Consider the following 42077-nt stretch of genomic DNA (forward strand, 5'->3'; position numbering starts at 1 on the left):
TTGGTTACCTTTCTTTTGTTGCTTTAGACAAAAGAAAGTAACCCGCCGCTTTAGTGGCGGAAGCTTTTGGCGTTTGATCTTGTTTCTGAAAACCTCACGCAAGTGCAGAGCTGTCACCCCTGTAGGAGCGACGTAAGTCGCGACCGATCTCGCAGGGTGTCGATCAAGCAAGTGCAGAGCTTCCGCCCGCTAACGCGGCCGGGTTACTTTCTTTTGCTAAGCCCAAAAGAAAGGTAACCAAAGAAAAGGGCTCTCCTTGCAAGGGCACAGGCCACGAGTGCGATGCTGTCGCCGGGATTTTTCGATAGGACATCCTTGTCCTATCGAAAAACGCCGCACGTCCTGTGCGGCGCCCTCCGGGTCTCCAGGCGTTCTCGCAAGTTCGATACTGCGCCAAGCTCATGTGGCAACGGCAACGGCAACGGCAACGGCAACGGCAACGGCAACCTGCTTCCGGGTAGGAGCGGCGCGAGCCGCGACCGTGATGATTCCGTTCGCACCGTCACCGGCCGCAGACTACGTAGAAACGCTACAGGCCGCGATCGGGTCGGGTGCTTCGGTTACCCGCGCTCGCCGTCGGCGCCGACCGGCGCTTCCACTACCAGGCGCAATTGTCCGTCGCTGACCCGCGCGTTGAGGCGGTCGCCGGGGGCGGCGTCGAGCACGCTGCGCACGACGCGGCCGTCTTCGTGTTGGACGATGGCATAGCCGCGGGCTACGGTGGCCAAGGGGCTGCAGGCTTCGAGCGAGCGCGCCAGGCCGCGCAGGCGCAGGGCGTCGCTGCGCAGGCGCCGGGCGATCGCCGCCTGCGGGCGGTGGGCGAGGGCGCTGAGGCGTTCGCGCAAGCGCGCGATGCGCCGCTGCGGTTGGTGCGCACGCAGCACGGCGTCGGCGTGGCGCAGGCGCGCGCGTTCGCGTTCGAGCTGGCGGCGCCAGGCCTGTTCGAGGCGGCGCAGCGCGTCCTGTTGACGGACGCGCAGGGCCGCCAGTCGCGCCTGCGGGCGCAAGGCGTTGAGGCGCAGGCCGGCGCGGTCGGCGCGTTGCATGGCCTGACGCAGGCGCTGCAATTGCAGATTGCGCAGCCGCGCCTCCAGCACGCGCACGCGGTGCAGCAGGTCTTCGCGCTGCGGCACCAGCAGCTCGGCCGCCACCGAAGGCGTCGGTGCGCGCACGTCGGCGGCGAAATCGGCGAGGGTGAAATCGGTCTCGTGGCCGATCGCCGAGACCACCGGCACTTCGGACGCGGCGATCGCGCGTGCCAGGCGTTCGTCGTTGAACGCCCACAGGTCCTCCAGCGAGCCGCCGCCGCGGGCCAGCACGATGACGTCGTAGCGTTGCGAGGCCTGGGCGCGTTGCAGCATGGCGACGATCTGCGCCGCCGCGGCATCGCCCTGCACCGGCACCGGCAATACCTCGGCTTCGACCAATGGAAAGCGCCGGGCCAATACGCTCAGTACGTCGCGCACCGCCGCGCCGCTCGGCGAAGTGATCACCGCGATGCGCGAGGGGAAGCGGGGCAGCTCGCGCTTGCGCTCGGTATCGAACAGGCCTTCGGCGCTGAGCCGCGCCTTGAGTTCCTCGAACGCGCGCCGCAAGGCGCCTTCGCCGGCCTCTTCCATATGGTCGAGCACGAGCTGGTAGTCGCCGCGCGCTTCGTACAGGGTCAGCCGGCCGCGCGCCAGTACCCGCAGGCCTTCGCGCGGGACGAACTTCAGCCAACTGCTCTTGGGCTTGAACATCGCGCAGCGGACCTGGGCGCGCGCGTCCTTCAGGGTCATGTAGAGGTGCCCGGAGGACGGCCGCGACAGGTTGCCGAGTTCGCCTTCGACCCAGATCAGCGGGAAGGTGTCCTCGAGCAGGTTGCGCGCCAGCGTATTGAGCTGGCTCGGCGTCAGGACGTGATCGGGGTCGCTGGGGGGCATGGAAGAGACTGGAGAGACGGCGGGCTGGCGGGAGCGACGGCATGGCGCCGCAAGGGGCGCCGACGGGCGCAGGCGCCGATAGTATCGCGATGGGCCGGCCCGGTCTCAGCGCCGGTCCGCGGCTTCGGCCCTTGCGCGGGGCCGTTCATCGAACCGCGCTTCACCTGCGCGACACGTAAGCCCGGCCCTCGGCGCTACAATGGCGGGCATGAATTCAGACCTCGTCCTGCCCTGCGCTCATTCCGGTTTTGGCCCCCTCCCGCGCCGTCTGACCCGTACGGTCAAGGTCGGCGGCGTCGAAGTCGGCGGCGGCGCTCCGGTGGTGGTGCAGTCGATGACCAACACCGATACCGCCGACGTGGCCTCGACCACCAAGCAGGTCGCCGAACTGTGGCGCGCGGGCTCGGAGATGGTGCGGGTGACCGTCAACACCGCTGAAGCGGCCGCGGCGGTGCCGCGCATCGTCGACAAGCTGGCGATGATGGGGATCGAGGTGCCGATCATCGGCGACTTCCACTACAACGGCCATCAGTTGATGACCGCCGAGCCGGCCTGCGCCGAGGCCCTGGCCAAGTACCGCATCAACCCAGGCAACGTCGGTTTCGGCAAGAAGAAGGACAGCCAGTTCGCCACTCTGATCGAGCTGGCGATCAAACACGGCAAGCCGGTGCGTATCGGCGCCAACTGGGGCTCGCTCGACCAGGCCCTGGCGGCGAAGCTGATGGACGAAAACCATGAGCGCGCCGAGCCCTGGGACGCCGGCCGCGTGTTGCGCGAGGCGCTGATCCGTTCGGCGCTGGACTCGGCCGCGCGTGCGGTCGAGCTCGGCCTGGCGGCCGAACGCATCGTCCTCAGCGCCAAGGTCAGCGGCGTGCAGGAACTGATCGCGGTGTATCGCGAACTCGCCAACCGCAGCAACCACGCCCTGCACCTGGGCCTGACCGAGGCCGGTATCGGCAGCAAGGGCATCGTCGCGTCCAGCGCCGCGCTCGGCGTGCTGCTGCAGGAAGGCATCGGCGACACCATCCGCATTTCGCTGACGCCCGAACCGGGCCAGGCCCGCAGCAACGAAGTCATCGTCGCCCAGGAACTGCTGCAGACCATGGGCCTGCGCGCGTTCACGCCGATGGTCACCGCCTGCCCGGGTTGCGGCCGCACCACCAGCACTTTCTTCCAGGAACTCGCGCAGAAGGTGCAGGAACACGTGCGCGCCAAAATGCCGGAGTGGAAGATCACCCATCCGGGCGCGGAAAACCTCACCCTGGCGGTGATGGGCTGCATCGTCAACGGCCCGGGCGAATCGCGTCACGCCAATATCGGCATTTCGCTGCCGGGCACGGGCGAAGCGCCGTCGGCGCCGGTGTTCGAAGACGGCCAGAAGACCGTGACCCTGCGCGGCGAGAACATCGCCACCGAATTCGTCGCCCTGATCGACACCTACGTCGAGCGCAATTATGGCGCCCGCGCCGCAGGCGTCTGAGTCCAGCGTCGCCGCCCGAGAGGGCGGCGACACCCTCCAGCAGGAAGCGCGCTTCGGCGCCGCGCTGCTGCGTCGACACGGCTGGCTGTTGCTGCTGGTCTTCATCGGTCTGCTGATGCCGCTGTGGGGCTTCGCCGAACTCGCCGACGAGATCCACGAGCAGGAAGCGATCGTCTTCGACGTACCCATCCTCGAATACGCCCACGGCCTGGCGCGCGAGGGCTACGACAAGTTCTTCGTGCTGATCTCCCGGATCGGCTACCTTCACGGCGTGGTGCCGTTCGACATCGCCCTGGTGGCCGCGCTCATCGCGCGCCGCCGTTTCCGCGAAGGCAGTTTCGCCGCGCTCGCCCTCGGTGGCTCGGCCCTGCTCAACATCGCCGCCAAGCAGTTCTTCGCCCGCGAGCGGCCGTCGCTGTGGGAGTCGATCGCGCCCGAGCACAACTACAGTTTCCCCAGCGGCCACGCGATGGGCTCGATGACGCTCGCGGCGACCTTGATCCTGTTGAGCTGGAACACGCGCTGGCGCTGGCCGGTGCTGGCGATCATGGCGGCCTTCGTGCCCCTGGTCGGTTTCTCGCGCCTCTACCTCGGCGTGCATTTCCCCTCCGACATCCTCGCCGGCTGGGCGGTCGCCACCGCCTGGGTGGTGGCGGTGTATCTGATCGTCTACCGCGGCGGGCAGTTGCGGCCGTGGCGCGCGTCTACCTGATTCCAAGCCCGCGGGCAAGGGTTTCGGCGGCCATCGTTCGGCCGGTTTCGCCAAGACTGGCAAGGTTATTCCACAAATAAAGTGTGACGCGGGTGGGGGGATCCCGTTCCGCCTGCGTTGTGACTTCAGGGGGAAGGAACAACGCAGCACCTGGGCCGTGTCCACGCCGGCGCCGCGACGGATCCACCTTCCCCTACACGAGTGCGCAATGCCGGTCGCGTTGGCCAGGCGTTGCGCTTAGCGCATGCGTCAGCAAAGAGGGGCTAGGGGAATGCGGAAAGTGATGAAGAGGACTTCCATTGCGGCGGCGATCGCCGCGGTTGCCGCCGTCGCGGGGGCGAGCGCGCTGATGTCGGGCCGCGATGCCGGCCCGAGCGGGCCGATCGGCGGCGCACCGCCGCCGTCGCTGCCGAGCGAGGCAGCGCTGGACGGTTATCAGCGCTATATCGTGGTTTACCGCGAGGCGCCGTTGGGCAGCTACAAGGGCGAAGTGCGCGGTTTGCCGGCGCCCAAGCGCCTGCCGAGCACGGTCGCCGGCAATGGACGCATCGACGTCCAAAGCGCGGCGGCGCGCGGCTACGTGCAGCATCTGGGCGATGTCCAGGCCCAGCACGAGCAGCGCATCCGCGGCCTGCTCGGACGCAGCCCGCGCATCGACTTCCGCATGCGCCACGCCCTCAACGGCATGGTCACCCAGCTCACCCCGCGCGAGGCCGATCGCCTCGCCCAACTCGACGAAGTGCGCTTCGTCGAGCCGTACAAGGAATACGAGCAGGCCACCGACGTCGGCCCTGCGCTGATCGGTGCGCCGGCGCTGTGGAACGCCGCTCCGACCGGGTTCCGTGGCGAGGGCATGGTGGTCGGCATCATCGACTCGGGCATCAACTTCGGCAGCCCGGCCTTCGCCGCGATCGACGACAGCGGCTATCGGCACGTCAACCCGCTCGGCGCCGGCACCTACCTGGGCAGTTGCGCCCCCGGCGGCGTCGACGAAGGCCGTTGCAACGACAAGTTGATCGGCGGTTACGATTTCGTCTGCAACGCGCCGGGCAACCAGTGCGGCGTGGCCGACATCCGCGAAGAGCCCGGCTTCGGCGACACCAACAGCCACGGCAGCCACGTCGCCTCGACCGCGGCCGGCAACGCCTGGACCGCGAGCTACCGCGGCCACAACATCCGCATTTCCGGCGTCGCGCCGCGCGCGAACATCATCGCCTACGACGCCTGCTACACCCAGATTTCCACCGGCCGCGGCCTGTGCCCGAACACCGCCACGGTGCGTTCGATCGACCAGGCCATCGCCGACGGCGTGGTCGACGTCATCAACTACTCCATCGGCGGCGGTTCCAATCCGTGGAGCGAAGCGACCTCGTTGTCGTTCCTCAACGCCACCGATGCCGGTATCTACGTTGCCGCCGCTGCGGGCAACGACGGCCCGGGGTCTTACAGTTCCGGCCATCTGGAACCATGGGTCGCCACCACCGCCGCTTCGCAGCACGGCCGCGGCACCTTCGCATGGGTGCTGTCGCTGTCCGGCCCGGGCAGCGTGCCCGACGACCTGCAGGCGATCGAACTGACCGAAGGCAGCGGCGGCACGCCGTTCACCGTCGCCATTCCGGCCAACACGCCGGTGCGCGTGAGCGCCGGCATCGATACCGCCAACGACGGTTGCGCCGCATTCCCGGCCAATACCTTCCAGAACTCGGTCGCGGTAGTCCGCCGCGGCACCTGCAACTTCAGCGACAAGGTCGCCAACGCCGCGGCCGCGGGTGCGGTGGCGGTGGTCATCGCCAACAACCAAGTTACGGGGCTGACCCCGACGGTGACCGGCGCGACCGTTCCGGCCTTCGTCGCCAGCCAGGCCGACAGCAACCTGCTGCGCGACTTCGCCAATGCCAACGCCAACACCAGCGTCGGCGCCATTCCGTTCCCGTCGGTGATCGTCAACAACACGCCCGACCAGCTCGCCGGTTTCAGCTCGCGCGGCCCGGCCGGCACCCTGGATGTGATCAAGCCCGAAATCACCGCGCCGGGTGTGGATATCCTGGCCGTCACCGCGGGCACGGCGATCAGCGGCAGCGAGAACCTGGTCGGCCTGATCAGCGGTACTTCGATGGCCTCGCCGCACCATGCCGGCGCCGCCGCGCTGGTGCGCCAGGCACGTCCGAACTGGACCGTGGCCGAGGTCAAGTCGGCGCTGATGATGACTGCCAAACAGGAAGTGCTGAAGGAGGACGGCGTCACTCAGGCCGATGCGCACGCGATGGGCGCCGGCCGCCTGCAACTGGAGCAAGCGATCCGCGCCGGTCTGGTGCTCAACGAGACCACCGCTAACTACCGTGCGGCCAATCCGGCCGGCGGCGGCGAGGTCTCGGCGCTGAACCTGGCCAGCATGGCCAAGTTCAGCTGCGCCGGTTCGTGCTCGTTCACCCGCACCTTCCGTAACGTGCTGTCGACCCGGCAGACCTGGACCGGCAAGGTGCAGGGCTTGAGCGCACTGGTCTCGCCCTCGCTGTTCACGCTCAATCCGGGCGAGAGCAAGACGGTCAAGATCACGGTCAGCACCAGCTCCTTGCCCTCGAACGGCAACTTCAACTTCGGCAAGTTGGTGCTGACGCCGTCCGGCGGCGACACCAGCCAACCGCTGTTGCGCCTGCCGATCGCGGTCGCGGTGCAACCGCCGCGTCTGGATGCCACCCCGGCCACCGCGCTGACCCTCACCCAAGGCAGCAGCGGCAACGTGACCTTCCGCCTCGGCAACATCGGCGGTTCCAACCTGGATTGGCAGATCGACAATACCGGCAGCGGTGGACGCACGCTGGTCGCGCAGTTGCCGAACAACGCCAATGGCCGCCGTTCCACTCGCTTTACCGACGCGGCCACGGTCGGCGCGCGCGCGCAGCTGTCGGCGGATGACTTCACCCTCAGCGATGCGACCGGTATCACCCGGATCGTCGCCGATGGTTTCGTCAACGGCGGTTCTCTGGCGACTTCGACCAACATCAACTGGTCGATCTTCCGCGACGTCGACGGCAACCCCGAAGGCAATCCGGAATCGACGCCGCAGTTGGCAGTGTGGAGCCACACCTCCACGGTGAACGGCGCCGGCGTGTCGACCTCGGGCTTCGCCACCATCAACCTCAACCTCAACCTCGCCACCGCCGGTCAGAACGTCAATCTGCCGGCCGGTCGCTACTGGCTGGTGGTATCGGTGCGCGCGCCTTTGGCGACCGGTTGGTTCTGGTTCAACGCCACCAGCGGCGACAACATCTACCGCGGCGCGATCATTGTCCCCGACGGCAGCGGTGCCTGGACGGCGACGGCCGGTGCGCCCGGCATGGCCTATCAGCTGCAGGGCGCCAACGCCTGCGGCGCCACCTGGATCGGCGCGCCGTCGCGCGCGTTCGGCCGCCTCGCGGTCGGCGCCAACGTCGACACGCAGGTGCAGATCAGCGCCGCCGGCCTCGCGCCGGGCAGCTACTCCGGCTATGTCTGCGTGGCCAGCAACGATCCGTTGCGTCCCAAGGCGGCGCTGCGGGTGGCCCTGACGGTCACGCCCTCGCCGTGACGCTCCGGGTGCCGGACCCGCATTCGGGTCCGGCACCTCAAAACCCGGCGCGGCCGCTTGTGCGGTCCGCGTCGATGCCTCTTTCCACCGCCGCGCCGATGCACGGATCCGCGGCGGCGCACGACATCCTACTGGGGGACAGTTTGAACATTTCGCACAAGACTCTTCTCGCCGCCGCTCTTTCGTTGGCTTGCACAACCGTCTGGGCCGGCGAGCCCTGCGTGCTCGACGACGGCTTCGGCGGCACCACCACCGGCGGCGCCACCGCCGCCGGCGGCAGCGCCATCGCTTGCGGTCAGGGCGCCAGCGCCGACGGCGACTTCGCCGTGGCCACCGGCGCCGGCGCGACCGCCAGCGCGGTCGGCGCGGTTGCGGTCGGCGCGGGCACTACCGCTGCGGGCGACCAGAGCACCGCAGTCGGCACCGGCGCGACCGCTTCGGCCGCCAACAGCAGCGCGATCGGCGACAGCGCCACCGCGGCCGGCGAGTTCTCCACCGCGAGCGGCTCGGCCAGCACGGCCGGCGGACGCTTCTCCACCGCCAGCGGTGCCGGCAGTTCGGCCAGCGTCGACAACGCCACCGCGTTGGGCGCCAACAGCTCGGCGTCGGCCGTCGGCTCGGTCGCGCTCGGCAGCGATTCCATCGCCGACCGCGCCAACAGCGTGTCCTTCGGCGCCGCCGGCAGCGAGCGGCAATTGGTCAACGTCGCCGCCGCGACCCAGGACACCGATGCGGTGAACCTTTCGCAGCTCAACACCCTGAGCGGCGCCTTCGGTGGCGGCGCGAGCTTCGCCGGCGGCGTGTTCACGCCGCCGACCTATGTGATCCAGGGCGGCAATTACAACGACGTTGGCGCGGCCTTCTCCGCGGTCGACGGCCGTTTGACCGATCTCTATACGCGGGTCGGCGCCGGCGTGGCTTCGTCGGTGACCTATGACGACGCTTCGAAGGCACAGGTCACTCTGCAGGGCGGTGGCGGCACGCGCGTGTCCAACGTCGCCACCGGCACCGCGCCGACCGATGCGGCCAACGTCGCCCAGGTGCAGGCCGGCGATGCGCAAACGCTGGCGAGTGCGAATTCGCGTGCCGATGCCGGCGATGCGCAGACGCTGCGCAGCGCCAACACCTACACCGATGCGCGCATGAACCAGATGCTGGCGGCGCCGACCGCGGCGATCAACGAACTGCGCGAGGACATGAACTGGCGTTTCAACAAGCAGGACGAACGCATCGACAAGCTCGGCGCGATGACTTCGGCGATGGTGCAGATGTCGGCCAGCGCGGCCGGCCTGCGCACCCAGAACCGCATCGCGGTCGGCGCCGGTTTCCAGGGCGGCGAGCAGGCCTTGTCGATCGGCTATCAGCGCGCGATCAGCGACCGCGCCACGGTCACCGTCGGCGGTGCGTTCAGCGATTCGGAAAGCTCGGCGGGCGTGGGCGTCGGCTTCGGCTGGTAAGGCGGTTCGCATCGTTATCGCGTAACCCAGGGCAGTCCATGTCCGATCGTTGAAGCGCGATTTCAAAAAGCGGCAAGTTCTAGGCGGCGCTCGTAAGGGCGCCGCTTTTTTTAGGCGCGCAGGCTGCCGGGCGGGTCCCGGCATCGCAGCCTCGGCGGCCGGTCGGGCGCAGCTTGGTTGTGCCTTTGCAAGCCACCGCAATGCGCGCGGCCGCAGCGGACATCCGCATGGCGCAATGCGAACATCGCGGCCGGGCGGTGCGCTCGTACCGTCCCATCACCCGGGGAGACAACAGGATGTCGAAGCAGATTTCGATCGCCGTGGCGCTAGCCGCGGCGGCGGTGACAGCGCTCGCTTTCGCGGCCATGAAGGTGTCGCGCGAGGAGGCAGGAAATTCGGGACCGGTTGGCGGCGCTCCGCCACCGGGCTTGAGTACGGGCAGCGGCGGCGACGCCGTGCGTTACGTCGTGGTCTATCGCGAGGCGCCGCTGAGCGCCTATCGCGGTCAGTCGGGTTATCTGCCGGCACCGGCGCGACAGCAGGCCGGCCCTGCCGGCCGCGGACGGTTGGACGTGCATGGCAATGGCGCACGTGCCTATCTGGATCACCTCGAGCGCCTGCAGGCGCAGCACGAGGCCGAGATCGGCCGTGCGCTCGGACGCCGCCTGCACGTCGAGCGGCGCCTGCGTCACGCGCTCAATGGCGCGGTAGTGCGCTTGAGCGCGGCCGAGGCTTCGCGTGTCGCGCAGCGCCCCGAGGTCTTGCTGGTCGAGCCGTATCGCGAATATGCCCAGGCCGGCGACACCGGGCCGGCGTTGCTCGGCGCACCGGCGCTGTGGAATGCCGTCCCGACCTCGTTCCAGGGCGATGGCGTGGTGATCGGTGTGATCGACTCGGGCATCAATTTCGGCAGCCCGTCGTTCGCTGGCGTGGACGCGGCGAATCATCAACACGTCAATCCGCTCGGCAGCGGCAATTATCTCGGTACCTGCGCTCCCGGCGGCGTCGACGAAGGGCGCTGCAACGACAAGCTGATCGGCGGGTACGATTTCGTCTGTGGCGCGCCGGGCAATTTTTGCGGCATCTCGACGGTGCGCGAAGAGCCCGGTTTCGGCGATAGCCAAGGCCACGGCACGCAGGTGGCATCGGTGGCCGCGGGCAATGCGCGCACAGTCCAGTACAAGGGCCGCGACGTCGCCATCTCCGGTGTCGCTGCGCACGCCAATCTGATCGCTTACGACGCCTGTTACAGCGTGGTCTCGACCGGGCAGGGCTATTGCCCGGGCGTGTCGGTGGTCGCGGCGGTCGACCAGGCCGTGGCCGACGGCGTCGTCGACGTGCTCAATTTGTCGATCACCGGCGGTCTCGAACCTTGGGGCGAAGCGGTGTCCTTGGCGTTGCTCAACGCCACCGAAGCCGGCATCTATGTGGCGGTGCCGGCAGGCAACCTGGGCTCGGAGGCGGGCAAGGTCGAGCATCTCGAACCCTGGGTCGCGACGACCGCGGCCGCGCAGCATGGGCGCGGCGAGTTCGCTTCCTTGCTGCAGGTCACCGGTCCCGCACCGGTGCCGGCGGCGGTGCAGACGATCGTCCTGGGCGAAAGCAGTACCGGTGTAGCGCTGACTGCGGCGATAGGCGCGAGCACGCCGTTGCGCGCGAGTCCGGGCATCAACACCGGGTCCGATGGTTGCAGTGCATTCCCAAGCGGGACGTTCCAGGGCGCGATTGCGGTCATGCGCCGTGGCACCTGCACCTTCTCGATCAAGGTCAACAATGCCGCTGCCGCCGGTGCGGTCGCGGTGGTGATGGCCAACAACGCGCCGGGCACGTTCGCCCCGACCTATCCGGGCACGACCATCCCGGCCTTCCACGTTTCCGCCGCCGATGGCACGCAGTTGCGCGATTTCGCCATGGCCCAGGCCTCGGCGACCGCCGGCATCGGCTATCCGGCGGCGCCGATCCCGAACACGCCCGACGCGTTGGCCGGCAGCAGCGGCCGCGGGCCGGCCGGCCGTTTCTCCGTGCTCAAGCCCGACCTGACCGCACCCGGCGTGCTGGTGCTGGCGGCGACGTCGGGCACGGCGATCAGCGGCAGCGAGTCCGCGGTCGCGTTGGCGAACGGCACGTCGATCGCGGCCGCGCACAATGCCGGCGCGGCGGCGTTGCTGCGTCAGGCATGGCCGCAATGGAGCGCGGCCGAGCTCAAGTCGGCCTTGATGATGACCGCCAAGCCCGAGGTGTTCCTACCCGACGAGTACACGCCCGGCAATGCGCATGCGATCGGTGCCGGCCGCATTCGCGTCGATCGGGCCTGGAGCGCCGGCTTGGTGCTCGACGAAACCGCGGCGAACTTCCGCGCGGCCAATCCGGCCAACGGCGGCGACCCGGCGAACTTGAACCTGGCGAGCCTGGCGCAGGCGAAGTGTCCCGACAGTTGCAGCTTCACCCGGGTTTTCCGCAATACCTCGGCGAACGCGCAGACCTGGAACTTGGTTCTGCATGGCTTTCCCGGGTCGGTCGCGCCGACCCAGTTCACGCTGACGCCGGGCGCAAGCCAGGCGGTGCTCGTCACCATCGACAGCAGCGGCGTGCCGAAAGACAACTCGTGGCGCCACGGCCGTTTGGAGCTCAGATCCGGCAGCGGCAGTACCCAGGCCGTTCTGCGTTTGCCGATCGCGATCGCGGTGCCGCCGCCGGCGATCGCGTTCAATCCGGCGCAGGTATCGTTGACCGTGGCCGCGGGCAGCAACGCGACCGTGCCGTTCCGTGTCGAAAATCGTGGCGGCTCGTCCTTGCTGTATCAGTTCCAGCTCGGTGGCACCGCACTGCGCACGCTGGTGGACACCAGCGCCTCGTCTATCGCGTATGGAGACGTGAGCACGATCTTCACCGATCCCAACCTCAATCCGCCGGCGGCCTTCGCCGCCGAGGATTTCACCCTCACCGAAACCACGCGCATCGGCAAAATGCTCGTGCGAGGCGCGAATAGCGGCGGCTCGCCGTTGGCGAACGTGGCCATGATGTTGGGGTGGAGCGTGTATCCGGATTTCAACGGCAACCCATCCGGACACCCGATGACGGTCGGCAATCCACCGGCGGTCTGGAATTTCTCCACCGCTTCGATGACCGCGCCCGGTCTGCGTCTCAAGGGGGGCGATATCGGCTTGGATCTCGCTGCGGCCAATCAAACGCTCGACTTGGCGCCTGGACGGTATTGGTTGGTGCCTTACGTGCGCACGGCGCAAGCCACGCAGTGGATCTGGCTGCAATCGAACTCGGCCGGCAGCAACGGCTATCGCGCCATGCGTCTGGGTTTCTACAACTGGAGAAATGGCTTGCCCGGGCCCGGCGGGACCGGACTGGCCTGGCGCGTCGAGACGCGGCATACCTGCGGAGCGAGCTGGATACTCACCAACTTGGGCAGCGGCCAAGTCGGAATCGGCAATGGCGACGACCACGACATCACCATCGTCAGCAACGGTCTCGCCCCTGGGCACTACGTCGGTTATGTCTGCGTCTCCAGCGACGATCCCGAGCGCCCCAACTCGGCCTTGCGCGTGGAGTTGACCGTGACGCCCTGAGGCCGCACCGCAGCGCGCCTCACTCGCGGCTCGTGCTGCGATGCAAGGTGAATACCGCGACTCTGCCGCGGCGCAACAAAACGACGGCGCCCCACCGGGCGCCGTCGTCGTTAGCGGCAACCTCGCCGAGGGCTCGCAGGTTCGCTCGGCCTCGCTGCCATCGCTGGCCGGCATCGGCCGCACGTCCGCGCCTGCCCCGGAACTGAGGTTTCAGCACTGCAACATGCCGAAAAAGCATCTGTGGGCGCATCGAAAATGTGTTACTCATCACGCCGCAACGTTCGAGCCTCCAGCAGGCTGCTGGCTTGGGAGGGGAGGCAACGCCTCGTTGCGTTTGCGGTAGTTCCGGCGCTTGGAAGGGCGCTGGGGGGCTGCGGGCACGGAGCAGGGCCGCCGTTCGTCGCCGACGATCTTTACCTTCCTGAATTCGAACCGCGACATGCCTGAGGGGGCAGGCGTGGGGCGGTTTCTTCGCGAACGGACGAGGAGATCTCTCATGCCAACTGCACTGAACCGATTGACGATCGCCATCAGCCTGGTCGGGCTGGCGGCGCTCGCGGGGGCCGCGATCCGCGGTCTCTCGAACGACAGCCCGGCCGATGCCGGCGCGATCGGCGGCGCACCATCGCCGAATCGTGTCCATAACGGCCTGGAAACCCAGACCAGCCGTTACATCGTGTTGTACAAGGAAGCACCGCTCAGCACCTACCACGGCGAAGTCGCGGGCCTGCCCGCGCCGCAACGCCTGGCCGGCGCGCAGAACGCGAACAGCGCTGCCGCCAACAGCGCGGACGGCAATCGCATCGACGTACAGAGCGCGCAAGCGCGCAGCTACGTACGCCATCTCGACACCGTGCAGCGCGATCACGAGCGCGGCATCAGTTCGTTGATCGGTCGTCCGCTGGCGATCGAGCGCCGCATGCATCACGCCGTCAACGGCGTGGTCACCCGCATGACCCAGAACGAAGCCGCGCGTATCGCCAAGTTGCCCGGCGTCGAACTGGTCGAGGAATACCGCGAGTATCCGCTGGCGACCGACGTCGGCCCGCAGCTGATCGGCGCGCCGGCGTTGTGGAACGCCAGCCCGACTCAGTTCCGCGGCGAAGGCGTGGTGGTCGGCGTGCTCGATACCGGCATTAACTTCGGCAGCCCGGCGTTCGCCGCGGTCGACGATACCGGCTATCAGCACATCAATCCCAACGGCAGCGGCAACTACCTCGGCACCTGTGCCCCCGGCGGCGTCGACGAAGGCCGTTGCAACGACAAGCTGATTGGCGGTTACGACTTCGTCTGCGGGCCGCCCGGCAACACCTGCGGCGTTGCGGGCCTGCGCGAAGAGCCCGGTTTCGGCGACACCAACAGCCACGGCAGCCACACCGCGTCGACCGCGGCCGGCAACGCCTGGACCGCGAATTACAAGGGCCGCAACATCCGCATTTCCGGCGTCGCGCCGCACGCCAACATCATCGCCTACGACATCTGCTACACGATCATCGCGACCAACCAAGGCCAATGCCCCAACACCTCGGCGGTGGCCGCGGTCGACCAGGCGATCGCCGACGGCGTCGACGTGATCAATTACTCGATCGGCGGCGGCGCCTCGCCGTGGGGCGAAGCGGTGTCGCTGGCCTTCCTCAACGCGGCCGATGCCGGCATCTACATCGCCACCTCGGCCGGCAACAGCGGCCCCGGCCCGAACACGCTGGGCCACCAGGAACCGTGGACCTCGACGACCGCCGCTTCCCAGCACGGCCGCGGCACCTTCGCCTATCTGCTGCAGGTGACCGGCCCCGGCGCCGTGCCGCCGGCGTTGCAGGCGGTGGTATTGACCGAAGGCTCGTCCGGCGCGGCGTTCACCACCTCGTTGCCGCCGACCACGCCGGTCCGCGTCAGCGCCGGCATCGACACCGCCGCCGACGGTTGCGCCGCGTTCCCGGCCGCCACCTTCCAGAATGCGGTCGCGGTGGTGCGTCGCGGCACCTGCAACTTCACGGTCAAGGTCAACAACGCAGCCGCCGCGGGTGCGGTCGCGGTGGTGATCGCCAACAACCAACCGGGCGCCACCTCGCCCAGCGTCCCGGGCACGACGATCCCGACCTTCCTCGCTGCGCAGACCGACAGCGATGCCTTGCGTAATTTCGCCACCGGCAACGGCAATACGACGACCGGTGGGATCAACTTCCCGCCGACGCCGATTCCGAATACGCCCGACGTGCTCGCAGGTTTCAGCTCGCGCGGACCGACCGACGGCCTGGATCTGATCAAGCCCGACGTCACCGCACCCGGCGTCAACATACTCGCGGTGATTTCCGGCACCACCCTGACCGGCAGCGAGAACATCGTCGGCCTGCTCAGCGGCACCTCGATGGCCTCGCCGCATCAGGCCGGCGCCGCCGCGCTGTTGCGCCAGGCCAAGCCGGACTGGACCTCGCACGAGATCAAGTCGGCCTTGATGATGACCTCGAAGGAAGAGGTCTTCAAAGAAGACGAAGTCACCCCGGCCGACGCCTTCGCCAAGGGAGCGGGCCGCATCCAGGTCGATCGCGCCTTGCGCTCGGGCCTGGTGCTCAACGAGACGACGGCGAACTTCCTGGCAGCCGATCCGGCCACCGGCGGCGACGTCTCCAAGCTCAACCTGGCCAGCCTGGACAAGCGCGAGTGCTATGGCTCGTGCACGTTCAAGCGCGTCTTCCGCCATGCCCAGGGCAAGCCGGAGTTGTGGCTGGCGCAGGTCAAGGGGCTCGACGGCATCGCCTTCCCGCCGGTGTTCCTGTCCGCGCCCGGGCAGAGCACGACGGTGCATGTGATCGTGCTGAGCAAGGGCTTCGCCAAGGACGGAAGCTGGCACTTCGGTCAGCTCGACCTCAAGCCGCTGTTGACCCGCGCATCGCCCGATCTGCATCTGCCGATCGCGGTCGCGGTGCAGCCGCCGGCGATCGCACTGAGCCCGGAACAAGTGTCGCTGAGCCTGAGGGCCGGCAGCCGCGGTTTCGCCGACTTCAGCATCGGCAACACCAGCGCCTCGCCGCTGGAGTTCCAGGTCGACAACACCGGTTCGGCATCGCGCACCGTCGTCAACGCCAGCAGCGAAGGCGTCGCCAGCGGCTTCCGCAGCACGATCTACACCGACCCGGCCTCGGCCGGCGGTCTGCCGGCGCAGTTCTCCAGCGACGATTTCACCCTGACCGACACCACTCGCCTGTCCAAGCTGTTCTCGGAGGGCTTCGTGTCCAGCGGTGCGTCCCTGGCGAGCACGGCGACCAACATCAGCTGGAGCGTGTATGCCGACAACGGCGGTAATCCCAGCAGCAACCCGTTGGCCGGCAGTGCGGTGTGGAGCTACACCTCCGCGCCGAACGGCACGGGCGTGACCCTGGACGGCGCCAACATCGCGCTGGACTTGGTCGCGGCCGGGCAGAACGTCGAACTCGCTCCGGGCCGCTACTGGCTGGTGGTGAATGCGCGTACCAGCTTCGCCAACCGCTGGGTCTGGTTCGCCTCCAACAGCGGCGACAGCCAGTTCCGCACCATCGCGCCGAACGCGAGCGGTGTCGGCACCTGGTTGGCCGGTGCCGGTTTCGCCGGGCTGGCCTACGACATCCAGGGCCTGAGCGCTTGCGGTGCACCCTGGATCGGTGCGCCGACCCGCGCCTTCGGCACCGTGCCGGGACACGGCACGATCGCCAATCGCGTGCGCATCAACACCGCCGGCCTCGCGCCGGGCGGACACGTGGGTTATGTCTGCGTGGCCAGCGACGATCCGGTGCGGCCGAAGGTGGCGTTGCGGGTGGCCTTGACCGTCACTCCGTAACCATCGCAGGCTGAAGCGTCATCCAGACCGGGCCCGTTCGCGGGCCCGGTTTTTTTGTGTCTGCGTGGCGGCGAGGAGACCTGCGATGTGGTCGTGCATCGATCGATGATTATCGATCGGCCGCTTCTGTTTTCTCGCCTTCGACAGCTATCGACTGCCGACCGTTGAGCGCCGATAGATGTGCCATCTACGCATTCATATTTGACGAACTCATCCTCTGTTTTCCTGCCGTACTTCGAAGGCTTGCAAAGCACATTTCATACGAAGAAAGATTGCGACGGGAAGCGGACAAGGTTGCCCGCATCGAAGGTTTCAGCTGCAACGGCTGACTGGCACGGATGAACCATGAGAACTTCAAACGGAACTACCGATCGCAATCAATGGTTGCGGCGCGCCTTGGCCTGGATGGCGTTTTTCGGACTGGCGCTGGTGCTCGGTTCGGTACGGGCCCAAGGAACCGATTGGCCTAACGAATACGCCAAGCAGGTTCGTTCCACCGAGAACGTGTCGCCGCTGGGCGACGAAGCGTTCGGCGACAAGGTCAGCCTGTTCAACGGCACCGTCCGCTTCAGCCACGATCTAATCGCTGTGCCCGGAAACAGCGGGTTGCGCGTGGCGCTGGGTATTTTCCACGACCCGCACGACATCGCCCAGGGACAGCTCAATGGCAACTGGGACCTCGACATCCCTTATGTCGGCGCTGTCCACGAGAGCAAGAGCTCTCAGCAGAATGGCTGGGTGCCGGTACCCGCGAACGTCAACAACGGCTATGTCGAGTTCGATCGCTCGATGTTCTGGAGCGGTAACCGGCTCACCATCGATGGCGGCGGCGGTGGGGACTTGCTGAGCATCCCGGCGGACCCGAAGCGCGTCAAACCGGTGAATTCGATCAATTACACCTATGCCACCAAGGACGGGTGGTTCTTCTCCGAATTGCCCAGCGTGCAGAACGGTCCCGGCAAGGGGCTGATCGGCTATGCGCCGGACGGCACGAAATACACCTTCGACTGGTTGGTCTATCGGCGTTATTCGTCGATCACCCATCCGTGGGGCTACAACGTTCCCAACGCACTGCTTCATCGATACAAGCTCAAGCTCTACGTCAGCAAGATCGAAGACCGCTTCGGTCTGTCTACGGCGGTTCCACAGGCACCTATTCGTACCGAGTGCGCGCCTGCAATGCCGCGGGCTGCGGCCCCACGTCCGGCGATGCCAACGTTTACGTCATCGGCCCGCCGACGGCCGCGCCGGGGATCAGCGTTCCGGCCAGCAGCAACAACGGCACCTTCTGGGCCGGCTGGAACGGCGTCGACACGGCAACGACCTACCAGCTCGAAGAGAGCGCTGGCGGTGGTGCCTGGACCGTGATCTATCAGGAGAACACCGGCGGCGCGACGATCTGGGGGCGGCCGGATGGCACCCGCGGCTACCGCGTGCGCGGATGCAACGCTGCCGGCTGCGGCCCGTACTCCCAGCCCGGATTCATCAGCATCGACCATCCGCCGGGTACGCCGGCGATCAACCTGGCGGATTGGCTGCGCAATACGCTGCGCGGCAAGATCGTGATGGATACCTGCACGATCCGTTAGGGAGCGGTGGCCAAGGCCAGTAGCTACCAACTTCAGTCCACCGATACCGGCGCGGTGTTGTATAGCGGAGCGGCCACTCAAATCCAGTCCAGTTCCAGCGGCCAGTACTGCACCTACAACTACGCCGTCCGCGCCTGCGGCTCCGGTGGCTGCTCGGCCTGGTCGAGTCCGCCATACCCGGCGACGCGTCGAACCGAAGCCATGGACTGAACGGAGAGCGATGACATGAAATGGATCTCGAACCTCGTCGCAGCGGCCTTGCTGAGCTTCGCCTCGCTTGGGGTGCAAGCGGAAACCGTAGTCGAATACATCCATACGGATGCGCTCGGCAGCCCCGTAGCCGTGACCGACGTCAATCAGAATGTTGTTGAGCGCAGCGAGTACGAGCCGTATGGTCGACTCTTGAATAGTCCGGTATCCGATGGTCCCGGGTATACCGGTCATGTGAGCGATGCCGCGACTGGTTTGGCCTACATGCAACAGCGCTACTACGATTCGGAAATAGGGCGTTTCCTATCCGTCGATCCTGTTACGGCGAACTCGAAGACGGGTGCTAACTTCAATCGCTATTGGTATGCGAACAACAACCCTTATCGCTTTATTGACCCTGATGGGCGATATGTATGCTCAGGGAGCAAGTCCCATTGCACAAGCCTCGAAAAAGCTCTGGAGCGCGTTGCTTCGGCTGCGAGTAATCCCCGGCTTACCTCAAATGAGCGAAGTGTGATGGCGAGAATCGCAAAATTCTATGGAAAAGCCGGAGAAGACAACAAGGTGAGCGTTTCATTCGCTAGCGGTAATTTCGGCGGGACGGCTCAAATTCGAAAGGATGGAGGGGGACATATTACTGTGAATATGGCGCGTGCCTTGAGAAGCACGGAGAATGACACGTTGCACGTGATAGCTCGAGTGGCAGCGCATGAGGGTGAACACGGGGCGAACGATCAGCAGCGAAAGGCGCCGGTAGCAACACGGGCTGAAAGAATGCGAGAAGAAATTTCTGGGTACACAGCTCAGGCTTACTATCAGAAGGCTGCGAGCTTTGGCGAATTCAGTAGTGAAGGGTGGACGCTGTGGGGTGGGATTAGTCAATCTAATATCGAAGCCCAGGCGCGTTTTTCTGTTACCTCGGCATGTGGATCAAGCGCTGAAGGGAGCTGCAAATGAAAATTATTGATTATATAAGGGTGGTGTTCGGGGTAATTTTCGTCAATCTTATTTTGTTGCTCGTCTCTTGCTCCTCGCATAGGAAGGGGGCTGAAGTTAAAGAGAGTAGAGTTCCAGTTCCATTGGCCTCCGGGATAGAGATGGTCCCTGTACGCATGAAATCCGGGCATCCAACGGATAACGAAAGCATTGAGGCGGCACTGGCTGAGCCTGAGGCGTTCTATAAGAGGGCGCTTCGATTGAACGCTGAAGCCATCAGGGGTACGCCTCAGCTGAGGTTTGAGGTTCTCGGCTTTACCGACAGGATCGAATGCCGCGAAAATTGCCAAGAACTATCTGCTCGTAGAGCAAGGATGGTGTATGACTGGCTGCTTGCAGCGGGGGTTTCTTCTTCATCATTAAAAGCGCCTGTCGGTCGTGGAAGTAACATGCCGATAGGCGACAACGAAACGGACGAAGGACGGTCGCGGAATCGCCGCGTAGAGATAAATCCAACTGCTGATTAGCATGCTGCTGAATCATGTGGAAAAGAACTCTGCAGGTAGGACGGCCAATATGATTGCAGGCGGTTTGCAAGCCCAGCCAGGCTGGAAAATTATTGCGTTCATGGCGACGTGCTGCGAGCGCATGGTTCCGAATTTCTATCGTTTCCACGTTGAAACGGGCTTCGGCGATCCCAGTATTCTTCGAGACGCTCTCGATAAAATTTGGCTATGGATAAGGGATGGCGCACTGCCCGGGAATCGCGCTGATTTGATTTCTTTCTGCGATGGACTTGCGCCTGATACGGAGAAGTTCAGTTCCGAATTCACTTCGGCAGCGCTCGATGCAGCTAATGCACTGGCGATTACGCTGGAGGCACTGGTTCAACCTACTTCTGAGAAGGCCGAGATAGTTGAGGAACTGGCGGTGGATACTGTCGATGGTTTTGTCCAAACGCGCGAGCGGCTAGATCCCGCCGATCCGCATTTCGAAGGCCGGATTAGCTCGTCGAAGCTGATGCGCGCCGAACTTTCCGCTCAGTCGGCATGCGTTGATTGGCTGCTCGCCACGGATGACAGGAGCGCCGTTGTTCTGTTGAGAGGGTTGCAGGCGAACTACTTAAATAGCGATATTCATTCATCAGTGTGCAATCACTAGCCACAGGTTCATCATCTGGTGATCGCGCCTCGAGGAAGGTGAGGTTATGACGCTATGTCTTAGCCGAACTTTCTTTTCCGTCCATGCGCAAGCTTATGTGATGGATTTATGTCGCCCGCTGTGGCTAGGTTGCTCGCCAAGGTTTATCGCGATCGATCATTTGCTTTTGTGCCGCTATGAATGGTCGCAGTAATACTAAAGTCGACTTTATTGTGAAGTGGGGCTCTCACGATGAGTGGAAGATGGTGCTTGTCGAAGAAGGGCCGTGGGTTGGCTCGCGGGCAAAGACGGCTAAGGACGTTCGTGACCGCTCTGGAGCGGAAAAAATAGGCTCATATCCAAAAGGCGATCGGACCAGACGGCAAGATGCCGAGCAGAAGGGGATGAACGAGCCAAGCGGGATCTCGCTAGACTATTCCATTCCGTCCGATTTTCATCTTTATGCCGTGCGGAAAGGAGATCTCGCGGTAGCGACAATTTATGTCGGAGATGCCCCCCCCAGAGGATTGAAGGCGACGAGCTGTTGATTAAAAGGAAAGTGCCGGGGTGGGTGTTGAAGATGGGGGCCGCGAAGGACGGCGAAGTGTCTGAAACTTACATTTTACCTAAGGCGCGTTCAAAATCGGCGACCCACATTTCATTAGAAGCTGAGGTGAGCGATCGGGCAAAGGTCGCTGAATTGCTGTCCAGCTTCCGTCCTTGCTATCCAGTTAAGTCTGGTGGGCAACGTTGTCCGAAAGATGGTGTATGGAGCCGAGAGTTAATTGGCTTCATGCTGAGGAAAAGTTCGAATCGATAGTGAGGCCTTTAGATGATGAGGGTGACTGCTCTCCGAGAGGTTTGTTGTTCTGCTCTTCTGGCGTTAATGCTTGTCTCATGCGCTTCATTGAATGAGAGCTATCGTCAAGAGGCAGCGACCCTGCATTCCGGTTTGGAGATGACCGCTGTCGAGATCAAGTCCGGTCATCCCAAAGGCAGCGAAAGCCTCGAGTCAATATTGGGAGACCCGAAGGAGTACTTCTTAAGTGCGCTGAAGCGAGACGCGAAGATAATAAAGGACTACTCTCGCGTGAAGTTTGAGGTGCTTGGTTTCACGGATGATATTGAGTGCATCGATAATCAATGTCGAGATCTGTCTATTCGAAGGGCGAGGCTGGTATACGATTGGCTGATTTCTAACGGTATAGCGCCCGCATCACTAAAGCCTCCTGTCGGCCATGGCAGTGAGATGCCAATCGCTGACAACGGTACGGATGAGGGTCGGGAGAAAAATCGGCGCGTCGAGATAAATGTCAGCGTCGACTGACTACGTCTGTATAAGTATGGCAAAAGCCTTTTTGTTGGGGACTTAACATGCGTCGCGATGTTGCGATGGCTGTTCTGATGTTTTTGGCCTGTTGTACAACGCCGGTAAAATAAATTGGGTTTGGGCCAGGAGATGTTCGCGCCACTTCTTTTGAATTCAATAGGGTCGAATTTAAGGTCGGCCGTCCATTGGCGGATGACTTGCTTGTCGATTCTTTAAGGGAACCAAGTTCGGAGCAGATCAGGCTTTTGAAAGAAAATTCTGGTGCCTTGAAAGAAACGCAGGGACTCGGCGCCGAGGTCATAGGGTTTGCTGACGAAAGAGAGTGTTTGGAAGCTGCCTGTCTGGACTTGTCCATACGAACGTCGTTCTGGCCCGAGTCCTATGCGGGTGATCACCGAGATGTCGTCATTGAGTTAGTTCTGGCTTTCATGTCAATTGATTTCGACGGAGCTGTAACCCGCAACGAGCCATACGGCGACAGGCCAGGGGAGGATAATTGGCCATGCGAATCATATCGTTTTTTGTTCTTTGGCTCATGTTTTTTGGGAGTGGCTTTGCTCAAGAGGGAGGTGATGTCCGGCCCCTGGAGGAGGTTTTTGCAGAATCGGAATATATATTCTTTGGCGCAGTTGTTGGGTCAGGGGTCGGGCCTTGCGCGGGTTATGAAGATCGGCGTTCCTATTACATTATTAGAGTGACCGAGGTTACGAAGGGGCGGCTTGAAAAGAGTGACGTCAAGGCTTGTGGGGACGCGCCGTTGCTGCTATCGAATCGGTATCTGGTGGCGGCTAATAAACATCCGGGCGGCGACATAGTTTTCGAGCCGGATGCTGTGTTGTTGGTTTTTCCCTTCAACGAGTTTTATCGGCTGATTTCGTTTGACGGTCCAGTGGTGGCGTCCGACCGCGGCGACGCATATGCGGTTGGCCTGCTTGAGCCGAATTTCATAAAGCGCTTTGGAACTTCCATTGGCATGAAGAAACGATGTCATCGTTCTTCATGTGGTGGTAGCGAAAAGGCCCGTAAATAGAGGCCGGAATGCACAAGTTGGTCATGGTTGCGCTTGCCGGCGCTCGGCTCTGACGCAAGGCACGGCTCTCGGAAAATTGACATCACGCAATGGCCAGTCTCGCCACTCCTGCCATTCCTTGACGATATCATTCAGGCCCGAGTCCACGTCGGCGGTCGTGGCGCCGCCGACGATAAGTTCGCGCAGGTTTTCGGTTGGTTTCGATCAGGCGGGAGCTGTAGCGAGCGTTATGGGCGTTAAACGCGAACGTGGTGTCTTTTATCGCGCCGTTGGCGCGGCGTTGTCGCCGATTACTCTGCCGGACCGTTCAATACTTGTGAGTCAACGAGCGTAAAGCGATGCTGACTGCAACGAGCTTGTCCGCACTTTTCCTGACTATTGCGGGTTCCCAACAAGCGGGCGATGCCGGTCGTGCGGCTTCCGCTGAGCTTTCAAAAGAGTTGCGCGAATCGAGTTCGGTCTCGGTCTGCTATGTGTCGCGCACGGGGGAATACTCGTACACGCGCGACGAGATTAAGGAGCAATCCACGCTCTTGATCAGGCGTCAGTGTGGGGGGAACTGCGCCCGCCTGATGGGGCCTGTAGTCCAGCATTTGCGTGACGCGGTTCCGTCGAATTGTCCGGCTGGCCAGGAAACGGTATTGATCGAAATAGGTGGCCGCTCGTCGATTGTCTAAAGCTACGGCGGTAGATCGATTCAGTATCGCGGTAAGTGCAATTTCGGCAAGACAAATATCAGGCGGGGCATTAGAAAGACTGAGATCATCCCGCCCTAGCGCAGCGAGGCCTGTGCTGCGAATGCTATGAGCTTTGCCTGGAGGGGCGATGCATGCGCCCAAGCTGGAGGTAGAACGGCTCGCGTTCTACGCTCCGAATGCATGAGATGCGGCCGGAGTGGCAGCTATCAGGAGCCGACAAGCCTCACCACTCGCGCCATTCCTCGGTGATGTCGTCCTGGCCCGAGCCGACGCCGGCGGTCGCGGCGACGCCGATGATCAGTTCGCACAGACCTTCGCGCTGGTCGGTTTCGATCAGGCTGTGGCCGCAGCGCGCGTTGAGGGCGTTGAGGGCGAGCACGGTGTCCTTGACCGCGCCGCTGGCGCGGGCGTTGTCGCCGGCGGCGTGGGCGATGGCGTCGAGGAAACGATCGATGATCCCTTCGCAGTCGTCGATGTCCTGTGCGGTGTAACCCGCGTCGCTGCCGTCTTCCTTGAGCTCTTCCATGTAGCTGCGCATGCCGTCGAGGATCTCGCTCTTGAGTTCGACGTAATCGTTCGTTTCCACTTGCACGTGGCCCTCTCTGTGGCGATGGGTGCGGTCGTTCCAGGTTGTCGTTCGCAGGCCGCTGGCGCGCCTGCACGGCAGGTTCGATTCTAGCGGGCCGACATTGCAAGCAGTGCCATCGCTTGGAAGTACGGCATCGCGCAATGGCCGTGACGGTGGTCGGCGAAACGGGGTTCGGGACGGTCCCGCACTTGCGCATGACGCGGTTACGGGGCAGGGCAGCCGGCCCGATCCGTGCTCTGGTCAGATCCGGCGGCGGCGAGGCCTTGCTAGACTCGACAGGTCGGAGGCCATGACAGGGGATGGGGTTCGACAGCTCCGACCCCAGGAAACCGAGTCGTGCAGAAACCCGAGATACCCGCCAACGAAGCCGCGCGCCTGGCGGCGTTGCGCAGCTACGACATCCTCGACACCGCCCCGGAAAAGGACTTCGACGACCTGGTCGCGATCGCGGCCGCGATCTGCGATGTGCCGACCGCCTTGGTCAGCCTGGTCGACGCCGACCGGCAGTGGTTCAAGGCGCGCATCGGCCTGGCCGCGAGCGAGACACCGCGCGAGCTGGCGTTCTGTGCCCACGCTATCCTCGAGCCGAACCGGACCATGGTGGTGCCGGACACGCACAACGATGCGCGTTTCGCCGACAGCCCGCTGGTCGTCGACGACCCGAACATCCGCTTCTATGCCGGGGCGCCGCTGGTGACGCCCGGCGGCGAGGCGCTGGGCACGCTGTGCGTGATCGACCGCCAGCCGCGCGAGTTACGCCAACACCAGTACGTCGCTTTGCAGGCCTTGTCGACCCAGACCTCGCGCCTGCTCGAATTGCGCCGGGTCAGCCACGCTTTGGCACGGCAGTTGCAAGAGAGCGATTGGTACGAGCAGAAGCTGCTGCAGTACCAGGCCGAGCTCGAAGCCAGCAACGCCGATCTGACTGCGCTGACCCGCACCGATCCGCTGACCGGCCTGCCGAACCGGCGCGCGTTCGCGCTGGCGCTGGAACAGGCGCTGGCGCGGCAACAGGCGCCAGCGGCGTTGCATGTCGCCGTGCTCGACATCGATCACTTTAAGACCATCAACGATATCCACGGCCACCCCGAAGGCGACCGTGTCCTGCTCGCTGTCGCCGAGGCCTTGCGCCTGTACGCGGCCGCGCCGGGCGGGGTGGCGCGCTACGGCGGCGAGGAGTTCCTGATGATGTTCGAGTGCGGTCAGGCGCAAGCGCAGCTGCAATGCGAATACGTGCGCGAGGCGGTCGCGAATCTGCCCGTCGGGTTGCCGCTGACCATCAGCATCGGCCTGGCCACGCACCGCGCCGGCGAGGACACGGCGGCCACGTTCGCGCGCGCCGACCAGGCCTTGTACGCGGCCAAGCGCAGCGGGCGCAATCGCGTGGCGGTGGCGGAAGGCGATTGAGCGCGTTGCCGCCAACCGGCAGCAGCACGGCTAACGGTAGGCCTGTTCGCGTTCGGCCTGCAGGCGCTGGCGCAGGTACTCGTCGCGGCTGAGCCCGGCGGGGATGCGCTGCATCGCCAGGACTTCGGCGACCACGTCGCGTTCGCGTTGCTTGTAGTCCCGGAAACGTGGGTCTCGCTGTTGCTGGTCTTGCCACTGCGCATTGCGGCGTGCGGCATCGGCGCGGTAACGCTGGGCGAGCACTTCGACCTGCGCGGCCTGTTCGGCGGGATCGGCGACCGTGGCCTGGATCAGCCCGACGCGCAGCAGCATGGTTTCGCCGGCGGAGAGTTCGCCGGCGTTTTCATAGGCATCGATCTTGCGCTCCAATACTTGCGCGCGCTGGCTGCGTGCGACCGGCCCCAGGTTGCGCGCATCGCGGAAGAAGCGCTGCGCATCGCGCTGGAACTGCTGGCGCTGGCGGTAGTCGCGGGCCTGCGGTGTCGCCAGCAGGGCCTGCATCTGCGACGGCGCGCCCGTGCCCGTGCCCTGAGCGTTGCTGGCCGCTACCGTATCGGCTTTCGCCTTGGACAGCGGCAGCCAGCCGCCGCCAACCGCCGCGGCGATGGCCGCGACGGTCAGGGCGAGCACCCATAAGAGGGTCGTGCGCATCGGTGCCTGCTTCTATCAGGTGTGAGCCGGTCAGGCCAGCAACTGGTCGACCAGCCAGTACAGCAGGTTGAACGGCTTGGCCTTGTCGCGGCTGTCGTTCTGCTCGGAAGCGTCGCGCACCTTGCCGCTGCCGTCGAGCACGCTGTCGATGAAGTGCTTCAGCTCCAGGCTTTGCTCCTGCACGTCGCCGTTCTTGAAATCGACGATGGTCGTGCAATGGCTTTCGTTCAAGGCGCGGTATTGCGGGAAGTAACCGCCGAAGTTGTCCAGGCCGTTGAGGCGGTCCGACAGGCGTTGGGTGTCGGAAGCCCATTTCGCGTGGATCAGGGTTTCTTTCGCGGCCTGGTTCGGCGCCGATTGGATGTCGGCGTGGAAGCGCTCGTAGGAGTACGACGAGTAATTCAGGTCCTGCCAGAAGTGGGTCGCGCCGAGCCGGTCGCTGCCGTGCTTGTTGGCGAGTGCGGGGTAGATCGAACCGAGTTCGTCGAGGTCGAGCTGCGGCAGGCCGCTGGCGAGATAGGCCAGCGGGCCGTTCGGCGCGTCCAGGCCCCAAGCGCCGCGGATATGCGCCATCAACGGCTGCGAGGGGTATTGGGCCGGGTTGCCGTTGCGCGGGGTCGGGAAGATCGGGCCGGAGTCGTCGATCAGAAAGGCGCGACTCGGCGACAGATCGCGGCGCAGCGGGTCGTAGTTGATCAGGCTGCCGGCGCCGCCGGCGCTGCAGCCGGTGCTGAGCATCTGCCCGGGCCGCGGCAGGTTGTCCTTCAGCCAGGCGGTCAGCGCGCGCGAATTGCGCAGGCCGTTGTGGTGCCAGACCAGCGGTTGCGCTTGCCCGGTCGGGTCGTCGTAGACCGCGACCTTGTCGCCGCCGTAGAGGTCGCCGGTGCAATAGGGCACGTAGACCATGTTCCAGCCCTGGGTCTTGACCCCGTCGAACGGGCTGACCCGGGTCACGAACGGACTGACCAGGCTCGCGCCGGGATTGAGCAGCTTCATGTAGTCGTCGGGCACGCCGTTGGGATTGCGCGCGCCGCGCACGCCGCCCTGGCCCGAGCAACTCGCATAGTCCCAGCAGGCGCCGCCGCCTTCCATGTAGATGATGGTGTTGGTGGTGTCGGGCACGCGGTTGACGAAGATCTTGTACGGCGAACCGTTGCCGCAGACTGCGCCGGTCTCGGCGGGCAACTGCACCGTCTGCCACTGGTAGTAGGCGCCGGGGTCGAAGCCGTCGGCGCGTGCGGCGTCGCGACTGAGCAGCGGGTACTGCCCGCTGCGCTGCGCCGGCTGGACTTTGTTGTCGGCCTTGGGCGGCGAGAACAGGTTGCGGATGGTTTCGAAGAAACCGTAATCGCCTTGCTCGGCATGCGAGGGCAGGCTGGACAAGGCGACGGCGCCGCCCAGAAGGGCGACGGCCACGTGACGGCTCAGTGCCATGATCTCTCTCCTTGGATCGTCATGAAGGGAGGAGCGGGTCGCGTTACCGGCGCGCGCTAGGGCGTGCGCGAGGCCGGTTCCCCTCCGTACTGCCGCGTCTGGATATCGCCCGCCGTACGGCCGCGTCAATCGCGCCGGCGTGCGCCGGACCCGATCTGCGCAGATTGACCGCTAATGCGGCCGCGCCTGTCCGCTAATGCCCGGACCCCGATCACGGAATCGCCGAGTGCGGTCGGCGCCTTCGTGCGCTGCAACAAGCGGAGTCGATGCATCGCTGGTACGAGCCACCAGGAGCGTTCGTGCCTTCAAAGCCACCGTGCTGTTCCCCCTTTGCAAAGGGGGGCAGAGGGGATTTGCGCCAGATCGTGAGGCCCCGCCTGACCGGCGACCCTACAAACGCTACGACCAGGCGCAGCAACTCACTCTCCCGGCACGGCCCCCGCCGTCGCCGCGGCCGACGCCGCGCGCCGCGCCAGCACCGCTTCGCGATGGGCGATGTAGGCGTTGGACGCCAGGATGATCGCCGCGCCGGTCACCGTGTAGGCGTCCAGGCCTTCGCCGAACCAGAGCCAGCCAGCCAGCGCCACCAACGGCAGTTGCATGAAGCTGATCGGCGTCAGCGCCGAGACTTCGCCGAGTTTGAGCGCGTGCGTCCACAGCACTTGCCCGCCGGTGCCGAAGATGCCGGCGGCGATGATCCACCACCACACCGTGCCCTGCGGCCACTGCCAGACGAACAGTGCCGGGACCAACGACATCGGCACCCAGAACGCATAGGTGTAGAGGACGATGGTGTTGGCCGAGTCGATGCGCGAGAGCTGCTTGATCTGGATCGAGATCACCCCGCCGAGCACCGCGGCGAGCAGGGCGGCGAGGCTGTCGATGGAGAAATCCGCCGAGCCCGGCCGCACGATCACCAGCACGCCGATGAAACCGGCCAGCACCGCGAGCCAGCGCCGCGCGCGCACCTGTTCGTGCAGGAACAGCACCGCGGCGATGGTGACGAAGATCGGCGTCGAATAGGTCAGCGAAATCGCCTGCGCCAGCGGCAGGTGGCCGATGGCCCAGAAGCCGGCGAGCATCGAGCAGATGCCGATCAGGCAGCGCACGAAATACTTCGGCAACTGCCGGGTACGCAGTTCCGCGCGCTGCGCGCCGAGCAACAGCGGCAACACCGCGAGCAGGCCGAACAGGTTGCGAAAGAAGGCGATCTCGAAGGTATGCAGCGAGTGCGAAGCGAAACGGATCGCGATGGTCATCACGCCGAACGAGATCGTGCTGGCCAGCATCAGGCTGGCGGCCCGCATCGGATGCGCCGGCGCGGCGCTCACCACGTGGCGCCGATCAGGCGCGGTTCCGGTTCGATCGCGACGCCGTAGCGGGACTGCACCGAGGCGGCGATGCGGCGGGCCAGGTCGAGCAGTTGCACGCCGCTGGCCCGGCCATGGTTGACCAGGACCAGCGCATGCGCGGCCGACACGCCGGCGTCGCCGTCGCGATGGCCTTTCCAGCCGCAGCCGTCGATCAGCCAGGCCGCCGACAGCTTGCGCGTGTCGGCGTCGTTGCCGCGGAACGACGGCATCGACGGATGCTCGGCCAGCAAGGCTTCTGCTTGCGCGATCTGCACGATCGGGTTCTTGAAGAAGCTGCCGGCGTTGCCGAGCACGGCCGGGTCGGGCAGCTTGCGGCGGCGGATCGCGATTACCGCATCGGCGACCGCCTGCGGCGTCGGTGCATGCACGCCCATCGTCGCGAGCTCATCGCCGATGCCGGCGTAGTCGAGCCTGAGCGCGGGCACGCGCGACAGCGAAAACTCGACCGCGCTGATCAGGTAACGGTCCGGCGATTGCTTGAACAGGCTGTCGCGGTAGGCGAACCGGCATTGCGCGTTGTCGAAGCGCAACCAACGCCCGGTCGCCGGCTCGAAGGCTTCGACTGCGTGCACGAAGTCGCGCACCTCGACCCCGTAGGCGCCGATGTTCTGGATCGGCGAGGCACCGACCGTGCCCGGGATCAGGGCCAGGTTTTCGGGGCCGGCGAAGCCTTGCGCCAGCATCTGCATGACGAAGCCGTGCCAGGGCACGCCGGCATCGGCGCGGACGATCGCGCGTTCGCCGTCGTCTTCGACGATGCGCACCTGGCGGCCGCTGAGTTCGAGCACCGCACCGCTCGGGTCGCCGGCGAACAGCAGATTGCTGCCGCCGCCGAGCACCAGGGCCAGGCCGTCGCTCAGTTCGGGGCGTTGCAGCGCCTCGGGCAGGGCCGCGGCCTCGTCGACGCTGACCAGCCACGGCGCGCGCGCGGCGACACCGAAGCTGTTGCGGTCTTTCAGGGATGCATCGCGCAGCACGCGCACGCTCGGGTTCATGCGCTCATGCCTGCGAACCATGCCTGCGAATCATGCTTGCGATAGGGAATCGGGTGGATGACGGTGGGCTCAGATCGTCGGCGGGACATTGCCGCGGCTGGGCGCTTCCTTGCGGCGACGGATCGCTTCGACGCATTCGTGGACCAGGGCCGGCCCGCGATACACCAGGCCCGAATAGCACTGCACCAGGCTCGCGCCCGCGGCCATCTTGGTGACCGCGTCGGCACCGGACAGGATGCCGCCGACGCCGATCATCGAAATGTTTTCCGGCAGGCGCGTGCGCATCTTGCGCAGCACCGTGGTCGATTGGCTCATCAGCGGGCGCCCGGACAGGCCGCCGACTTCCTTCGCATGCGGGCTGTCTTCGACGCCGTCGCGCGCGATGGTGGTGTTGGTGGCGATGACGCCGTCGACCTGCAGCTCGCCGAGCACGCGGCCGGCGGCCTCGATGTCGTCGTCGGACAGGTCGGGCGCGATCTTGACCAGCATCGGCACGCGCCGGCCTTCGCGCGCGGCGAACTTCTCCTGCGCCTCGCGCAGGCTGCCGACCAGGCGGCGCAGCGACTGCTCCTCCTGCAGTTCGCGCAGGCCGGCGGTGTTCGGCGAGGAGATGTTGACGGTGATGTAGTCGGCCAGCGGATACACGCGTTCGAGGCAGTAGAGGTAATCGCTCTCCGCGTTCTCGTTCGGGGTGTCCTTGTTCTTGCCGATGTTGATGCCGAGCAGGCCGCGCTTGCGCCGCGCCTTGGCGACGTTGCGCACCAGCGCGTCGACGCCGTCGTTGTTGAAGCCCAGGCGATTGATCACGGCCTGCTGTTCGGGCAGGCGGAACATGCGCGGACGCGGGTTGCCGGCCTGCGGCTTGGGCGTGACGGTGCCGATCTCGATGAAGCCGAAACCCAGCGAGAGCAGGGCGTCGACGTGGGCGCCGTTCTTGTCCAGGCCGGCGGCCAGGCCGACCGGATTGGGGAAGCTGAGGCCGAAGACCTTGGTCGGCAGCGGCTTGGGCGGCCGCGCCATGAGTGGATTGAGGCCGCTGCGATAAGCGGTTTCCAGCGCCGTCAGGCCTAGGCCGTGCGCTCGTTCGGCATCCAGTCCGAAGAGAAAGGGTCGGGCAAGGCTGTACACGAGGTCGTCGGGGGCGCTCGGGGACGGGGACGCCGATTATCGCCCAAGCGGGTGGCTCGGGGCGAGCACGGCGTGTGGCGGTTGGCGGCGGGCGGGCTGGGCCGCATGCCGGCGGGCGGGCTGGGCCGCATGCCGGCGGGATGGCGCGGCGGTTGCGCGATGCGCCCGGGGACGCATCGCGCAGGCGGTGTCAGTGCTGGCCGCTCAGGGCCACGATCGTGGCCAGGCCGCCGAAGAACAGCACGATCACGATGAGGCTGAGCAGGGCGATGATCACCGAGCCCCAGCCCAGGATCAGGCCGCCGATGGCCAGGCCGTTGCCGTCGTAGCGGTCCGGTTCGCGGCGGATCTGGCCGCGCGCCATGTGGCCGGTGATGATGGCGCCGAGGCTGCCGACCAGGGGCAGCAGGGTCCAGCCGAGGATGCCGGCGATCAGGCTGATGATGGCCAGGACATTGGTCTGGCGGACAGGCATTTGCATGGGGGACGTTCCCTCGTGATGTGAATATCGTCACAGCATACGACGGGCTCGCCGCGCCGGCATGCTCGCCGCGGGTTATCGCGACGACGCAAAGACGAAGCGGTCCGCAAAGCGCGTTCGCGGTCCGCGTTCGATCATGGCCGGTACCGGGCGCGTGCCGATGCCCGCGATAGATCAATCCGGCGGATAGCTCATCGCGCAGCCGCTGGCGGTCTCGCAGTCCCACATGGCTTCCAGGCAGGGCTGGGTGTCGCCGGGGCTGTTGCTTCGGCAGGCGTAATAGCCGGCCAGGCAGTGCTCGCATTGCGGCGCGGCGTAGGCGGTCAGGGCGGCGGCGAAGCCGAATACGCCGAAGGCCAGTGCGCTTAAGCGGATGCTGCGGTTCCGTGTGTCCACAAGACGTCCTTCACCGTCGCCAGTCCATCTGGCGAGCCCATGCTAGGGGCGGCGGCGCGGCGATTACGCCGAATGCGTCGCGGTCTGCGATCGCCGGTGTGACGGACTTTTGCGCTTGCGATCACAAAACGGTGTGGTTGCCGGGGACTGCGTTGCGCTAGCCCGGGCTGCTGGAATCGATGGGCTCGACCAACACTTCGGCCGGCCTGAGGCAAAACCGCGGAGAGTTCTCGCCGAACCACAGGTAACCGTAAGCGTCGATGCGCAAAACCGGCAGTGACTGGCCTTCGAAGCGGCGCAGCTCCGCGACCTCTGGCTCGGGCAGGTCGTGGATCAACCAGTCGGGCAAACAGGGAATGCATACCCGCGTGCCTGCACCGATGGGCTGGCCCGCGGCATCCGTTGCCGCCAGGGGATACCCCGGCGGCAACGGACCTGGCGTTCGATCGGAGAACGGCATCGCCGCCCGCGCTTACAGATCGAACTTGATGCCCTGCGCCAGCGGCAATGCGTCGGAGTAGTTGATCGTGTTGGTCTGGCGGCGCATGTAGGCGCGCCATGCGTCCGAACCCGACTCGCGACCGCCGCCGGTTTCCTTCTCGCCGCCGAACGCGCCGCCGATCTCGGCGCCGGAGGTGCCGATGTTGACGTTGGCGATGCCGCAATCGGAACCCGCGGCCGACAGGAAAGCTTCGGCGGCCTTGAGGTTGGCGGTGAAGATCGACGACGACAGGCCCTGCGGCACGTCGTTCTGCAGGGCGATGGCTTCGTCCAGGGTCTTGAACTTCATCACGTACAGGATCGGCGCGAAGGTTTCGGTCTGCACCACTTCGGCGTCGTTGCTCAGGCCGGTGATGATGGTCGGCAGGACGAAGTTGCCCTTGCGCTCGATCTGCGCGCCGCCGGTCTCGACCTTGCCGCCGCTGGCCTTGGCCTTCTCGACCGCATCCAGATAGGCCTGCACGGCATCGCGGCTGTTGAGCGGGCCCATCAGGTTGGCCGGGTCGGTCGGGTCGCCGATCTTCTTCTCGACCTGCTTGAACGCCGCGACCAGCTTGGCCAGCACGTCGTCATGGATCGACTCGTGCACGAACAAACGGCGGGTGGTGGTGCAACGCTGGCCGGCGGTGCCGACCGCGCCGAACGCGATCGCCGGGATCGCCAGCTTCAGGTCGGCCGAAGCGTCGACGATGATGGCGTTGTTGCCGCCGAGTTCCAGCAGCGAACGGCCCATGCGGCGCGCGACGCGCTCGCCGACCACGCGGCCGACCTTGGTCGAACCGGTGAAGCTGACCAGCGCGATGCGCTTGTCGTCGACGAAGTTCGAGGCCAGCTCGGTGCCGGCGTCGTTGAACAGGAAGAAGATGTCCGGGAAACCGCCGGCGCGCAGTGCTTCGTTGCAGATCTTCATCGAGGCGATCGCCGACAACGGGGTCTTCGGCGAGGGCTTCCAGATGGTGATGTCGCCGCAAATCGCCGCGATGAACGAGTTCCAGGCCCACACCGCGACCGGGAAGTTGAACGCCGAGATCACGCCGACCAGGCCGAGCGGATGCCACTGCTCGTACATGCGGTGACCCGGGCGCTCGGAGTGCATGGTCAGGCCGTACAGCTGGCGCGACAGGCCGACGGCGAAATCGCCGATGTCGATCATTTCCTGCACTTCGCCGTCGCCTTCCGGCTTGGACTTGCCCATTTCCAGCGCGACCAGCGAACCCAGCGCGTCCTTGTGCTTGCGCAGCGCGTCGGCGCACAGGCGGATCGCTTCGCCGCGGCGCGGGGCCGGGGTGGTGCGCCACACCGCGAAGGCGGCTTGGGCGCGTTCGACGATGGTGTCGTAATCGCTCTGCGAGGACGCCTGCACGCGCGCCAGCACTTCGCCGTCGGTGGGATTGATCGGCTCCAGCACGCCGGCGTCGGCGGTCTTCGACCATTCGCCATGACCGAGGTAGGTGCCGGACTCGTTGTCTTTGAGTCCCAGGGCGGCGAGAACGGGGTGGGTCATACCGAAAGCTCCAAGTGATGGTCGCGCCGTGGCGCGGCGAGACGGAAAGGGGACGCCCTCGCGGGCGCCGGCAGCGCGCATGAGCGGCGCTGCGTGGTTGGCGACCCCGACACGATTCGGACGTGTGACCTTCCCCTTAGGAGGGGGGCGCCGCGTCCAATCGAAGCGTGGGGTGCTCCGGCGAATTGTAGCCGGTGGGCCGCGGCGGTGCTCGGCAACGGCCGGTAACGGGCGCTTATGGCCGGTTATTGCATGTTGATTGCCCGTCATGGCCGGGCATGGCTAGGCCGATCACGGCCGCGCGGCGGGCCGCGCCGGCCGCTGTCGATCCGGCGGTCGGCTTGCTTACTGGACCGTGCAGCTCAGGGTTACGGTCGCCTGATTGTTCGGTGCCGTCGCCGCCAAGGTTGCCAGCGCCACCCCTGCATCCAGTTGTGCGATGGTCAGGGTGGGTGCGGGGCAACCCGCGCCCGAGCAAGCTGCCGGGCCTGGGCAGGTCAGCTCGCTACGGCCGGCGATCGGATCGCGCAATACCGCGCCGGTCACCGCGTCCGGGCCGTTGTTGGTCACCACAATGGTGTAGGTGGTGATGGCGCCTTGAATCAAGGTGTCGTTGGCCTGGTCGACGTCGCCGTTCACGCCCGGGGTGTTGGTCTTGGTGATGGACAAGTCCGCGAGCGGTGCGCGGGTGTTGGCGAAGGTGCAGGTCAGGTCGTCGCCGGCTACCGGAGTGAGATTGAAACTGGTGCCGCTGCCGCTGGGCGTCTGTCCGCCCGAAAAGGCGTTGCTGCAGTTCCAGGCCGTGGTGTAGTTCGCCAGATTGGCGCCGGCCGCCGCCGTTTCCGACAGCGTATAGGCCGAGCCGATCGTGGCCGGGTCCACCGTCACGGTGCCGGTGGCGGTGCTGCCGCTGCCGGTGGTCGTCACCGGCGCCGGCGCGCCCGGGCCGGCCACGCTCAGTGCGAACTGATCGGCGGCAACGAAGCGTCCGAGCGGCAAGGACTTCTGCAGGCGAATCACCGGTCGCTGGATATTGGTGTAGGTACAGGTGGTCGCCGTGGTGCTGGTCGAGATCGTCAGCGAGCGTCCGGTCGCGCCCGACGCGAGCGTGGAGCCGCCGGCGCAGGCGACCGTCGTGAGGTAGTTCGCCTGGCTGCCGTTGGAAAAGGCTTCCGCCGGAAGCACGACGCTGTCGCCGGCATACACGGTGACCGCCGCGCCGGTATCGGTCTCGTTCGGTGTGTTCGCAGTGGAGGCGAGCGTCGGGTTGTTGGTGCCGCCCGTCGTCGTCACCGTAATCGCATTGTTGACTGTGGCGTTCTGCCAGGTCTTGGCCAGATTGATCTGCTGCGCGATGCGGGTATTGGTGAACGCGCAGCCGACGCCCGAGTCGGTCGGCATGGTGAAGCTGCCGCTAGCGCCGGTGCCGCTCGCCACCAGCGTGTTGTTCGAGATGCGCCGGCATTCCCAGGTGATGGTGTAGTTCGCCGCGCTGCCGGTGGTGAAGGTTTCGCTGAGGGTGACCGTTTGGCTCGGCAAGCCGTTCGCGGTCGCCGCGGTCGTCGTGGCCGGCGGCGTCGAGGTGCCGGCGGTAGGATTTTCTGCGCCCGCTCCTGCGAGAGTCAGGCTGACGGTATCGCCGCTCTTGCCGTTGACCCAGGTCTTGCCCAGGGTGATCGGCAGGTTGGGCACATTGGCCGAGCCGAAGCCGACGCCCAGGTTGTCCGTCACCAGACCGACCGCCGTCAATACCAGACGGTCGAAGGTGGTGTTATGGGTATCGATGAAAACCAGCGTGTCGGGATAGTTGCCGCCGGTCGCCGACGGAAACGACGACAGCGTGTAGGTCGCGGTGGATGCGTTCCAGGTGTAGTTCGTCGGCGTGCCGGTGGGCGGATACGGGTCGACGACCGTCACTGTCCAGGTGCTGGTGTTGATCGGAACGCCTTGGTAGTAAGCGTCGAAGTTATAAGTGAACGGCCCGCTGACGCCGGTATCGCCGGAGCCCGGGTCGAACAAGGAGATGATGGTGTTGTCGGGCGAGGTGACGCTGCCGTTGAATTTGAAGTCGACGACGGTCGTGGAAACTGCCGCGGGCGGAGCATCGTCCGGTGCGCGCGGAAATTCGCCCTCGAAGCCGAAGTGAAAGATTCCGGTCACGCCACCGACGGAGTTGGCGTAAGCGTCGGAGTAAGCGGGGGCGCCGAAGCCGCTCGCGGTAATGGTGGTTTGATGATTCTCGGTGAATCCATAGACCTGCCCGGCGCCGGTGCGGGTCATATCGACCGTGCCGGTAATAGAGCTTCCACCGGGCGCCCACAGCCAGGTTCGCGTGGCGGTCTGGCCGCTGTTCAAAATGCCCGGATTACCGCCCGACAAGGTGACCCAGTTGGTTTGCGCGAAAGCACCGCCGGCGAATCCGAATGCCGACATCGCCGCAAACAGGCAGAGGAAGGCGCGTCTCGAAAATCGTATGCCCGGCCTGCGCCGGCTCACAGAAAGAAGGGCTGCGCCTGGCGGCAGCAGGGCACTGGATGACCTCGGCATGGAACATTCCCCCTGAGAACGGCTGTAGCAACTCGATGCCAGCGGTTCGTCGGTTGTTCCGACAGAGCGCAAGCATAGGGCCGCATGTTCCGTCGTACGTAGAGAAATACGCCAAATTCAGGGCAATCACACTTATTTTTTGTTCATGGCCGCTGGCCGAAGACGGCGCTGTTCGACGTTATGTGCGCGATGCCGGCAGGTAAGTGGCCGGGGCGGATCGAACCGTACAAAGATGGCGAGTGTTCGATGTGTCGTTCGTGCCGGCCGAGCAGACGTGACGCATTGGTGCCGGCAGCGTGTTTGCCGCCGTCGGGCCGTTGCCCGACCGGGTGAAGTCCGAGTCGAATGCGATGAGCGGAGCCATCGGGACTTGGAAGCGCGCGCTTGCTTGCTGTCTCGCCCAGCCCTTAGGTTGGCGACCCCGACACGATTCGAACGTGTGACCTTCCCCTTAGGAGGGGGATGCTCTATCCAGCTGAGCTACGGGGCCGTTGCGATTTCACGGTGTAGCCGGCTGCTCTACGACCGCGCTGCGCCTGAGTGCAGCGAGCCGGAGGATTGTACCCGGGGCGACAGCGGCCCGGCCACGACCGTGTCCGGCGGCTGGGCCGGGACGCCGCATAGCCGTGCTTGCGCGCTGCGCTACAACGCTCGCGGCCGGGTTCGTCGCAGGCGGCTGGTCCCGCGGGAGCCCGGCCACGGCGCGCCCGATCGCGCGTAGCGGCGCGTCCGAGTCGGCAAGCTCGGCTGCAACGTGCCGCGGCCGGCATCGTGAAGCCGAGTCCGGGGTTGTCGGACCAGCGGTACGGAAAATCCGGGTCATCTGGATTAATGTGTCGCTTGGCACAGTTTTTATTGTGACGAGCTGTCCGCAAACGGGCTCGTTCCGCGTTAACTGTTTCCAACGAAGCGCCTCAGGGAGGGGCGCTTGTGTTCCGGGTACCGGTTTCGACCGGACGCTCGTCGGGCCTTGGGGTAGGCCGCGAGCGCAAAGGCCCAGGACTTTTTGCAGGGGAGCACTCGCGTTCGTGGCGCACAGGCCGTGCGCGCGATCGCGTGTGCGAGGGTTTCGTGCAACCGCGATGCGGTTCGCCTAGGGGGCGAGATGATGCTTATGAAGACGTTGCGATTCCGTGCGGGCGCGACCACGCGCCTGTGTCTCGATCCGGCCCTGCGCGCGGCTCGCGGCGCCATGGCCCGGCTGAGCGGCCTGCTGTTGCTGGCGGGGCTCGGCATTACCGGTACGGCGCAAGCGCAAAGTTGCGGTGTCGGCGAAACGCCGGCGGCGTTCGGTTTCACCGGCGGCGAGCAGACCCTCACCGTGCCGGCCGGCGTGCATTCGCTGACCGTCTACCTCAGCGGCGCCCAGGGCGGCGCCGGTCGCAGCGGCGCCGGCACCATCGGCGGCAGCCCGAACTCACCCGGTGGCACCGGCGGCCTGGGGGGGCGGGTGCGCGGCACCCTGGCGGTCACGCCCGGCGCGACCTTGTCGATCTGGGTCGGCGGGCAGGGCTCGCAGGCGGTCAATCCCGGCGGCATCGGCGAGGGCGTCGACGGCATCGGCGGCGGCGCCACCGACCTGCGCGTCGGCGGCAACGGCATCGGCAACCGCGTCGGCATCGCCGGCGGCGGCGGTGGCGGCGGTAACGCCGGCTGGAGCACCGCGAACGTCATCGCCGGCGGTGCCGGCGGTGTCGGCGGCGGCGGCACGGGCGGCGCAGGCGCGGACGTGCCGGGCGGCCCCGGCCCCTACGGCGGCGGTGGCGGAGCGGTCGGCACCGGCGGTGCGGGCGGCGGTGGCTGCGGCAGCTTTCCGGCCACTGCCGGCAACGCGGCCAACGGCAACGGCGGCGACGCCTTCAATTTCTCCGGTTCCTTCATTGGTGCCGGTTTCGGCGGCGGCGGTGGCGGCGGCGCCACGGTCGGTGCCGGCGGCGGCGGTGCCGGCGTCGGCACCGTCACTTGCCAGCAGAACTGGAACGGCGGCGGTGGCGGCGGTGCGGGCGGCAGCTCGGGCGCGACCGGCCTGAGCGCCGTCACCATCAACAACGGCGTGCAAGCCGGCAACGGCGCGGCCTTGGTCTGCTTCGCCCCGACCCAGTTCGCGGTCGGCGGTTCGGCCAGCGGCCAGACCGGCCCGGTCACCCTGCAACTCGCCGCGACCAATCCGGTCAGCTCGCAGCAGGTCGTGGTGGCGCAGGCCGCCAGCAGCTTCGTGTTCCCCACGCGCCTGCCACAGGGCGCGAACTGGAACGTCAGCGTGCTCAGTAATCCCGCCGGCCAGCTGTGCAGCGTCGCGCCGTCCAGCGGTGCGGCGATCGCCGCCGACGTGACCAACCTCGTGCTGAGCTGCGTCACGGTGGCGGTGACGGTCAATCCGGCCACCTTGCCCAATGGCGCGCTCGCGACCGCGTATTCGCAGGCCCTCAGCGCCACCAGCGGCAACGGCGGCGTCGCTCCGTACACCTTCGCGGTCACCGCCGGCGCCTTGCCGCCGGGCCTGGCCCTGTCGAACGGCGGTGCGTTGTCGGGCACCCCGACCGCCGCGGGTTCGTTCAATTTCACCGTGCAGGCGACTTCGAGCAACGGTTTCAGCGGCACGCGCGCCTACACCCTGGCGATCGCGCAGGGCAGCCAGGCCATCACCGCCTTCGCCGCCAATCCGGCCTCGCCGGTGTACGCGCCGGGCGGCAACTTCACCGTCTCGGCCACCGGTGGCGCATCGGGTAACCCGGTCGTCTTCGCCAGCACCACGCCTGCGGTCTGTACCGTCGCCGGCAACACGGTGACGACGGTGGCGGCCGGCAACTGTGCGCTTACCGCCGATCAGGCCGGCAATGCCAACTACACGGCCGCGCCGCAGGCGACGCTTGCGGTGACCATCGGTCCTGCCAGCCAGGCCATCAGCGCGTTCGCGGCCAATCCGGCCGCACCGGTGTACTCGCCGGGCGGCAGCTTCACCGTGTCGGCGACCGGTGGCGCCTCGGGTAACCCGGTGGTGTTCGCCGGCACCACGCCGGCGGTCTGCACGGTCAGCGGCAACACGGTGACGATCGTCAGCGCGGGCAATTGCTCGCTGACCGCCGACCAGGCCGGCAACGCCAACTACAGCGCCGCGCCGCAGGCCTCGCTGGTCGTCGCGATCGGTGTCGCCACTCAATCGATCAGCAACTTCGCCGCCAATCCGGCCGCGCCGGTGTACGCGCCGGGCGGCAGCTTCACGGTCTCGGCGACGCCGGGCCTGTCGAGCAGCCCGGTGGTGTTCGGCAGCGTTACGCCGAGCGTGTGCACGGTCGCCGGCAGCACGGTGTCGATGCTGAGCGCGGGTACCTGTTCGCTCACCGCCGATCAGGCCGGCGACAGTAACTACAGCGCTTCGCCCCAGGTCAGCTTGAATGTGGCCATCGCCCTGGCGGCCCAGGCGATCACCGATTTCGCGGCCAACCCGGCGGCGCCGGTGTTCGCGGCCGGCGGCAGCTTCGCGGTCTCGGCCACACCGGGCGCCTCGACCAGTCCGGTAGTGTTTGCCAGCACCACGAGTTCGGTGTGTACGGTGAGCGGCAGCACCGTGACGATGTTGAGCGCGGGCACGTGTTCGCTGACGGCCGACCAGGCCGCCGACGGCAACTACAGCGCCGCACCGCAACTGACGCTGGACGTGACCATCGGCGCGGCCGCTCAGGCCATCACCGCTTTCAGCGCGAATCCGACAGCGCCGGTGTACACGCCGGGCGGCAGCTTCACGGTGTCGGCCAGCGGCGGAGCCTCGGGTAATCCGGTGGTGTTCGCCAGTACGTCGCCGGCGATCTGCACCGTCAGCGGCAATACGGTCAGCACGCTGGGATCGGGCACGTGTTCGCTCACCGCCGACCAGGCCGGCAACGCCAACTACACCGCCGCGCCGCAAGTCGCCTTGCAAGTGATCATCGCCGGCGCCACGCCGAACCTGGCCTGGATCGGCGACCTCGCCAAGACCGTCGGCGAGGCAGCCTTCGATCTGCCCGACCCGAGCAGCAACAGCAGTGGCGCCTTCAGCTTCAGCAGCGCCAATACGGCGGTGGCGACGGTCAGCGGACGTAGGGTGACGATCGTCGGTGCCGGCGTGGCGACCCTGGTCGCGACCCAGGCGGCCAGCGGCAGTTATCTGCAGGCCTCGATCGATGCCACCTTGACGGTGACCGGCCGACCCGACCCGACCCGCGATCCCAGCGTGGTCGGTGGCTTGCAAGCGCAAGTCGACGCCAGCGTGCGCTTCGCTTCGGCGCAGCAGTCCAACATCCACGACCGCCTGCGCCAGCAGCGCTTCGCCGGCGCCAACCGTTCCAGCAACGACATGGCCCTCAACCTGAGCAGCCGCTCGGGCGGGGCGATGTCGCTGACCGCCGGCCAGGTGATGTCGATCGATCCGGTGCGCCTGCCGGAAGGCTGGGGCCTGTGGACGGCCGGCAGCATCACCAACGGTCAGCGCGAACGCAACGCGCGCAGCGACGGTTTCGACTTCCAGAGCGACGGCCTCACCGTCGGTGCCGACTGGCGCATCGGCGAGCGCTTCCTGCTCGGCGTCGCCGGCGGTTTCGGCTGGAACGACACCGACCTGGACGACGGCCGCTCGAAGCTCGATGCCGAGCAGCGCGCGTTGTCGCTGTACGGCCTGTGGCGCCCGAGCGAACGCTGGTTCGTCGACGGCATCCTCGGTTGGGGCCGCCTGGATTTCGACATCCGCCGCTACAGTGCGACGGCCGGTGCCACCGCTTCGGCCGAGCGAGAAGGCGACCAGGTGTTCGGTTCGCTCACCGCCGGTTACGAACACGGCGGCGGCAACGGCATGATGCTGACCGGTTACGGCCGCCTCGACAGCAGCCGCACCAAGCTCGACGGCTATCGCGAGACCGGGCTGGGCATCTACGACCTGAGCTACGGCTCGCAGACCGTCGAGAACAGCGGTGCATCGCTGGGCGTAGAAGGCAGCCTGCCGATCGTGACCGCACGCGGCAACATCTTCCGTCCGTACTGGTTGCTCGAATACCGCGAGTCGATCGACAACCGCAGCGACGTCAACCTCAACTACGTGATCATGCCGGTCGCCAACGACTACGTGCTGGGCCTGCGCAGCTACGGCGACAACGCGTTGAGCTACGGCGCCGGCATGGACATGACCTTCTCCAGAGGTTGGAAGCTGTCGCTGCTGATGCGTCGCCAGCACGGCAGCGGCCAGGACCCGAGCACCAGCTTCGGCCTGCTGCTGTCGTTCTCGCCGGGCCTGCAGTCGGGCGCGGCGATGATGGCCCCGAGCGCGCAGGACGTAGCGATGGAGACGGAGGCGGCGGCCACGAAGACGCCGGAGACCGGGCGCTGAGTGGGCGCTGTTGAGTCGCGGTTAGCCGGCTGCAAAGCGCAACCGCGAAGTTGATTGAAACGATGCACTCAGAACGCTCCGGGCTCGCACCCGGAGCGTTCTGCTTTTCGGGTAACCGAAGTAATTTTCGCAAGCGTAGTCAGCCGAAGCTGCTGGGAAGCGGCTGCTTTATGGCGATGTCCGATTGCGTCCTGGCTCCGGACACCGGCTTGGTATTTCACCGCTTCGGCTGTCGCGGCTTGCGCCGCTCC

Annotated in this window: 29 protein-coding genes and 2 tRNA genes; 16 read left to right on the plus strand and 15 right to left on the minus strand. The window is 66.0% G+C overall.

Annotation, left to right across the window (positions count from 1 at the left end):
• Positions 1-560: 560 nt before the first annotated feature.
• Positions 561-1922, minus strand: a complete 1362-nt coding sequence (gene xseA, locus ACTJJK_RS05415; RefSeq protein WP_440729692.1) for an exodeoxyribonuclease VII large subunit — start codon at positions 1920-1922, stop codon at positions 561-563.
• Positions 1923-2130: 208 nt separating this feature from the next.
• Here xseA and ispG point away from each other — a divergent pair, with 208 nt between their 5' ends.
• The 14 genes from ispG (at position 2131) to ACTJJK_RS05485 (ending at position 23443) form a co-directional block, all read left to right on the plus strand.
• Positions 2131-3402 (plus strand): flavodoxin-dependent (E)-4-hydroxy-3-methylbut-2-enyl-diphosphate synthase, encoded by a 1272-nt coding sequence (gene ispG / locus ACTJJK_RS05420; protein WP_036149614.1) that lies wholly within the window; start codon positions 2131-2133, stop codon positions 3400-3402.
• On the plus strand, positions 3377-4114 hold the full coding sequence (locus ACTJJK_RS05425) for a phosphatase PAP2 family protein (RefSeq protein WP_440729693.1): 738 nt from the start codon (positions 3377-3379) through the stop codon (positions 4112-4114). Before ispG ends, ACTJJK_RS05425 begins: the two co-directional genes overlap by 26 nt.
• A gap of 271 nt (positions 4115-4385) precedes the next feature.
• Entirely contained in the window at positions 4386-7682 is a 3297-nt protein-coding gene (locus ACTJJK_RS05430) for a S8 family serine peptidase (protein WP_440729694.1), read from the plus strand.
• A gap of 185 nt (positions 7683-7867) precedes the next feature.
• Positions 7868-9139, plus strand: a complete 1272-nt coding sequence (locus tag ACTJJK_RS05435; RefSeq protein ID WP_440729695.1) for a YadA-like family protein — start codon at positions 7868-7870, stop codon at positions 9137-9139.
• 296 nt (positions 9140-9435) lie between these two features.
• Complete coding sequence (locus tag ACTJJK_RS05440) at positions 9436-12720, plus strand: S8 family serine peptidase (protein ID WP_440729696.1); 3285 nt, start codon at positions 9436-9438, stop codon at positions 12718-12720.
• 496 nt (positions 12721-13216) lie between these two features.
• Positions 13217-16531 carry a S8 family serine peptidase gene (locus tag ACTJJK_RS05445; protein ID WP_440729697.1) on the plus strand — a complete coding sequence of 1105 codons (3315 nt, stop codon included), beginning with the start codon at positions 13217-13219 and terminating at the stop codon, positions 16529-16531.
• Between the two features lie 345 nt (positions 16532-16876).
• On the plus strand, positions 16877-17899 hold the full coding sequence (locus ACTJJK_RS05450) for a hypothetical protein (RefSeq protein WP_440729698.1): 1023 nt from the start codon (positions 16877-16879) through the stop codon (positions 17897-17899).
• Positions 17896-18120 (plus strand): hypothetical protein, encoded by a 225-nt coding sequence (locus ACTJJK_RS05455; protein WP_440729699.1) that lies wholly within the window; start codon positions 17896-17898, stop codon positions 18118-18120. Before ACTJJK_RS05450 ends, ACTJJK_RS05455 begins: the two co-directional genes overlap by 4 nt.
• Before the next feature lie 225 nt (positions 18121-18345).
• Positions 18346-19287 (plus strand): RHS repeat domain-containing protein, encoded by a 942-nt coding sequence (locus ACTJJK_RS05460; protein WP_440729700.1) that lies wholly within the window; start codon positions 18346-18348, stop codon positions 19285-19287.
• Positions 19284-19793, plus strand: coding sequence for an OmpA family protein (locus ACTJJK_RS05465; protein ID WP_440729701.1), 510 nt, complete (start codon positions 19284-19286; stop codon positions 19791-19793). Before ACTJJK_RS05460 ends, ACTJJK_RS05465 begins: the two co-directional genes overlap by 4 nt.
• A 1-nt stretch (position 19794) precedes the next feature.
• Positions 19795-20427, plus strand: coding sequence for a DUF416 family protein (locus ACTJJK_RS05470; RefSeq protein ID WP_440729702.1), 633 nt, complete (start codon positions 19795-19797; stop codon positions 20425-20427).
• Positions 20428-21364: 937 nt separating this feature from the next.
• On the plus strand, positions 21365-21733 hold the full coding sequence (locus tag ACTJJK_RS05475; protein ID WP_440729703.1) for an OmpA family protein: 369 nt from the start codon (positions 21365-21367) through the stop codon (positions 21731-21733).
• Between the two features lie 505 nt (positions 21734-22238).
• Positions 22239-22766 carry a hypothetical protein gene (locus ACTJJK_RS05480; protein WP_440729704.1) on the plus strand — a complete coding sequence of 176 codons (528 nt, stop codon included), beginning with the start codon at positions 22239-22241 and terminating at the stop codon, positions 22764-22766.
• A gap of 338 nt (positions 22767-23104) precedes the next feature.
• Entirely contained in the window at positions 23105-23443 is a 339-nt protein-coding gene (locus tag ACTJJK_RS05485) for a hypothetical protein (RefSeq protein WP_440729705.1), read from the plus strand.
• A gap of 244 nt (positions 23444-23687) precedes the next feature.
• On the opposite strand, the gene ACTJJK_RS05490 is transcribed toward ACTJJK_RS05485, so the two are convergent.
• Positions 23688-24056 carry a hypothetical protein gene (locus ACTJJK_RS05490; RefSeq protein WP_223620523.1) on the minus strand — a complete coding sequence of 123 codons (369 nt, stop codon included), beginning with the start codon at positions 24054-24056 and terminating at the stop codon, positions 23688-23690.
• Positions 24057-24389: 333 nt separating this feature from the next.
• On the opposite strand from ACTJJK_RS05490, the gene ACTJJK_RS05495 reads away from it, so the two are divergent.
• Entirely contained in the window at positions 24390-25460 is a 1071-nt protein-coding gene (locus ACTJJK_RS05495) for a GGDEF domain-containing protein (protein WP_440729706.1), read from the plus strand.
• 30 nt (positions 25461-25490) lie between these two features.
• Here the strand turns inward: ACTJJK_RS05495 and ACTJJK_RS05500 are convergent, their stop codons facing one another.
• The 12 genes from ACTJJK_RS05500 to ACTJJK_RS05555 form a co-directional block, all read right to left on the minus strand.
• Entirely contained in the window at positions 25491-26111 is a 621-nt protein-coding gene (locus tag ACTJJK_RS05500; RefSeq protein WP_440729707.1) for a hypothetical protein, read from the minus strand.
• A gap of 30 nt (positions 26112-26141) precedes the next feature.
• A complete protein-coding gene (locus ACTJJK_RS05505; RefSeq protein ID WP_031373784.1) occupies positions 26142-27545 on the minus strand; it encodes a pectin acetylesterase-family hydrolase in 1404 nt (467 codons plus the stop codon).
• A gap of 419 nt (positions 27546-27964) precedes the next feature.
• Positions 27965-28852 (minus strand): DMT family transporter, encoded by an 888-nt coding sequence (locus tag ACTJJK_RS05510; protein WP_440729762.1) that lies wholly within the window; start codon positions 28850-28852, stop codon positions 27965-27967.
• 20 nt (positions 28853-28872) lie between these two features.
• Complete coding sequence (murB, locus tag ACTJJK_RS05515; RefSeq protein WP_440729708.1) at positions 28873-29934, minus strand: UDP-N-acetylmuramate dehydrogenase; 1062 nt, start codon at positions 29932-29934, stop codon at positions 28873-28875.
• A 48-nt stretch (positions 29935-29982) separates the two neighbouring features.
• Positions 29983-31041: a quinone-dependent dihydroorotate dehydrogenase gene (locus ACTJJK_RS05520; protein WP_057918572.1), complete on the minus strand. Its 1059-nt coding sequence runs from the start codon at positions 31039-31041 to the stop codon at positions 29983-29985.
• A gap of 190 nt (positions 31042-31231) precedes the next feature.
• Positions 31232-31522: a DUF4190 domain-containing protein gene (locus ACTJJK_RS05525; protein ID WP_031373780.1), complete on the minus strand. Its 291-nt coding sequence runs from the start codon at positions 31520-31522 to the stop codon at positions 31232-31234.
• Positions 31523-31696: 174 nt separating this feature from the next.
• On the minus strand, positions 31697-31918 hold the full coding sequence (locus ACTJJK_RS05530; RefSeq protein ID WP_223620527.1) for a hypothetical protein: 222 nt from the start codon (positions 31916-31918) through the stop codon (positions 31697-31699).
• Between the two features lie 157 nt (positions 31919-32075).
• Positions 32076-32378: a hypothetical protein gene (locus ACTJJK_RS05535; RefSeq protein ID WP_440729709.1), complete on the minus strand. Its 303-nt coding sequence runs from the start codon at positions 32376-32378 to the stop codon at positions 32076-32078.
• Between the two features lie 12 nt (positions 32379-32390).
• A complete protein-coding gene (gene amaB / locus ACTJJK_RS05540; RefSeq protein WP_440729710.1) occupies positions 32391-33923 on the minus strand; it encodes an L-piperidine-6-carboxylate dehydrogenase in 1533 nt (510 codons plus the stop codon).
• A 98-nt stretch (positions 33924-34021) separates the two neighbouring features.
• A tRNA-Arg gene (locus tag ACTJJK_RS05545) sits at positions 34022-34146 on the minus strand.
• A 122-nt stretch (positions 34147-34268) separates the two neighbouring features.
• A complete protein-coding gene (locus ACTJJK_RS05550) occupies positions 34269-36542 on the minus strand; it encodes a prealbumin-like fold domain-containing protein (RefSeq protein WP_440729711.1) in 2274 nt (757 codons plus the stop codon).
• Positions 36543-36883: 341 nt separating this feature from the next.
• A tRNA-Arg gene (locus tag ACTJJK_RS05555) sits at positions 36884-36960 on the minus strand.
• 624 nt (positions 36961-37584) lie between these two features.
• On the opposite strand from ACTJJK_RS05555, the gene ACTJJK_RS05560 reads away from it, so the two are divergent.
• Complete coding sequence (locus tag ACTJJK_RS05560; RefSeq protein WP_440729712.1) at positions 37585-41826, plus strand: autotransporter domain-containing protein; 4242 nt, start codon at positions 37585-37587, stop codon at positions 41824-41826.
• A 68-nt stretch (positions 41827-41894) separates the two neighbouring features.
• Here ACTJJK_RS05560 and ACTJJK_RS05565 read toward each other — a convergent pair.
• Positions 41895-42077: hypothetical protein (locus ACTJJK_RS05565; RefSeq protein WP_440729713.1), on the minus strand; the 183-nt coding region annotated here is incomplete at its 5' end.

The organism is Lysobacter sp. 22409 (assembly GCF_052045105.1).
Lineage (GTDB): Bacteria > Pseudomonadota > Gammaproteobacteria > Xanthomonadales > Xanthomonadaceae > Lysobacter > Lysobacter antibioticus_B.

Bases quoted from the DNA above. Each gene is read 5' to 3' on its own strand.
- xseA (WP_440729692.1), bottom strand. From the start codon at position 1,922: ATGCCCCCCAGCGACCCCGATCACGTCCTGACGCCGAGCCAGCTCAAT.
- ispG (WP_036149614.1), top strand. From the start codon at position 2,131: ATGAATTCAGACCTCGTCCTGCCCTGCGCTCATTCCGGTTTTGGCCCC.
- ACTJJK_RS05425 (WP_440729693.1), top strand. From the start codon at position 3,377: ATGGCGCCCGCGCCGCAGGCGTCTGAGTCCAGCGTCGCCGCCCGAGAG.
- ACTJJK_RS05430 (WP_440729694.1), top strand. From the start codon at position 4,386: ATGCGGAAAGTGATGAAGAGGACTTCCATTGCGGCGGCGATCGCCGCG.
- ACTJJK_RS05440 (WP_440729696.1), top strand. From the start codon at position 9,436: ATGTCGAAGCAGATTTCGATCGCCGTGGCGCTAGCCGCGGCGGCGGTG.
- ACTJJK_RS05445 (WP_440729697.1), top strand. From the start codon at position 13,217: ATGCCAACTGCACTGAACCGATTGACGATCGCCATCAGCCTGGTCGGG.
- ACTJJK_RS05450 (WP_440729698.1), top strand. From the start codon at position 16,877: ATGAGAACTTCAAACGGAACTACCGATCGCAATCAATGGTTGCGGCGC.
- ACTJJK_RS05460 (WP_440729700.1), top strand. From the start codon at position 18,346: ATGAAATGGATCTCGAACCTCGTCGCAGCGGCCTTGCTGAGCTTCGCC.
- ACTJJK_RS05465 (WP_440729701.1), top strand. From the start codon at position 19,284: ATGAAAATTATTGATTATATAAGGGTGGTGTTCGGGGTAATTTTCGTC.
- ACTJJK_RS05470 (WP_440729702.1), top strand. From the start codon at position 19,795: ATGCTGCTGAATCATGTGGAAAAGAACTCTGCAGGTAGGACGGCCAAT.
- ACTJJK_RS05475 (WP_440729703.1), top strand. From the start codon at position 21,365: ATGACCGCTGTCGAGATCAAGTCCGGTCATCCCAAAGGCAGCGAAAGC.
- ACTJJK_RS05480 (WP_440729704.1), top strand. From the start codon at position 22,239: ATGCGAATCATATCGTTTTTTGTTCTTTGGCTCATGTTTTTTGGGAGT.
- ACTJJK_RS05485 (WP_440729705.1), top strand. From the start codon at position 23,105: ATGCTGACTGCAACGAGCTTGTCCGCACTTTTCCTGACTATTGCGGGT.
- ACTJJK_RS05500 (WP_440729707.1), bottom strand. From the start codon at position 26,111: ATGCGCACGACCCTCTTATGGGTGCTCGCCCTGACCGTCGCGGCCATC.
- ACTJJK_RS05505 (WP_031373784.1), bottom strand. From the start codon at position 27,545: ATGGCACTGAGCCGTCACGTGGCCGTCGCCCTTCTGGGCGGCGCCGTC.
- ACTJJK_RS05510 (WP_440729762.1), bottom strand. From the start codon at position 28,852: ATGCGGGCCGCCAGCCTGATGCTGGCCAGCACGATCTCGTTCGGCGTG.
- murB (WP_440729708.1), bottom strand. From the start codon at position 29,934: ATGGTTCGCAGGCATGAGCGCATGAACCCGAGCGTGCGCGTGCTGCGC.
- ACTJJK_RS05525 (WP_031373780.1), bottom strand. From the start codon at position 31,522: ATGCAAATGCCTGTCCGCCAGACCAATGTCCTGGCCATCATCAGCCTG.
- ACTJJK_RS05535 (WP_440729709.1), bottom strand. From the start codon at position 32,378: ATGCCGTTCTCCGATCGAACGCCAGGTCCGTTGCCGCCGGGGTATCCC.
- amaB (WP_440729710.1), bottom strand. From the start codon at position 33,923: ATGACCCACCCCGTTCTCGCCGCCCTGGGACTCAAAGACAACGAGTCC.
- ACTJJK_RS05560 (WP_440729712.1), top strand. From the start codon at position 37,585: ATGAAGACGTTGCGATTCCGTGCGGGCGCGACCACGCGCCTGTGTCTC.